Source organism: Emticicia soli (assembly GCF_037860775.1).
In the GTDB taxonomy this organism is placed as follows: Bacteria; Bacteroidota; Bacteroidia; order Cytophagales; family Spirosomataceae; genus Emticicia; species Emticicia soli.
The window spans coordinates 57,672-115,342 of the sequence record NZ_JBBEWC010000007.1 but is presented as its reverse complement, the minus strand read 5'-3'; the positions used below and the strand labels follow the sequence as shown (position 1 = coordinate 115,342).

The 57,671-nt window shown below is 39.1% G+C and carries 39 protein-coding genes (2 of these 39 cut by a window edge); 20 read left to right on the top strand and 19 right to left on the bottom strand.

Features of this window, described 5'->3' with window-relative positions; all coding sequences use genetic code 11:
* Window positions 1-1,803: the 3' portion of an efflux RND transporter permease subunit gene (locus tag WAE64_RS12510; protein ID WP_340236924.1), read on the top strand. It extends 1,335 nt beyond the left edge of the window; the window shows 1,803 of its 3,138 coding nt (coding positions 1,336-3,138); the start codon falls outside the window, past its left edge; it ends in the stop codon at window positions 1,801-1,803.
* A gap of 65 nt (window positions 1,804-1,868) precedes the next feature.
* Here WAE64_RS12510 and WAE64_RS12505 read toward each other — a convergent pair whose 3' ends face one another.
* From WAE64_RS12505 to WAE64_RS12450, 12 genes are all read right to left on the bottom strand, one after another.
* A complete protein-coding gene (locus tag WAE64_RS12505; RefSeq protein ID WP_340236922.1) occupies window positions 1,869-2,606 on the bottom strand; it encodes an SDR family oxidoreductase in 738 nt (245 codons plus the stop codon).
* A 76-nt stretch (window positions 2,607-2,682) separates the two neighbouring features.
* Window positions 2,683-3,249 carry a Crp/Fnr family transcriptional regulator gene (locus WAE64_RS12500; RefSeq protein WP_340236920.1) on the bottom strand — a complete coding sequence of 189 codons (567 nt, stop codon included), beginning with the start codon at window positions 3,247-3,249 and terminating at the stop codon, window positions 2,683-2,685.
* Between the two features lie 50 nt (window positions 3,250-3,299).
* Window positions 3,300-3,722, bottom strand: a complete 423-nt coding sequence (locus WAE64_RS12495; protein ID WP_340236919.1) for a hypothetical protein — start codon at window positions 3,720-3,722, stop codon at window positions 3,300-3,302.
* Window positions 3,723-3,739: 17 nt separating this feature from the next.
* Window positions 3,740-5,059, bottom strand: coding sequence for a c-type cytochrome domain-containing protein (locus WAE64_RS12490; protein WP_340236918.1), 1,320 nt, complete (start codon window positions 5,057-5,059; stop codon window positions 3,740-3,742).
* A gap of 1 nt (window position 5,060) precedes the next feature.
* Window positions 5,061-6,575, bottom strand: a complete 1,515-nt coding sequence (locus tag WAE64_RS12485; protein ID WP_340236917.1) for a DUF1501 domain-containing protein — start codon at window positions 6,573-6,575, stop codon at window positions 5,061-5,063.
* Between the two features lies 1 nt (window position 6,576).
* On the bottom strand, window positions 6,577-9,777 hold the full coding sequence (locus WAE64_RS12480) for a DUF1553 domain-containing protein (RefSeq protein ID WP_340236915.1): 3,201 nt from the start codon (window positions 9,775-9,777) through the stop codon (window positions 6,577-6,579).
* Between the two features lie 204 nt (window positions 9,778-9,981).
* Window positions 9,982-10,419 carry a DUF6526 family protein gene (locus WAE64_RS12475; RefSeq protein ID WP_340236913.1) on the bottom strand — a complete coding sequence of 146 codons (438 nt, stop codon included), beginning with the start codon at window positions 10,417-10,419 and terminating at the stop codon, window positions 9,982-9,984.
* Window positions 10,420-10,581: 162 nt separating this feature from the next.
* Window positions 10,582-11,631 (bottom strand): glycoside hydrolase family 43 protein, encoded by a 1,050-nt coding sequence (locus WAE64_RS12470; protein WP_379977041.1) that lies wholly within the window; start codon window positions 11,629-11,631, stop codon window positions 10,582-10,584.
* Window positions 11,632-11,702: 71 nt separating this feature from the next.
* Window positions 11,703-12,506, bottom strand: coding sequence for an SDR family NAD(P)-dependent oxidoreductase (locus WAE64_RS12465; RefSeq protein WP_340236911.1), 804 nt, complete (start codon window positions 12,504-12,506; stop codon window positions 11,703-11,705).
* Complete coding sequence (locus WAE64_RS12460; RefSeq protein ID WP_340236909.1) at window positions 12,503-14,602, bottom strand: alpha-glucuronidase family glycosyl hydrolase; 2,100 nt, start codon at window positions 14,600-14,602, stop codon at window positions 12,503-12,505. The genes WAE64_RS12465 and WAE64_RS12460 overlap by 4 nt, the downstream gene beginning before the upstream one ends.
* A gap of 51 nt (window positions 14,603-14,653) precedes the next feature.
* Complete coding sequence (uxuA, locus tag WAE64_RS12455; RefSeq protein WP_340236908.1) at window positions 14,654-15,853, bottom strand: mannonate dehydratase; 1,200 nt, start codon at window positions 15,851-15,853, stop codon at window positions 14,654-14,656.
* Window positions 15,854-15,878: 25 nt separating this feature from the next.
* The gene (locus tag WAE64_RS12450) at window positions 15,879-17,813 is read right to left on the bottom strand and encodes a sialate O-acetylesterase (RefSeq protein ID WP_340236906.1); all 1,935 of its coding nucleotides are present in this window, start codon (window positions 17,811-17,813) and stop codon (window positions 15,879-15,881) included.
* A gap of 445 nt (window positions 17,814-18,258) precedes the next feature.
* On the opposite strand from WAE64_RS12450, the gene WAE64_RS12445 reads away from it, so the two are divergent.
* Window positions 18,259-19,446, top strand: a complete 1,188-nt coding sequence (locus tag WAE64_RS12445; protein WP_340236904.1) for a LacI family DNA-binding transcriptional regulator — start codon at window positions 18,259-18,261, stop codon at window positions 19,444-19,446.
* On the opposite strand, the gene WAE64_RS12440 is transcribed toward WAE64_RS12445, so the two are convergent.
* From WAE64_RS12440 to WAE64_RS12430, 3 genes are all read right to left on the bottom strand, one after another.
* Entirely contained in the window at window positions 19,430-20,251 is an 822-nt protein-coding gene (locus WAE64_RS12440) for an AraC family transcriptional regulator (protein ID WP_340236902.1), read from the bottom strand. The genes WAE64_RS12445 and WAE64_RS12440 overlap by 17 nt on opposite strands.
* A gap of 164 nt (window positions 20,252-20,415) precedes the next feature.
* Window positions 20,416-21,126 (bottom strand): LytR/AlgR family response regulator transcription factor, encoded by a 711-nt coding sequence (locus WAE64_RS12435; RefSeq protein ID WP_340236900.1) that lies wholly within the window; start codon window positions 21,124-21,126, stop codon window positions 20,416-20,418.
* Window position 21,127: 1 nt separating this feature from the next.
* On the bottom strand, window positions 21,128-22,171 hold the full coding sequence (locus WAE64_RS12430; protein ID WP_340236898.1) for a sensor histidine kinase: 1,044 nt from the start codon (window positions 22,169-22,171) through the stop codon (window positions 21,128-21,130).
* Between the two features lie 230 nt (window positions 22,172-22,401).
* On the opposite strand from WAE64_RS12430, the gene WAE64_RS12425 reads away from it, so the two are divergent.
* The gene (locus WAE64_RS12425; RefSeq protein WP_340236896.1) at window positions 22,402-24,849 is read left to right on the top strand and encodes an outer membrane beta-barrel protein; all 2,448 of its coding nucleotides are present in this window, start codon (window positions 22,402-22,404) and stop codon (window positions 24,847-24,849) included.
* 34 nt (window positions 24,850-24,883) lie between these two features.
* On the opposite strand, the gene WAE64_RS12420 is transcribed toward WAE64_RS12425, so the two are convergent.
* Together WAE64_RS12420 and WAE64_RS12415 are read right to left on the bottom strand one after the other, a co-directional pair.
* Complete coding sequence (locus WAE64_RS12420) at window positions 24,884-25,705, bottom strand: aldo/keto reductase (RefSeq protein WP_340236894.1); 822 nt, start codon at window positions 25,703-25,705, stop codon at window positions 24,884-24,886.
* A gap of 2 nt (window positions 25,706-25,707) precedes the next feature.
* Entirely contained in the window at window positions 25,708-26,718 is a 1,011-nt protein-coding gene (locus tag WAE64_RS12415) for a phytanoyl-CoA dioxygenase family protein (RefSeq protein ID WP_379977046.1), read from the bottom strand.
* A 174-nt stretch (window positions 26,719-26,892) separates the two neighbouring features.
* Between WAE64_RS12415 and WAE64_RS12410 the strand changes: the two genes are divergently transcribed.
* From WAE64_RS12410 to WAE64_RS12385, 6 genes are all read left to right on the top strand, one after another.
* On the top strand, window positions 26,893-27,744 hold the full coding sequence (locus tag WAE64_RS12410; protein ID WP_340236893.1) for a helix-turn-helix transcriptional regulator: 852 nt from the start codon (window positions 26,893-26,895) through the stop codon (window positions 27,742-27,744).
* Between the two features lie 23 nt (window positions 27,745-27,767).
* Complete coding sequence (locus WAE64_RS12405; protein WP_340236891.1) at window positions 27,768-30,794, top strand: 3-coathanger stack domain-containing protein; 3,027 nt, start codon at window positions 27,768-27,770, stop codon at window positions 30,792-30,794.
* A gap of 76 nt (window positions 30,795-30,870) precedes the next feature.
* Window positions 30,871-32,856: a S9 family peptidase gene (locus WAE64_RS12400; RefSeq protein ID WP_340236889.1), complete on the top strand. Its 1,986-nt coding sequence runs from the start codon at window positions 30,871-30,873 to the stop codon at window positions 32,854-32,856.
* 153 nt (window positions 32,857-33,009) lie between these two features.
* Entirely contained in the window at window positions 33,010-34,539 is a 1,530-nt protein-coding gene (locus WAE64_RS12395) for a sensor histidine kinase (RefSeq protein ID WP_340236887.1), read from the top strand.
* A gap of 5 nt (window positions 34,540-34,544) precedes the next feature.
* Complete coding sequence (locus WAE64_RS12390) at window positions 34,545-35,252, top strand: LytR/AlgR family response regulator transcription factor (protein WP_340236885.1); 708 nt, start codon at window positions 34,545-34,547, stop codon at window positions 35,250-35,252.
* A gap of 47 nt (window positions 35,253-35,299) precedes the next feature.
* Complete coding sequence (locus WAE64_RS12385; protein ID WP_340236883.1) at window positions 35,300-36,655, top strand: serine hydrolase domain-containing protein; 1,356 nt, start codon at window positions 35,300-35,302, stop codon at window positions 36,653-36,655.
* A gap of 2 nt (window positions 36,656-36,657) precedes the next feature.
* On the opposite strand, the gene WAE64_RS12380 is transcribed toward WAE64_RS12385, so the two are convergent.
* Window positions 36,658-37,122, bottom strand: coding sequence for an SRPBCC family protein (locus WAE64_RS12380; protein ID WP_340236881.1), 465 nt, complete (start codon window positions 37,120-37,122; stop codon window positions 36,658-36,660).
* Window positions 37,123-37,365: 243 nt separating this feature from the next.
* Between WAE64_RS12380 and WAE64_RS12375 the strand changes: the two genes are divergently transcribed.
* The gene (locus tag WAE64_RS12375) at window positions 37,366-39,609 is read left to right on the top strand and encodes a S41 family peptidase (RefSeq protein WP_340236879.1); all 2,244 of its coding nucleotides are present in this window, start codon (window positions 37,366-37,368) and stop codon (window positions 39,607-39,609) included.
* Between the two features lie 219 nt (window positions 39,610-39,828).
* Here the strand turns inward: WAE64_RS12375 and WAE64_RS12370 are convergent, their stop codons facing one another.
* On the bottom strand, window positions 39,829-40,845 hold the full coding sequence (locus WAE64_RS12370) for a S1C family serine protease (RefSeq protein ID WP_340236876.1): 1,017 nt from the start codon (window positions 40,843-40,845) through the stop codon (window positions 39,829-39,831).
* Between the two features lie 555 nt (window positions 40,846-41,400).
* Between WAE64_RS12370 and WAE64_RS12365 the strand changes: the two genes are divergently transcribed.
* The 10 genes from WAE64_RS12365 to WAE64_RS12320 form a co-directional block, all read left to right on the top strand.
* On the top strand, window positions 41,401-44,535 hold the full coding sequence (locus WAE64_RS12365; RefSeq protein WP_340236874.1) for a SusC/RagA family TonB-linked outer membrane protein: 3,135 nt from the start codon (window positions 41,401-41,403) through the stop codon (window positions 44,533-44,535).
* Between the two features lie 55 nt (window positions 44,536-44,590).
* Window positions 44,591-46,162, top strand: coding sequence for a RagB/SusD family nutrient uptake outer membrane protein (locus WAE64_RS12360; RefSeq protein ID WP_340236873.1), 1,572 nt, complete (start codon window positions 44,591-44,593; stop codon window positions 46,160-46,162).
* Between the two features lie 18 nt (window positions 46,163-46,180).
* Window positions 46,181-47,260, top strand: a complete 1,080-nt coding sequence (locus WAE64_RS12355) for an IPT/TIG domain-containing protein (protein WP_340236869.1) — start codon at window positions 46,181-46,183, stop codon at window positions 47,258-47,260.
* Window positions 47,261-47,451: 191 nt separating this feature from the next.
* On the top strand, window positions 47,452-48,570 hold the full coding sequence (locus WAE64_RS12350) for a glycoside hydrolase family 26 protein (RefSeq protein WP_340236866.1): 1,119 nt from the start codon (window positions 47,452-47,454) through the stop codon (window positions 48,568-48,570).
* Window positions 48,571-48,621: 51 nt separating this feature from the next.
* On the top strand, window positions 48,622-50,451 hold the full coding sequence (locus WAE64_RS12345) for a sodium:solute symporter family protein (protein WP_340236863.1): 1,830 nt from the start codon (window positions 48,622-48,624) through the stop codon (window positions 50,449-50,451).
* Between the two features lie 45 nt (window positions 50,452-50,496).
* Window positions 50,497-51,693 carry a glycoside hydrolase family 130 protein gene (locus tag WAE64_RS12340; RefSeq protein ID WP_340236860.1) on the top strand — a complete coding sequence of 399 codons (1,197 nt, stop codon included), beginning with the start codon at window positions 50,497-50,499 and terminating at the stop codon, window positions 51,691-51,693.
* Between the two features lie 111 nt (window positions 51,694-51,804).
* Window positions 51,805-52,983 (top strand): AGE family epimerase/isomerase, encoded by a 1,179-nt coding sequence (locus tag WAE64_RS12335; protein WP_340236856.1) that lies wholly within the window; start codon window positions 51,805-51,807, stop codon window positions 52,981-52,983.
* Between the two features lie 226 nt (window positions 52,984-53,209).
* A complete protein-coding gene (locus WAE64_RS12330) occupies window positions 53,210-55,168 on the top strand; it encodes a sialate O-acetylesterase (protein WP_340236854.1) in 1,959 nt (652 codons plus the stop codon).
* Between the two features lie 17 nt (window positions 55,169-55,185).
* Window positions 55,186-56,178: an L-glyceraldehyde 3-phosphate reductase gene (mgrA, locus tag WAE64_RS12325; RefSeq protein WP_340236849.1), complete on the top strand. Its 993-nt coding sequence runs from the start codon at window positions 55,186-55,188 to the stop codon at window positions 56,176-56,178.
* Window positions 56,179-56,246: 68 nt separating this feature from the next.
* Window positions 56,247-57,671 carry the 5' portion of a glycoside hydrolase family 44 protein gene (locus WAE64_RS12320; RefSeq protein ID WP_340236848.1) on the top strand. 456 nt of this gene lie beyond the right edge of the window, so 1,425 of the gene's 1,881 nt are visible here — the first part of the coding sequence; its start codon is at window positions 56,247-56,249; its stop codon lies beyond the right edge, outside the window.

Here is a 57,671-nt window from a genome sequence, read left to right as displayed (position 1 = left end):
TTCTTGCCTCTTGCCTTGGCCGGTGGTTTGATCGGAAATATACTGAAAGAGTTCTCGCTTGTAATCGTATTCTCTACCCTTATGAGTTTGTTCGTATCATTTACACTTACGCCGCTATTAGCTTCAAGATGGGGTAAATTAGAAATTCTGAACGAAAAAACACTTTGGGGGAAACTTAATTTAGGTTTTGAGAGTATTATTGATAAGATACGTGACATGTACCTAAGTGTTTTGAACTGGGCTTTAGGTCATAAACGCTACGTATTTATTGGTATTATCTTATTGTTTGTAGGTACTTTCACATTGCTTTCAAAAGGTTTTGTTGGTGCGTCGTTCATTGGCAATGCCGACCGTGGTGAGTTATCAATTCAGCTTGACTTAGCGCCTGAAACACCATTGGTACAAACCAACCAGGCAGTAGCAAAAGTTGAAAAAATGTTGTTAGAACGCCCGGAAGTAACAAACGTTTTCTCGAATGTTGGTACACAGGCTTCGGTAATCGGAAACTCATCGAACAGTAACCTTGCTGAAATCACAGTTACACTGGTTGATAAACACGACCGCAAAATTTCGACAGATGAATTTGGACAGATAATGCGTGATACGATTTCGAGAATACCGGGTTTAAGTGTAAATATCCAGCCGATTTCGGCAACAGGTAATGCACAGGCGCCTATTACAATTGCGGTAAAAGGTACAGTGATGGACGATGTGGTAAAAGCGGCTGCTATTGTAAAACAGATTGTGGTGAAAGTTCCGGGTACTGATTATGTGAACTATAGTACAAAGAACCCTAAAACAGAGGTAGCGATTAATATCGACCGTGACAAGATGTCGAAATTAGGATTGGGTATTCCTGAAGTTGGTTCGGCTGTACAGTTGGCCTTTCAGGGGAACAACAACACTAAATACAAAGATAAAGGTGAAGAATACGGTATCAATATTATTTTCGATAAATCGGATAAACAAAATATTGACAACGTAAGAAACTTAACGATACGTAACAACCGTGGTGCGATTGTAAAACTAACCGACTTTGCAAGTATCAGTGAGATTGTAGGTCAGTCAATCTTGGAAAGAACCGACCGTTTGAGCTCAATCAAAATCAACTCAGCGGCGGTGGGTCGCCCATCGGGAACAATTGTAGAAGATATTAAGAAAGAATTGGCAAAAACAAAATTACCTGAGGGTGTTATTATTGACTACTTAGGTGATGCCAAGAATCAGGGAGATGCCTTCGGTAGTTTAGGTTTGGCAATGGGTATCGGTATCTTGTTAGTGTACCTTATCATGATTGCCCTTTACGAAAGTGTGGTTTATCCTTTTGTGGTGCTTTTCTCGATTCCGGTAGCGATGATTGGGGCAATTCTGGCACTGGCACTGACAATGAACTCGTTCACTATCTTTGCTATCCTGGGTTTAATTATGCTCCTCGGGCTTGTGTGTAAGAATGCGATTCTAATCGTTGACTTCACAAACCACCTGAAAAGCGAAGGATTATCGGTAAAAGAAGCTTTGATGGAAGCAGGGAAAGAACGTCTACGTCCGATCTTGATGACAACGCTTGCCATGATATTCGGTATGTTGCCTATTGCTTTGGCATCTGGCGCAGGTGCTGAAACCAAAAACGGTATGGCATGGGTAATTATCGGTGGTCTGACAAGTTCGATGATATTAACCTTGATTCTGGTTCCGGCTGTTTATATGGTGATTGAAGGATGGAGAGTAAAAGTGAACAAAGTGTTCGGTTTAGGCGGCAAGAAAAAAGCTAAAGCTACAACAGCTAAGGTTGAAACGGTTTAAATGATGTCAAATAATAGTTGAATGAATAAAGCGTGTGATTTTCACACGCTTTTATTTTTTATCCCCTACCACGGTATCTCCCCAGTTTCAGGATTAGTTTCTTCGCTGAAAAACTTGCCTGTTGGGCCATTTTCATCGAGTAAGGCATATTTTATTATTCGCTTGGCTGCAACATCAACTTCGCCGCCATTAAAATTAGTAAAATCGGTTTTAGTAAGTCCGGGGCAAACTGCATTTATTTTAAATGCCGTATTTCGCATTTCGTAAGCCAAATGAACAGTGTACATATTCATGGCAGCTTTTGAAGAACCATAAACTGCATATTTTGCATAATCATAAGCAGGCCAATCAGGATTACTTTGAAGCGCTAGAGAACCTACACTTGTACTTACATTTACAATCCTAGGCACTTCGGATTTTCGTAGCAGATTAATAAAAGCCTGTGTTACACTTATTACGCCATAAAAATTGGTTTCAAATACTTCTTTATAATTATCAATGCTTGTCTCAATTGCATTTTGTGGTACAATACCGCTAATGCCTGCATTGTTTATCAGAATATCAAGATGGCCTTGCTCCATTTCAATGATATTCTTTGCAGCTAAAATGGTTTCGGGCTTGGTAACATCTATTTCAATGGCTTGTATATTTTCAGAACCATTCTCAATGAGCTCTTTTATAATTGCGTTTCCTTTCGCTATATCACGGCTACCTAAATAGACGAATAATCCTTTTTTTGCAAGCTGTTTTGCTGTTTCTAAGCCAATACCTTTGTTGGCTCCTGTGATTAATACTGATTTCATTTTTATATTTTTTAATTAACAATACAAAATTGCTAACTATAAAAATGAGACCATTTACCATTTGGTAAAAAGCAAGTCAGCGGATATTCTTTCTTATTCTGCTCAATGATTGTTGCGTAACACCCAAGTAAGAAGCAATATAAGCTAGCGGAATACGGTTAGTAAGGGAAGGGTAATTTTCCATAAATTCCAGATAGCGGGTTGTGGCATCTTGAGAAATCACAGGGCCTTTTCTGGACTTTTGGAACATGCATAGCTGCACCATCTTATTTTTAATACTATCCCAGCCGACAATAGTATGCGAAAGTTCTTCCCATTTTTGTTTCGAAAACACAATGAGTACACAATCAGTGCAAGCTTGTAGATATTCTGATGAAGCATTGTTTGAATCAAAATTCACAATATCAACCACCAAATTGTTTTCGCTGATAAAACAACGGGTTATTTCATCACCTTTATTGTTATAATAACATCCTCGAATGACACCCTTTACAACAAAACCAACCTGTTTCGGGATTTTTCCTGCTTCTGAAAAATACTCGTCCTTACGCAAATGTTTTTCAGTTGCACTTTGTCTTATCAAGTCAATTTGTTGCGTATTCAAATTACCAAAGCGCAGAATATATTCTATCAATTCATCCATAGCGCAAATTAAACAAAACAAGCTTGCAGCGACTTACCATTTGGTAAAAACTATTCGTCCACTCTCTTCATTCTAGAAAACGGAAATCCATTACAGCCTTTTCTTGGATTCGCTCTATCGGCAATCTTTATGGCTTCGGCGGCGGCTTCAGTTTCAGCATTATAAGCACTCAGGCAGAAACCCCATAAGAATGGAGCCATATTTTCGAAAGTCATGTAATCGATGCGGGTATAAAGTCCGCCATCAGAAGGATTGTTTTTATCATTTCTGGCAATGATGTACTGCTCCTTTTCATTCCATTTAACGATATGATACTTTGCATTTGGCTTTTGCACCCAAAGCGTGTCGTTGATGGTATAAGTTATTTTGTAATCGTCCATAAAGCTGCCCTTTTGCATTGCAGGAGCTTTGCTTTGAGCATAAGTACCGATACTCAGCAATGAGATTATTAATAATAAATAAGCCTTTTTCATACATTCTTCCGATTATGTTACAAACTTTTTACACCTGTTTGCCAGCTATAAACCCGCTTAATTGCCGGATTTTTTGCTAACTCTTTAATGCCTTTCTCCGTTATATGCGTCTCGTTTAAATTTACTGCTTCCAAATGCTTTAAGCCTGTCAAGTGCTTACAAACTTCATCAGTTAAAGGATTCTTTTCTACACGCAACTTCTCAAGATTAGTCAGATTTTGCAAAAAAGCTAAATCATCATCATTCAAATTATTAGCTGATAAATTAAGCCAGATAATATTTTTCGCCAAAGTCTTAAATTCAGTCTGGCAAGTATTGAGTTTTGTTGATGATTGCGCAGGCAAAGTTACATCAAGCATCATTGGTTTTTGTAGCATTACCCTTATTACGAAGCCCTTCTTTTTTAAACTTTCCAATTGCGTTCCGTCAATAGTTAATGGTATGTCGGCATTGATAGTTTGTCCTGCATTATTTCCTACGGAAGTGCTAGCATCGCCCAAACCTAAAAAAGCACTAACCTGAGGGATGATTTCTTGCGTATTTTTCAGATCTACCAGCCTTTTGTTTTCTACGGCTTGTGCGTGTTCAATCCACCATTTAATGATTTCTGTTTCGTTTTTTGTTAAAGGTGTTTTGCCATCAGTTGGCATAAACTCTTTACTATCGGGGTTTAGGGTAATGCGTTTATACAACTCACTTTCAGCCAATTTCCCTGCTACAATAGCTGCCCCGTGCTTACCACCTTTTTTCAAATCAGCCAAAGTTTCAATCGATAGATTTCCTTTTAATTTACTGCCCTGATGGCATTGGCTACATTTATCTTCCAGAATTGGCATTACTACATCTTCAAAAATATAGGCTTCATTTACGCTCGTAGGTTTTAAACGCTCCTGTTGAAATAGTACTTTCATGGTCAGATACTCGTTTCCATGCGTGAGCGTTCCACCCTGATGCCCGCTAAAACTCACTAAAATAAACAGAAGCACTAAGGCAGCGGAATAAATTTTAGGCGTAATATAATGCATGAATCGATCGGTGCTAAGCAGATATAAAATACCTGAAACCATCGCCACACTTATACCAGAAACTTTGTGGCTTTTTAGTAATTTCAAGTTGTATTCACCACTAAATGATAAGATATAACCAAAAATACAAGCCAAAACAGCCGCTATAAAACCAACTAGCAAAGTAAGCGGAACAGCGGTTTTTAAATTGGCATATTTTGGAAGATAAGCCAGAAAATTGAATAAAATAGCTAAAAGGAGAAAGCCTATCGGTAAATGAACAATAAGTGGGTGCAACCTACCAAGAAAGGTAGTAATATCTAATATTATCATTTTATGCTAAAATATCCTTTACAACCTTGCCGTGAACATCTGTGAGGCGGAATCTTCTTCCTTGAAATTTATAGGTTAATCGCTCGTGGTCTACTCCCATCAGGTGCATTAAGGTCGCCTGAAAATCGTGCACATGCACAGGGTCTTTGATAATGTTATAACTAAAATCATCGGTTTCGCCGTAATTAAGGCCTGCTTTTACTCCTGCGCCAGCCATCCACATCGTAAAACAACGTGGGTGATGGTCACGACCATAATCATCGGCAGTAAGTTTCCCTTGTGAATACACTGTGCGCCCAAACTCTCCGCCCCAGATTACAAGCGTATCTTCCAGCAAACCTCGGCGTTTTAAATCAGTAATCAGACCCGCAGTAGCTTGGTCAACCTGCTTGCATTGGGCTGCAATGCCTTTGGGTAAACCTCCGTGTTGGTCCCAACCTTGGTGATACAATTGTACAAATTTCACATCTTTTTCTAATAACTTACGGGCAAGCAAGCAATTGGCAGCATACGTGCCAGAATCTCGGCTATCGGGGCCATATAAATCAAAAACTTCGTCAGGTTCTTTCGAAATATCCATTACATCGGGCACTGAGGTTTGCATCCGATACGCCATTTCGTATTGCGCAATGCGGTTATCTACCTCAGGGTCTCCAAAGGCTTCATTCTGCATTTGGTTTAGTTTCGACAGATAATTAAGCATTTCTTTGCGATCTTTCCCATCATAACCTTCAGGATTATTCAGAAATAAAACAGGGTCTTTGCCTGAGCGAAACTGCACACCTTGATGTTTTGATGGCAAAAAGCCATTTCCCCATAAGCGAGCATATAATGGCTGGTCACGTGGTGCATTCTTCGAAACCAATACAATAAAAGTCGGTAAATTCTGATTATCTGAACCCAAACCATAGCTAATCCATGAGCCAATTGATGGTCGGCCAGGTAATTGGTTACCCGTCTGAAAGAATGTAATAGCAGGGTCGTGATTAATAGCCTCTGAATATATCGACTTTACAACACACAGGTCGTCAACTACGCCGGCAGTGTGAGGTAACAATTCACTCACCCAGGTCTGGCTTTTGCCATATTGCTTGAATTTGTAGATAGATGGCACCATTGGCAGCACACTCTGGCTGGCACTCATACCCGTCAGGCGTTGCCCTTTCCGCACAGAATCTGGCAAGTTTAAGCCTGCTAACTCTACTAATTTTGGTTTATAATCAAATGTTTCGAACTGCGAAGGCCCACCACTCATGAACAGATACACTACCCTTTTGGCTTTAGGGGCTATATGCGGTAATGCCTTCAGTATTTCTGCTTCAAGATTACCTGCACTTTCAACAGGTGCTTTTGCGCTATGTGCAAATAATGCTCTGCCACCCAGTAAAGAACCCATAGCCAAAGCACCCAAACCTAAAGAAGTTTTGGTTAGAAAAGTGCGGCGATCTAATTGCTTATTGAGCTGATTAAATTCGGGTGTATTCAATCTGAACTCATCGTGGTGGTGTTCCGACATGCTATCTTTTGGTTAGGGTTGCATCAGAATTTAATATGGTGCTCGCTACTACGGCATTGGCCGCTATCTGCGACTGGTCAAGCGTTTGATTAATGTGGTATTGCCCGGCATTTAGCCAACCTTTCGCCTTATCAGGTGCGTTTCTGAACTTAGTTTCTTCGGTTTTCTGCATCTGCACAAGCAGGTTTATTTCTTTTGCCGAAGGGCGGCGGCCTGTTAGTTTTCTGTAAGCCTGCACAATTGCGTCTTGCTTATTAGCAGTTTTGCACATCTGCTCGCCTAACACTTTTGCGGCTTCCATAAAAGTTGGGTCGTTGAGTGTAACCAAGGCTTGCAAAGGCGTATTGGTTTTTTGTCGACGCACTACACAAAAGCTGCGAGAGGTAGCATCGAAGGTTGAGAGCGTAGGGTTTGGCACGGCTCGCTTAGCCAGAATATAGAGGCTTCGGCGATAAACTACCTTGCCCGTATCAGGCTCATAATTGGCACTATTAATTTGCCACAATCCATCGGGCTGATATGGCTTAATGCTTGGCCCGCCTATTTTATTATTGATTAAACCACTGGCAACCAAAGCATTATCACGTATCATTTCGGCTGTCATGCGAGACACAGGCCCATGTGCTAACAAACGGTTTTCGGGGTCTTTTTCTCTTTGTTCTTGGGTTGATTTTGAATCTTGCCTATAGGTGGCCGACATTACAATCAGTTTGCTGAGTTTCTTCATATCCCAGCCTGATTCTTTAAAGCTGACAGCGAGCCAATCTAATAATTGCGGATGACTTGGCATTTCGCCTTGGTTACCAAAATCTTCGGTTGTTTTTACTAAACCTACTCCAAAGAAATTTTGCCAGAAACGATTCACCGCCACACGAGCCGTAAGTGGGTTATCTTCATGCGTAAGCCATTGCGCCAAACCATAACGGTTTTTAGGCAGATTGGCAGGGAATTTCAAAATAAAATCAGGCGTATTCGGAAAAACTTCTTCACCTGGCGAATCATAATTGCCTCGTTGCAAGATGTATGCCTTTTTACGCTTAGGCATTTCTTGCATTACCATGATTTCTTTTATTTTCGACATCGAATCAGTCAACAATGTACGTGTTTGTTTCAAGGCTTCTCTGGCTTTTGCTACATCGGGCGAAATTGCAGAAAGGTAATACTCTTTCACCTCTGCTCCTGTTGGAGAAACATTCTCCCATTTACTTTTCTGTGCCAATATCTTTAATTCGAAAGGCGTCAATACTCTATTATAAACTGTAATATCATCGACCTTGCCATTGGTGAAACCAAATCCCCGCCACCAAGCACCTATTTGTAAACCGGGTTGAGCCGAGCCATTAAACAAAATATCTTTCGTGAGTTGGTCCATAGTAGTTTCCATCAGCACTTCTCTCCCATTCTGATACAAACGGAAACCATTGGCTCTTGACGAGCCATCGTAAGTCATAGTAAACTGAATCCAGGTATCTCTTGGTACAGGCTGTTTTGAAACACGGGTAATGGCATTCGATGGCGCAGTGTGAGCCATGTTAAGTTCAAGTCTATCATTTTTGAGGTACAAATGAAAACCTCTGAAATTGTAAAGTCTTTCGGCTTGGCTTTTGTGCAAAATAACCCCTTCTTTTAAATCTTTGGGCACATTCACCCAAATGCCAATCGTGAAGGGTTCTGATTTACGGAAAACACCTACACCATTCAAATCGATGTAATTGTCGCCATCAAGCACTATGGCTTTTCCTTTGTCTCTTTTCTCAAATATGGCCTTATCGCCATTGGCTCCGGCTTCCCGCTTCATGCTTCCGGTTTGCTTACGGTTAATAGTGTTTTTCAGCGTGCCATCATCAAAAGTGTATTGCGCCAATAAGCCTGCTTGGGGTATTTTTTCGGTAAGTAATTTTTTATAGGCTGGTGTTTTCAGCCAGTTTTCGAAATCAGTGCTTACTGAACTCAACGTTTTTTCAAGGCTACTCTCCTGCTGTTTTATCTGATTATTGATATAAGCAATTACCTTTTCCTGTTCTTTGGTTGGTAGCATCAGTGTTGGGGTTGGTAGGGCATCGTCCCAAGAAATCTGTCCGGCTTCTCTTACATTATTGAAAAAGCTGAACAATTCGTAATAGTTTTTCTGTGAGATTGGGTCATATTTATGGTCGTGGCATTTAGCACAACTTACTGAAAGCCCTAGAAAAGCATCGCCAAAAGTATTGGTTCTATCAACTACATATTCAGTCTGAAATTCTTCTTCAATAATGCCGCCTTCCATATTTTGCTGATGATTACGGTTAAATGCCGTGGCTATAATCATATCTCTGGTAGGTTTAGGCATCAGGTCTCCGGCTAATTGTTGATGCACAAACTGCTTGTACGACATATTTGAGTTAAATGCATTTATGACCCAATCACGGTAGGGCGACATATCTCTTAGCCTGTCAACTGTATAGCCATGAGAATCAGCAAATCGGGCAAGGTCAAGCCAATCAACCGCCATTTTTTCTCCATAATGTGGCGATGCCAATAGCCTGTCAACTTGTTTTTCGTAAGCATTGGGGCTACTATCTTTCAGAAAAGCATCTATTTCTTGAATTGTTGGCGGAAGGCCTGTGAGGTCGAGCGATAATCTTCTTAACAAAAGCTCTTTATCTGCTTCTTTTGATGCCTTCAATTTCTCTTCCTCAAGCTTTGACAGAATAAAATTATCAATAGGATTTTTTACCCACTCTTCGTTTTCTACCTTAGGCAATTTAACTTTTTGAGGTTTTATAAATGCCCAATGTGGTTGATAAACAGCACCATCGTTCATCCACTTAACCAGAATTGCTTTTTCTCTGGCACTCAGTTTTAAATGAGAATCAGGCGTTGGCATTATGTATTTCGGGTCGTTTGATAGAATCCGATGAAATACTTCGCTATTTTCAAGACTACTAGGGTCTATGGCTACCTTATCAGGATTTTCGGGCAGATTTGCATAAGCAAATTCAGCAAAATCAAGCCTTAAACCAGCTTTTTGTTTGGCTTTATCAGGCCCATGACAAGCAAAACATTTATCAGAAAGAATTGGCTTTACATGTAGGTTATAATCAAGTTCGTCAGGGAGCTCTTTGTATGCCATAGCAACCTCGTCAGGCATATCAGGCTTGCAGGAAAACAACAAGAGATTGGCCACCAATACAACTATTACAGATAAGCAGTGTATCTTCATAGGTAAAAGTAAGAGGTTGAATTACAAAGATAAAACTTAAGCCACAAAAACACTACCTAAAATATGTAAAGGATTAATAGCTTATTAAAAATTTATTAATCGGTTGTGTATTTCCTAAATGATAAAAATGAAATGTGTTCAAATGTGGAGACAAAGAAAAAGGGAATATCCTGAAAATATCCCCTTAAATTTTAGAACTGATTATTAAACCCTCATATAATCAGGCTGCCAGTTTTTTATGGCTTGCTTTATTTGGTCTGGTGAAAGTTTCTTATCAATGGCTTGTTGCACTAAATCAGGTAATTCGGCATCAGAAGCAAACCTTAGTGCCAGAATCTGTCCGAGTGAAAGTTTATGCTCAACTTCTTCCAAGCGTTTTTTAGTTAATACATAATACCTAAGTCGCATTTCTAGCCTTACTGTTCTATCCTGATTCATTAGGGCATAATGCTGCCGAAGCATGAACGATACCCATGCAACAAGTAAAATTATGCCACCCATCATAAGCCAGATAAGTTGTTGCTCAGGGTGCTGCATGCTAAAATAGACACATAGGCCAGTAAGAATTAGCACAACAGGATAAAACACGAAGTGATGTGGCGGATAATACCGCACATGATTTTTATAATTCTGATCTTCCATAAGTGAAGTGTATTAATGATTTAGTATCTCTGTTAAAAATCTGTACCAAAGGTAAACAAAAAGAGTACCTACTCAGGCAAAGCCCAAATAAATACTCTTGAAACATTATAAAAATAAAACTAGGTTAATATTAACATTTATTGGAGTGGTTCCAATTTACAATCATTTATAAGGATCTATAGGTATAATAGTACCGTCGGCATTGTACTTTAACTCTGTAACTTTAATATTTCTTAAATGAGTTTGCCCAGATAACTGTACATCATGATAAAATAAGTACCATTTGCCTTTAAACTCAACAATTGAGTGGTGGTTTGTCCAACCTTCAACAGGTTTTAATACTACTCCTTTGTATGTAAATGGTCCATACGGGTTATCTCCAATAGCATAGGCAATGAAATGAGTATCTCCGGTTGAGTATGAAAAATAATACTTGCCTTTATATTTATGCACCCAAGCTGCCTCAAAAAAGCGTTTATCATTATTCCCTTCTAAAAATAGATTTCCGTTTTCATCAACAATCTTCACATCTTTCGGAGTCTCAGCAAAACTTAGCATGTCTTTGCTCATTTTGGCTACTTTGGGTAGAAGGGCTTCTTCTTGTTGTGTTTTCAGCTTACCATTTTCGTCATAAGTGCCAGTTGCCCATCTTTGTAACTGACCTCCCCAGATACCCCCAAAGTACATATAATAGTTACCATCAGTGTCTTGAAACACACTAGGATCGATACTATAAGCACCCTCAATCGGTGATTTTTCTGCTTTAAATGGACCTTCAGGTTTTTTGCTTGTGGCTACGCCAATTCTGAAAATATCTTGTTTATCTTTCACCGGAAAGTACAAATAATAAGTGCCATTTTTATAAGCGGCATCAGGTGCCCATAGTTGGCGCCCAGCCCACGGAATATCTTTTATATCAAGCGCTACCCCATGGTCGGTAACTTTGCCTGTTGGGGTATCCATCGAGAAAATATGATAATCTTTCATACCAAAGTGGCTTCCGTTATCATCCTGTGGTATACCCGACTCAATGTCATGTGAGGGATATATATAAATTTTACCATTAAACACATGAGCCGATGGATCGGCCGTATAAATTTTAGTCACCAATGGCTGTGAAATAGGTTGTTTCTTAGTTTGCGCATGGCTTGCCATTGTGCCCAATAGTGCAAAAGTGATAAGGGCTAGCTTTTTGTGAGTAAAGGCGTACATTGATTTAATAAATTATAATGATAAAATAATTACTGTTTAAAACTGATAAAAAACCGGTGGCTTTACAATGTTTAGAATCCTACTGAGTTTCCACCATCAACAGGCAATGAAGCCCCTGTAATATATCGGGCGGCTTCTGATGCCAGAAAAACCGCTGCCCACCCGATGTCGTCGGGCTTGCCGAATTTGCCCATTGGTGTGCGGCTCAAAGCCTTATTCATGCGGTCGGGGTCGCTATTCATAGCGGTTTGCATCATAGCGGTTTCTATAAAACCCGGTGCAATGGCATTAACTCGTACATTAAATTTGGAAAACTCAGATGCCAGTACTTTTACCATACCTTCAACACCTGATTTAGACGCTGCATACGCAACCACACGGTCGATGCCGTAATAAGCAGCCATTGATGAAATCATCAGAATAGAACCGCTTTGTCGGGCAATCATTCGTTTGGCGCAGGCACGGGTTAGCGAAAATACAGCATTGAGATTGGTATGTACTATCCGCTGAAAATCATCGTCAGAAACCTCTAAAGCAGGTCTTTTCATGTTGATTCCGGCATTATTTACCAGAATGTCTATCGGGCCGATATTGGTTTCAATCTGCTCAACCAAACCCTCGAGCGTGTTAAGCTCTGTTACATCGTTTACCACATATTGCGCCGATTTCCCCAATACAGCTATTGATTCTGCCAATGCATGTTCTCGTCGACCTGTAATGATTACGTTCGCACCAGCGGCAATCATACATTGGGCAATATCAAAACCTATTCCGCTTCCGCCACCGGTTATAAGAGCCAGCTTTCCAGCTAAAGAAAATACATTTTTTTCCTGATGGGCTACCTCTGCTCCGTTCAGTTGTTGTTCTGCAATCATCTTAAATGGTATATTTCTACTAATTTTTTAACTTCGTTTAAACTACGTGTTGGCGGCACCAAAGGCGCAGGAATAGGCATTTTTGTATAGGTTATGAAATACAAAACACAGGCATCACGCCACCATAAAGCTTCTTTTTCCTGAATTCTCAGCCTACCTTTAACGTTTTCGAATGTTTCTTTATCAAGTTCTGGTTTCAGGCTTTCCCAATCTGTTTGTAGTTTTCTTACCTGTTCTACCCCATCGTAGTATCTGAAACACAGCTCGTTCCACAACGTGCGGCCGGTGCTTAGTTTCTTTGTCCAAGGTATATGATGAAACCAAAGCAGATAGTCTAATGAACATCGTTCTGGGTCACCCCATTGCTTTTGCACTTCGGCGCTATACAAACTCAAGGCATTACTTACTTTACCTGTTCTGTCGAAGCCTAATCCTACCGAATCGGCTCTGTGATAATAAATTGATGTCCAGTCAGGGCGACCACTTTTTTCAAGCCAAGGTTCTGGGCCATAGTGGTGTCCTTCACCCATCATGTGCGCCGTTCCTAGTGGATAGGTATAACTTATATAAATTGGCAGAGACTGCATCATCATACGCTTGATTGTCTCTTGCCCAGCTTTGCTTTTTGCTAAAGTCATGGCTATCCACTCTGAAGCAATATGCTCTGATGTGAGGTCATAATCCCAAGCTAAACGACCAAAGGCATACCAGTTTGCTTGATTGAAGGGGTGGGCTGTCCAGTTTACATCTGAGCCCGTATTGGCTACGCCAGCCATGAGTGAGTTCTGGTGCGATTCTAGGCTACCATCAATAACCTTTGCTACTGTAGAGCCTTTACCTTTGGCATAAGTATCACTATCGAGACACTCTTTAAACATAGGTGCCAGATAAGTAAGATGTGTCGATTGACCGAGGTATTCTTGTGTTATCTGAAATTCCATACCTAAAGTAGTATTCGGAAAAGCACCGAACATTGGGTGAAAAGGCTCTCGAGGCATAAAATCAATAGGGCCATTTTTTACCTGCACAATTACCTTAGGGTCGAAAGTACCATCAAGCGGCTTAAACTGGTCGTAAGCTTCTTTGAAACGGTCGCCGTTAGGGTCGGCTTTGTAAACAAACGCACGCCAGATAACTATACCCCCATAAGGACGCATAGCTTCGGCAAGCATATTGGCACCATCGGCATGCGTACGCCCATAATCTTGTGGACCTGGCTCGCCTTCTGAATTAGCTTTTACAAGAAAACCTCCAAAATCAGGAATATATTGGTGTATTTCCTTGGTTTTATCGTTCCACCATTGCTTTACTTCTGGATCAAGCGGGTCAGATGTTTTTAAACCACCCAATGTGCGTGGCGACCTGAAATTAACCGAAATAAATACTCTGATGCCGTAGGGACGCAATACATCAGCCACAGCTTTTATTTTCTCCAGATATTCGGCAGTGAGAAATCTTGAGCTAGCATTTACATTATTGATTGAAGCAGCATTGATGCCAATAGATGCATTGGCTCTTGCATATTGTATGTAACGAGGGTCGATTCTAAAAGGTAGTTCCGTCCATTTCCACATCGACGAACCTGCATAGCCTCGCTCTACTGTACCGTTGGCGTTATCCCAATGGTTAAGCATTCTTATTTTTACTTTTGGGTTACTTACAATAGCCAAATTACTCAAGCTTTTGCCGGTCTGTATATTTCTTAGCAATTCAAAAGCACCATATAAAACACCCGATGGCGTTTTAGCACTAATTACGATATTGCCTTTCTGAGAATTAATAGCAAAACCATCTTCTAACAAGTTTTGTGCATTGGCATTTACTTGCAAAATAACTCCACCAGTTCTAGAACCTGCGCTTGCTGATGCACTTACTTTTTTGCCTAGCAGCCCCTGAAAGCCCATTTGCAACTCACTTACTGCACTTGCTACAATAGGAGAATTATGGTTTGCAGCAATGAATTTGGTTAATGCGGCATATTTGTCTCTTTGTTGCGCATCTTTCAGTAAATCATATTTAAGCCATAGCCTTGAACCATCATCGGCTAATGTTTTAAATGAGATTAACAGGCAACATATAATTATTCTATTTAACATGAGGATTCGTTTTTAGGTTAAATATCGAGAATAAAGCGAATAAGTATTTGCTCAAATGCTGTTGGCTTTTTCGATAGCCATTTCAAGACCTCTTAATTCCGCCAATCCTTTTAAGCGACCAATAGCCGAATAGCCCGGATATGTTTTCTTGTGCAAATCGTCTAATATCTGATGCCCATGGTCTGGTCTCATTGGTATGTTCCAATCTGCCCTACCTGCTGCCTGTCTTTTACGAGTTTCAGCAACAATGGCTTTTACCACTTCATACATATCCACGTCTCCGTCCAGATGCGCTGCTTCATGAAAATTCAATGGATTATTTTCTCGTTTGGTAGTTCTTAAATGTAAGAAATGAATACGGTCGCCAAACCTTTCAATCATTCCAGCCAAGTCGTTATCCTCCCTTATACCCAAAGAACCTGTACAAAATGTAATGCCATTGTTTGTAATATCATAAGCAGCCATTAATTGCTTTAAATCGCTTTCTGTACTTACAACCCTCGGTAAACCCAATAATGGTTTCGGTGGATCATCGGGGTGAATACATAGATTAATGCCTACCTCTTCTGCAACCGGTGCTATTTGTTGTATAAAATAATAAAGGTTTGCTCTTAACTCCGTATCTCCAATGTGCTTATAATTGTTCAACAAGCCTTGAAAAGTATTCAGGTTAAAAGCTTCTTCCGAACCCGGCAAACCTAGTAGAACAGTATTTGTAAGGGTAGCAATTTCATCGTCCGACATATGATTTAACTTGGTTAATGCACTTGCTTGTACTTCTTCGGTATAATCCTGAGGTGCTTCAGGGCGCTTCAGAATATATAAATCAAAGAGGGCAAAATCTTCCCACACAAACCTCAGAGCTTTGCCACCATCGGGCATTTCATAAGTAAGATTTGTTCTCGACCAGTCTAAAACAGGCATAAAATTGTAACAAACCGTATAAATGCCACACTGAGCTAAATTTCTTAATGATGTTTTATAGTTCTCAATCAATTGGTTTCTGCTAGGCAAACCTTTCTTTATATCCTCATGCACGGGAAGGCTTTCTACAACCAACCATTGCAAAGGGACAAATTTGTCGTTACCTGCTTCAATTAGTTTCTTACGTTCTTCTATCGCCTCAACCGACCATACCTCACCCACGGGAATCTGATGCAGAGCAGTAACAACACCTGTACAACCAGCCTGACGAATATCCATTAAAGAAACGGGGTCTTTAGGCCCAAACCAACGCATTGTATGAATCATATAATACTAATAATTATCTTTTATTTTAATTCTTATCTGTTCGGAAAGGAGAAGCCGGAAGTCCTTCTTTATTAAATAAATTTGCCGTATCAGGGTTATCTGCCCAGGCATAACGCACTGCAATAGGCACGGCGATTGCATCATTCCACACCTCAACTTTATTTCTCTTAATTCTGGCCTTAGCCCACACAAACTTTTTATCTGCTCCCGCAATGGCAAAATGTTTTAGCTCGCCTTCATTTTTTACTATAAGTCCACTTCCAATATTTGCGAAACTAATTATAACTTTATTCTTTTTAATTTTCATTGATTGGAACACAGGACCAGAAAACACGACATTTTTATCCTGATAAGCTATTTTCTCTGCCGCTAAGGCTAATCTTTTACCTACATACTCTTTATTAAGCGGGTGAATATCGTTCCACTCACCTAAATCTATAGCTACTGCCATACCAGTTTGTGGTAGGCTTAGGGTTTGCAGTTGTGCTTCCCGCAATTCTGCCCATTGGCTTTCTGATGGTTGGTTGGTAGGTTCCATAAAGTTGGCTAGTTGTACAAATAAAAAAGGAAAATTACCTTGGTTCCATCTATGTCGCCAATCTTTAATCATTGTCGAAAAAAGCTGATGATATTCGCCCGGATTATTAGTACTAGATTCACCTTGATACCATATTACCCCCTTAATGCTGTAATTAATCAGCGGAGCAATCATACCATTGTAAAGCCCTACGGGCTTGTATTGAAAGAAAGTAGTAGCTTGCAATGGCTCTGCTGCTGTACCTAATTTATATTGCCATTCACCTTTCAAATCTATTGTATCGTTGCCTGTGCTGATGAAATAGGGTTTGTCTTTAATAAATCCACCTTTGCCTGAATTGCTTATCACCCGAACCACAATTGTATTTTTACCTGCTTTCAGAACACCTGCTGGAATTTCGTATCGGCGTGGTGGATATTGATAGCCGATTGTTCCAACAAATTGGCCGTTGACATAAGTGGAATCGCTGTCTACAATACGGCCCATAAAGAACTTTGCTTTCTTACCTGCCATCAACTCAGGCACATCTATTTCTTTTCTGAACCAGACTACACCATTGGTATTTTTAAGTCCTTCATCTTCCCAGAAATTAGGTAATTGCATACGCTGCCATGACGAAGCATCATAAGCAGGCTCAAACCACTTTTGTACACCTTGCATACCTTCATCATTTTTCCACAATTTTTTGTACCATTGGCTTGTGATAACGCTCTCTTTCCGGCGAATCTGGTTTACATAAGCACTATCTTTCACTTGCTTGGTTAATGCTAAGTGATGGGGAAATGCCTTCAAGGCCTCTTCACTTATCCATGCTTCAACGGGTGTGCCTCCAACGCTGGCATTGATTAAACCAATGGGTACTTTATATTTTTCGAATAAATCTTTAGCAAAGAAATAAGCCGTTGCCGAAAACCGCATGATATTTTCGGGAGTAGCGGCTTCCCATCGACCAGATGCAAAATCTTCATGTGATTGATTAAAATCATAACGCATAGGCACCAGAAATTGCCTTATAAGTGGGTTGTTAGTATTGGCAATAAGTGCAGCATATTTTTCTTTCACACGCTCCATAGGCAAAACCATATTCGACTGCCCCGAGCAAACCCACACCTCGCCTATAAGAATATCCTTTATTTTAAGTTGATTTTCGCCCGTTATAATCATTTCATAGGGGCCTCCGGCTGTTGGTGTTGGCAACTTAACCATCCATTTTCCATAGGCATCTGCGCTTGTGGTGTAGGTTTTATTATTAAACTGAAGCGCTATATTTTCTCCTTTTTTTGCCCAGCCCCATACTTTTAGGATTGTCTTTTGCTGTAACACCATACCATCACTAATTAAGCGAGGTAGCCTGATTTCAGCAAACGATTGCTCGGTAATACAGATTAAACAGAAAAAGATATACTTCGTTAGAAACTTCATAGTAAAATAAAATGCGCCTATAAACCTAAAATGTGGGTGACCAATAACGCCACCCTTCATTATCAAAAACAAACGTATGAAAATTAAATATGTAAAACTTAACTCAAAACTTGGGGACACACACTATTCTATGCATTGAAATAATTCTGCGAAAAATGCAATTCATGCATTGGTAGTTTCAGTAATGCTAGGTTTAATTATTAAGTATTAATGGAATCATGAAAGAATATTATGTTATTTTTTTGTACTAAAAAAAGATTTTACTGTCTAAGTTTAATAAATAGGAAACAAAAACTATCGGTTTCGTTTCCGAAAACGTTTTCGATAGTTTACATAAAACTTGTAAAATTTATAAGTTCTATGCAAATTGTCTTTTGCTTAATGTAATACCACAAAGCACTATAAGTACTTTGTGAGCCTTAAATATTAAAATAATATAATTTCGATGACACCTTGTACAAAATGTGGAAATGTAGAGAATATTGTGCGCTCGGGTTTTATAAGAGGCAAGCAACGCTTATATTGTAAAGGCTGTAATCTTTACTTTACTGTTACTCCACCAAACCCTGCGGCTGTAAAGAAATCACACCAGACAACGATTGTCGACATAGCCAGAGTATTGGGCGTTTCGCCTTCTACGGTTTCCAGAGCCTTGAACAGCAGTACAGAAATTAATGAGAATACTCGACTTGAGATTTTACGGGTTGCTAACGAATTAGATTATCGGCCGAACTTTCTGGCGCAAAGCCTTAACCGAGGCGAAACCCACACAATAGGCGTGATAATTCCAGATATTCAGCGACCATTTTTTGCGGGAGTAGTAGCAGGCATACAAAAAGTAGCAACAGAGGCGGGCTATCGAGTAATGATTTGCCAGTCGAACGAGTCGCATCATACCGAAACATTGAATGTGCAAGCACTGGTTACAAGCCGTGTTGATGGGCTACTGATAAGCCACTCAAAAGAAACTAATTCTTTTGAACACGTAAAATTGCAATTAAAAAAGGGCGTTCCGATTGTGCATTTCGACAGAGTATGCGTTGAGGTTGATACTGCTAAAGTAATTCAGGAAGATTTTCTGGGTGCTTTTACGCTTACCGAACACATGATTTTGCAGGGTTATAAACGCATAGCTGTTTTAGCAGGGCCATCTGACCTGCTAATAAGTAATACACGTATTGATGGATACAGAGCCGCCCTCGAGAAACATGGTATGAAGATTGACGAAAACCTGATTTATTACAGCAATTTCAGCAAGGATGATTCGATACGAGCACTTGACTTCTGGCTGAATCTACCAGAAAAACCTGATGGTATTTTTACAATTCATTATGCTAATGGCATTGAATTGATAATGGAACTGAAGAAACGAAATATCAGGATTCCCGAGGAGATTGGGATAGTGGCTTTTGGAGACGAATTGATTGCGTCGTTAATAGAGCCATCACTAACGGTTTTCCATCAGTTTCCGTTTACGATTGGAGAAACAGCCGCTAGCATGCTCATAGAAAACATCATCAATAAAGATGGTTTTGCACCTTATACAAAAGTAATTAAAGGCGAATTAATTATCAGAAAATCGTCTTTAAGAAATAAATCATCAGATATAACACCAATTAAACATAGGTTTTAGTACCTGCATAATTTTCCCTGAATTCCTTGGGAGTACAGGAGTGTTTCTTCTTGAATATGCGGTTAAAGTAAGATAAATTATTAAAACCACACTTAAACGACACTTCGGCAATAGTGTAGGTTGTATCAATCAGAAAACGAGTGGCATGCCCTAAACGAATATCATTCAGGCTATCAATAAAAGTTTTACCTGTACGCTTTTTTATGAAACGGCTGAAACTCACTTCGGCCATGTTTACGATTTTGGCAATATCAGCCAGCGAAATATCTTTATCATAATTTGCCCGCATATATTCAAAAGCACGCTCTATGCGTCGGCTATTGAAATTTACATTCTCGTTTACAAAACTGCTACTTGTGAGCAAGCGAGTATTTTCAGAGATTGATAAATAGTGTAGAATAGAGATTAATTCAAGCACAGAATCAAAACCACTTTTCTGGCCTAGAGCCATTAATCGAGGGCGTATTTTCAGAATGGTCTCTGCTGAAAACAAAATTCCCCTCCCTGACCTTTCGAACAAAGAACGAATAAAACTCAGTTGATTGCGTTGCAGAAACTTTTCATCAAACAAATCTTTATGAAACTGAATTGTGATTTCGTGAATATCTTTTTTTTGCGACTCATAACCCATCCAGCTATGAGGCACATTAGAACCCACCAATACCAGTTCTAAATCGTCGATGACTTCGATATGGTCGCCTATTATCCGTTTAGCACCTTTAGCATTTTCTATAAAATTCAGCTCAAATTCTTCGTGAAAATGAATCGGAAAATCGAAATTACTTTTGCGTCTATCAAAAACCATGAAACAATCATTCGGTGTCAAAGGGGTTATTTCATGATAAATACTGCTCATTTTACGAAAAAGACAATGTTAAATTTTTGGGGAAAGCAAAATTATCTTTTTGTAAGGAATAACAATACTGATTATGTGATTTTTTAATATTTTTTATAATTATTTATTGAAACTCAAAAACCTAATTCCCTCAGAAAAGTATCACGGTAATTGTTGCCAATCGGAATTTCGGTAGTATCCATAAAAACTCTGTTGCCCTCAATATGCGTTATTTTAACTTTATTAATAATAAATGAGCGATGTACACGAATAAACTGAGATTTAGGTAAAAGTTCTTCAAAACCCGAAAAAGTTATGGTTGGTAATATGATATACTGGTTTGTAACCACCTTTGTATAATTACCTTGTGCCTCGGCATAAATTAAATCGTTGAAAGGTACTTTGTAAATCTTGCCCTCGGCTTTTATAAATGTGTAATCATCGGTCTTGGTTTCGGCAACTTCATACATTAAATGGGTAGGCTTCTGGATTTTCTCTAATGCCTTATCAACAGCAATAATGAAACGCTCCAAAGAAAAAGGCTTCAGCAGGTAATCGCAGGCCGCTAAATCAAAGGCATCAATGGCGTATTCTTTGTAGGCTGTTGTAAATATTACTTCCGGCTGGTTGCGCAATGTTTTCAAAAAAGCAATACCATCGAGCAAGGGCATATTAATATCGAGAAACAGTATGTCAATTTTGTACTGCTGCAAGATAGTTTTTGCTTCAAGTGCATTGCCGCAAGAGGCCACCACCTGCAATACTGGCAAATGCCCGCAATAGGTTTTTACAATTTCACGGGCAATGGGTTCATCATCAACTATCAGACAATTTATTTTCTGCATACTATTTCATTTTCAATTGTAGGCTCACCTGGTAAAAATCTTCATTATTTTCTATTTCCAGAATATGCTCATTGGGGTATAATAATTCTAACCGTTTACGCACATTGGCCAATCCAAAACCACTGTTTTTATCTAAAGTACTTTTTTCTTTCGATTGGGCTTGTGAATTTTTCACCGAAAACAGCAGATAACTTCCCCAAGCTTTAAAATGTATTTCAATCTGAATACTGTGCTCTGCCGTATTTTTTGAATGCTTAAAGGCGTTTTCTACAAAAACAATAAGCAGCATCGGCGCTATCTTAATATCTCTTTGCACTAGTTCTTCAAAGCCTGTTTTCAGCATAAGCCTGTCTCCTATTCTGATTTTCTCGAATTCGATATAGTTTTTTATATAGCTCAATTCTTCATTTAAAGGTACAAATAATTCTTTGGCTTCATAAACCGAATACCTCAACAATTCAGATAATTTAAGCAATAAAGGTGGAATTTTCTCATGCTCAGTAATAGATAAGCCATAGAGATTATTGAGCGTATTAAACAAAAAATGTGGACTTAACTGCGACTGTAACAAATGCAGTTCGCTTTGGCTGTGCTGCGCTTCTGCTTTTGCTTCGTACAACTGCCTGTGTACGTTTATTCTTACCAGTTTAATAAGAATACCCGAAGCAAAGCTCAGGATAAAAAATGGTACACCAAAAAACAGCATACTCAAAAAATACCTATCCCATTTAGAAACAAATTGTGCTACAATAAACACTACAAAAGTGCAGATAAATATAATAATGGGAAGAACAAAAAAGGGCACTTTTGAGATTGGGCCCTTTTTGGGCACCCAAAGTATAGCTACGTAACGCCCGATAATAATTCCTGCCAGAAAATACAGTGTTAAAAGTATAGCAACTATCTCCTGGTCTCTATCCAAAACTGCATCGGTATATGAATTAACAAAAACAAACACGGGTATAGCCATTAGTAGTAAACCCAAAAGATAAATTTTGTTAAATGAGAATGCCTTTTTATTTGAATTGCCTGTGCTTTGTACCATATATAAATATTTTCTACAAATCTGTTGAAACTCTTTAAGACAGAAAACCTTAACTGACAAAATCTTAAGAATTGCTGACAAAAAACCGTTTAGAGCTTACTAAATCGCTTATCAGCCCAAAGTGCAGTTTTATCAGCCAAGTGATAAAGTACAACATAATTATTTTAAGAGACTAAGTATGCTTTCAATCTTTGAAAAAATTATTGAACAAGCTTTTAAATACTTACAAAATGAAGCCACTTTTCACTTTTTTAATTTTTCTCTTTATCTCCATTACTTCATTCGCCCAGCCATCAGGCAGAAGCATCAGCGGCGTAGTAAAAGACACACAGAATGAACCCATACCGGGTGCTACCATTAAGCTTGTAAAATTACCAGATTCTACACTTATACAAGGCAAAATAGCTAATGGCAATGGTAAATTTGAGTTTACCAACTTACAAAATGCCTCTTATGTGCTTACTATCACGGCTATTGGTAATAAACCATACAAGAGCGTAAGCATCACTTTAGACGATGCCCACCCAACGGTAGTACTACCCATTATTATTTTATTGCCTGCCAAAAACATTGATTTGAAAGAGGTAACTGTTTCGGCAAAAAAACCTTTGGTTGAACAAGAAATTGACCGAACGGTGATTAATGTGGAGGCTATGGTAAGTGCTGCAACCAGCAATACATTAGAGGTTCTTGAAAAAACACCCGGAGTAACTGTTGATAACAACGGAGAAATAAGCCTGAATGGTAAAAGTGGTGTTTTGGTGCTGATTGAAGGCCGCCCAACCTATATGTCGGGGCAGGATTTGGCCGCTTATTTAAAATCTTTGCCCGGCGGTGCATTAGATAAACTTGAATTAATGACCAACCCGCCGGCCAAGTATGATGCCAATGGCAGTTCGATTATTAACATCAGATTAAAACGTAACAAAATACATGGCTTTAACGGGAATCTTAATTTAAGCTATAACCAGGGGGTTACAACCAGAAGTTATAACGGATTGAATTTAAATTACATGAACAAAAAGGTTAATATCTTTGGTAATTTATCTTTTAACAGAGATGCCAATTACTCGAACGATTATTCGGACCGAACGCTACTTGATAGTGAAGGCAATAGAAATGCTTTTGTGAATGTAGAAAACAAATACCGTTATACAAGCAATGCTATTTCGGGCAGATTGGGTATGGATTTTACAGCTTCAAAGAAAACCGTTTACGGCTTTAACCTGAGCATTAACACCCGTCCACGCAATTCTAGGCTTGATTATGTTACTGAAACCTATGGTGCTTCTTCAACACCTGACTCGATAAGTAAAGGCTATACCGATGGGAATTATAAATGGGTACAATCGGGAGTAAATTTCAATTTTCAGCATAAGTTTAATGAGAAAGGGCGAGAACTAAGCGCCGACCTCAACCATATCAATTATAACACCGATGGTACGCAAGAAATGCCAAACTTTGTTTACTCGTCCGACGGTACTTTAATAAGAGATTTTGAATTTCTGTATCAATTGCCTTCAACCAAGCATATTTATACGGCCAAAGCCGACTATAGTCATCCATTCAAAAACAAGTTTAAGTTTGAAGCGGGTGTTAAATCAAGTTTTGTAAAAGATGATAATCTATCGGAGTATTTCAATGTGTTTGAGAATGTAAATGTAATTGACAACCGCCAGTCGAATCATTTTATTTATAAAGAAAACATCAATGCCGCTTATGTAAATACCCAGAAAGACTGGCGACGTTTAGGTGCGCAATTAGGGTTGCGACTGGAAAATACACAATTATCGGGCAACCAATTGGGGAATGCAGAAGTGGCGCAGATGTATTTCAGCCGAAGTTACACAGGTTTGTTTCCGACTGCTTTTGTTAATTATAAACTTGATAGCGCAGGTAAACATACACTAAACTTTAGTCTCTCAAGCAGAATCAACAGGCCCAATTATCAGCAGTTAAATCCTTTTGTTTTTTATCGTGACAGGTATTCGTACAGCTCAGGGAATCCGTATCTGAACCCTACTTATAATTACCATGCCGAACTTTCGTATAGATATAAGCGATTCTTGAATATTTATATGCAACTCGACCAGCTACGTGACAATATTTTTGATGCCACCGAGGCTGTAAACGATGTTTTTATTACAAGACCTAGTAATATGGCAAGTGGTTATTTACTTGGATTGGTGGCTAATCTAACGCTGAACCCTAAACCCTGGTGGACATTTAATTTCAATTCGGCATTGGCCAGATTCTATAACGAAGGTGTAGTTGCATCGCAGGCAATAAAAACAATTGCCTTTGGAGGAAGAGCCAGTTTTTATTCTCAGTTTAAATTAAAAAACGACTGGAGCGCCGAGTTAAGTGGTAATTATCTATCAAGGTTGACTATGTGGCAACGAACAATTGAGCCACGTTATAGATTCAATGCCGCCGCACAAAAGAAAATCATGAAAGGTAAAGCAAATATCAAGTTAAGCATTGAAGATATTTTTCATACCGGAATCCAGAAGACAAGAATTCTAGGTTTGAAACAAGCAAGTGCATTTACCAACAATATTCAGGATACTCGTCGGGTTGGCATTAGTTTCAATTATAATTTTGGAAAAGAAACATTTGCTCGTAAACGTCGCCACAGCGACAACGCCGCTGATTCGGAAAAAGGTCGTGTGGAATAGTACTTCATTTTTCTCTTAAAACGACCCTATGGATTTACAATAATTCCATAGGGTCGTCTACTATTCTAAGATTTTCGTTAAAGCCATTTATATAGGCAATATCTTGCTCACTGATTTCGAAATCGAACACATCAAAATTCTCTTTGATTCTCTCCAGATTCGATGATTTAGGAATCGTTGAAACACCTAGTTGAATAGCCCAACGTAAGATTATTTGCGCAGGGGTTTTCTGGTATTTTTCGGCAATGTTTAGCAGTTTTGGGTCGGCCATACGCTGCCCTCGTACCAATGGCGAATAAGCCTGTAACTGAATTTTATGCTCCTGACAATATTTCAATAAATCTTCCTGATACAGATAAGGGCTAAACTCTACCTGATTTACCATAGGCACCTCGGTAGCCTCTTTACTCAATTCTTCTAAAAACGGTATCAGATAATTGGCTACGCCTATGGCCTTTACCCTACCTTCATGGAATAGTCGTTCAAGAGCCTTCCATGTGAACTTACGGGTAAACTTAATAGGCCAATGTACCATATACAGGTCTACGTAGTCGAGGTTTAGCTTTTGTAGGCTAACATCAAAAGCCTTTAGGGCTTTGTCGTACCCTTGGTCGTCATTATTTACTTTTGTAGTAATGAATAAGTCTTTACGGGCAATATCACTCTGTTTTACGGCATTACCTATTTCAGTTTCGTTCCGATACATACTTGCCGTATCAATCAGCCTGTAGCCTGTTTCTAATGCCCACAATACGGCCTGTTCGGCCTCTTTTTTGTACATATCATATACACCAAGCCCCAACAATGGCATTTGTGCACCATTGCTGAGGCTCGTAAATAGCTGTTGATTTTGCATACTTACCAGTTTTTCAATCCTAAAAGTTTTTCGCCTAATTCATTTAACTCTGCAACTCCATATTTTGTTTGCTCCCAATTGCGAGGGTCACCCGGAAAAGCATAGCCCTCCGGTGCAATACGTTTTTCCCACGAATCAACACGCCATTGGCGTAGCCCCTCGTTGTCTTCTTCGGCAGGCATCATAGATATATATTGTGCCACACGCACTTTGTCTTCTGAGCGATTGGGTCTTATGCCATGTGGCTGGCTGCTGTTGAAAATCAAGAGGTCGCCGGCTTCTAATTTTACTTTTACAAACTTATCTTCAAAACCTGTGGTGTCTGGTTTAAAACGATTTCTATCAGCAGGTTGCGAGAGCTTCCAGGTATCATAAGTACGGAAAAGTTCGGGAATACACTGAAAACCACCCATGTTTTCGTCCGTTTGGTCAGCCAAAGCCAATACACCTTGTACATTCTGCGGTTTGGTTTCAGGGTCATAGTCCCAGTGGATAAAGCCTTTGAACTGGTCTTGCGGACGCAACGGAAAATTAAGATTAGCTCTATCAATAGTTACCCATAGTTTTTCGGTGCCCCAAATGTCAACAAATGCATCATAAACTCGCTGCATCTGGCGGTTATTCCATAAATGTTGATTGTTATATACCTCTACCATACCACTTCCAATCAGCTCTTTCATTTGCATATCAGCACGTGGGGCGGTGTACCATGTCTCACGGTTTGTAGGGTCTTTTTCTTCAAATTCCCATATAAAATTAGCTGTTGCTAGGGCTTGCTCTCTCGGTACAGCATTTTTGATTATAATATAACCATTCTCAATCCAGAATTTCCAATCTTCTTCGATTAACACTCGCAAAGGCTTACCATTTGAGCGGTCGCTTAGTTTAATGGCACTGCTGGTTGCAGTAGATGGATTACCCGGAATATCTTTATGTGCATTGTTTTGTGTCGGTGCAGTGGGTGCCATGGTTGGAGCCATAGTAGGTATCGTGGTTTGTTGGTCGAGTTCCATATTTTATTATATTTTGAATTAAAATAATGATACAAAACTAGAACTTTCAGCATGGGTTTTTCTACTCCAATAATTACTATTTTTTGAACAATATTGACATATTGTTTTTATATTTGATTACAAATTGAAAATAACAGACAAAATCAAGGTAGATTTCTGTTTTACGCTATATTTATGAAACTAAGACTTGAAGAATTTACGCCCGATTCCGATAGTTCGTTCAGACTAATAATTAATCCGAGGCTGAATGATGTTTTTTATTGGCACTTTCACCCCGAATTTGAGTTGGTTTATATTGAGAATGCAAACGGCACTCGTCATGTAGGTGAACATATTTCGAGATTTGAGGGTAGCGATTTGGTTTTTATTGGTTCATATATCCCTCATCTTAATTTTGACTATGGCGTAAAAACCGAATGCGAAAAAGTAGTGGTTCAGATAAGACAAGATTTTTTAGGCAATGCCTTTGCCAACATACCCGAGCTAGCTGCTGTATTTCGACTCTTTGAACAATCAAAGCATGGGATTGCTTTTGGAAAAGAAACTAAAATAAAGCTCGGCGAAAGATTGAAAAAGTTGAAAGACCTAGGGCATTTTGAGCAGTTTTTAGAGATTCTGAGCATATTTCAGGTATTGGCACAAAGCAATGAAATTACATTGCTACACCCAAAGCCCGTAGAAAACCAACATAACAAAAAAGAGCAAGAACGCCTTAAACGTATATACAACTTTATAGACCAAAATTACCAACAAAAAATTGAGGTAGAAGAAGTAGCGAATCTGAGTAATTTAAGCAAATCGGCGTTTTGTCGATATTTCAAGAAAATCACCCGACTTACTTTTATAGAGTTTCTGAATCACTACCGCATTAACCAGGCACAGAAGCTTTTGCTGCTAGATAAAAACGTAACCGAAGCCTGTTTTGAATCTGGTTTTGAGAGTTTATCATACTTTAATCGCACTTTTAAGAGAGTTACAGGAGAAAATCCATTGAGTTTTAAGAAGAAGTTTTTGAGTGAAAAATAATAGTTCGGCAAAATTATAAACAAATGAGGCGTTTATATATTTTTGCAAAAATGACTAAAAAACCTTTCATGAAAAGACCTTTCCTTTCAATTATTTTAATTTTTGCTGTTGTATTCCCAACTTTTTCTCAGCGCATTCTTAAAGACATAGCACAGGGGACTGATAATGCCAGAATATTTGCCACTAGCACTTTTGTAAGTGGTGATACTTTGTTTTTTGCTGCTGATACAATAGATGCAACAAGAATGAGTTACAGATACTATCAAACGAATGGAACTACGGTATCTACAAAAAACTTAGTGCCTGATAATCAAATGAGAAACACTCATTTTTACTCTTCTAACTATTTTTATAAATTCAAAGATGCAGTTTATGGATTTAATAACAATACAATTTTTAAGATAAAAAATGATTCTATTCAATCTGTAGAGTTTTCAGTATATGGTAGTTCTTTTGTAAGTTTTTTCGAATTAAATAATGAGATGCATTTGCTAACTCAAAGGTATCTAGATAATACCTATGATTTCTGGAAAGTACATAGCTCAGGAAAAACCGCAACACTTTATAAATCTATTTCTACTACTGAAAGCCTTTACTATAATAAAGGATTTACATTAAATAATAAATATTTTCAGCCAATCTTTACCAACGACAAAAGCTTGCTTCTGCAAACTGATGGAACTGCCATAGGCACAACTATAATTGAAAATAATAAAATGGGTTATAGCGAGTTTCAGCAAGTAGGAAGCAAAGTGTATTATCCTTTTTTTGTATTACAACAGAGCTCGTTTAAGTATCAACTCTGGAGTACGCAAGGTGATATAGCAAGTACAACAAAAGTTTTAACTGAAATTGATAGCGACACTAATTATACAGTTGGGAGCTTAACAAAATTAGACAATAACTTGTATTTTATTTCTTACGCAAATAATCGTCAGAAGGTCAGCAGATTAGATACTATTTCATTAACGGTATCTCATATATCAAATGCCAGTTTTGCTATACAGAATCTACAAGTTAAAAACCATAAAATATATTACTCAATATATGATAATGGAATGCTGAATTTTTATGAAAACAATGGTAGTATAGCGTCACAAAAATTACTTTTTTCAATCCCTGGCTATTATGGTTATAAAATTCACATAGGTACGAGCAAAATTTATGTAAGCCGGCAAATAGATCCAACAGAAGATGTGATTAATTGGGTTTATGATGGTAATACATTGAAAAAAATAAATGATTTGATTCCCAATGTCTATATGGGTTCTTTAGCAAATTCAATTGAGGTAATCGGCGATACATTCTGCTTTAGTGCCTCAGACGGGCAGCATGGTTATGAATTATGGCGAACAGATGGCACTATTGAAGGAACCTATTTGCTTAAAGATATTAATACGAAACCGGCATCATCTTACCCTAAACCAATGTTTGGCTTAGGAAATTATATGTATTTTATGGCTGATGATATATCTCGGGGGAATGAAGTATGGAGAACAGATGGAACTAGCACTGCTTTATTTGCTAATATGAATGGATCATCAGAATTTCGCCATGTATCAGGCTCAGATTATCACTCAAGTATCAAATACCGAGACTCCCAGATTGCCTATATCAATGGAGGCTTGCATCAATTTACCCTAAATGGAGAACTAAAATCGCTAGATTTTCTTCTATTTTATCCATATTCACTACCACAGGTATTTAAAGATAGTATTTATTTTGCAGGAAATGATGGTAATATATGGAAGACAGATGGGACTAATGCTGGCACAAAAAAAGCAATCCAATTATATTTTCCCGAAACTGGAACCGCTCATGGTGTAATTAGTAATTTAACTACAGTTGGCAATTCTTTATTCTTTACATCTTATAATGGAGCTGTCATTTGGAAGACAGATGGTAGTAAAAATGGTACAATACAATTAAAGCAATTTACTGGAAACTCATCTAACACTCTTATAAATCATCTGATTACCTGGCCAGCACAAGATAAACTCTTTTTTACCAGGTTTAATTATTCAATTTCTAAAACAGAACTCTGGGTAAGTGATGGGACAAGTGCCGGAACAATTAATCTTAAAACAAATAGCCTTATTAATATATTCGGTATACTTAATAATAAACTTTATTTCAATTATGATTCTGAATTATGGCAAAGTGACGGTACTGTAAATGGAACATTTAAAATAAGCTCAACTTATTTCATTTCTGGAATGAACTTAAATAATAAAATATATTTATTACATATTACCGAAACAGGACTAACAGCTTATTATGAATTAGATAAAAACAACAATATAAAACTTTTAGCTACCATTAATGAGTTTACAAACGAAGGCTTTGGTTACCCGAGCGGTTTTGTAAATATTGATAATAGATATTTATTAAATTATATTTCCACCCCAAGCCATCAACATTTTATTCTTACTGATGGAAATGGTGAAAATACTAAAAAGGTATTTTCTTTAAAAAACTCCATCCCTATTGATAACGAATACCAATTTACCTACCACAACAAAAAAATCTACTTCACAGCCCTTGATAGCCTGAAAGGCCAGGAACTCTGGATTTGGGATTTTGAATGTCCTGATGGCTATACCGTCAGAGATGGTATCAATAAAGATTCTACCGTAGTTTATGGCAAAAATATATGGGGGCAAAATATTGTAGGCAACAACAAAACTGTAACCTATGACGCCAAAAATAGCATTACCCTCCAACCCGGTTTTGAAGCCAAGAAAGGAACAGTTTTTAAAACTAAACTGATTGGCTGTGCTAATAATGCTACTCCAAATACAATACAAGACACTAGCCCGACTATAAACGACCCATTAGTGAAAGTAAACGTTGATAAGCCACAGTATCCGCAACTAATGGATTTCCTGTATTACTTGCCAAATAAGCATTTGAAAGATATTTATGAGCGAGCGCAACTCAACAAACTAGCACTAGTAAGTTGGAATATTGTGACAGAAGAGAATATTTACAGGCTTGATTTGAAAATAGGAACGAATGTAATCAAGGGCTTTTTGCCTAAAAAAAATTAGGTTTTACAAGTTTAGTAATCTGAAAAGATTGTATTTTTAGCACTTTACTTCACAAATACTAAACATACCGTATAACATGAGAAAAACAGTGCCATTTCTGGCCGTCTTTATGTGTTTGTCTATTATTAGCCATGCTCAATCGCCTACCCCAAAAAGAAATTTAAAACCTTCGGATGTTTATCGCTTAAAAAACCTGAGCGACCCTCAGATTTCGCCGGATGGTAAGTGGGTTTCTTATACACTTTCGTCGGTTGATTCTGTAAAAAACAAACGTAATGCTGATATCTGGATGGTATCGTGGGATGGAAAAGAAACGATTCAGTTAACGCACAGCTCTGACGGCGAATCACAGGCTCGATGGACTCCCGATGGTAAGTATTTGTCTTTTATATCATCAAGAAATGGATTAACAAGCAGCCAGATATGGTTAATGGACCGTCGTGGTGGCGAAGCCAAACAATTAACCGATTTGAAAAAAGGGAGTTTGACAGATTATGCTTGGTCGCCTGATAGTAAAAAGATAGTTCTGGCAATTAAGACTCCTTCTGATACCTCAAAAGTTAAAACACCAAAGCCAATCGTATTAGACCGTTTTCAGTTTAAGCAAGATGTTGAGGGCTATTTAACCAAAGCACCTGTGCACTTGTATCTGTACGATGTGGCTACCAATAAGTTAGATACCCTTACGAAAGGTGAGTACGACGAAACCAATCCTAAGTGGTCGCCTGATGGAAGCCAGATAGCATTTACGAGTAATCGTACCGAAGACCCTGATAGAAACTCTAACACAGATATTTGGTTGATTGATGCCAAACCAAATGCTACTTTGAAGCAATTAACCAAATGGAGCGGCAGAGATTTTTCGATAGATTGGAGCCCTGATGGTAAGCAAATTGCGTATCTGAGAAGCACGTCGGCTGAGAATTATATTATGTACGACCAGTCGATTTTGTGTGTCATATCAAAAGATGGTGGCGAACCACGTTTATTAAGTAAAACACTTGACCGCCCAGTTACAGCGCCCCGCTGGGCTAAAGATGGTAATAGTATTTATGCCCTTGTGGCTGACGATCGCACAAGATACGTTGCTCAATTTAATGCCACAGATGGCAAAATGACAAAAGTTGTAACAGGCAACAAAAGCTTCAACACCTTAGAACGACACCCATCTGGTAGTTTCCTTACTACTATGACAGACCCGCAAACGCCACTAGAAATTTATGCCTTAGAAAATGCCGTTACCAGACGCTTAACCAAGCATCATGAAGATTTTATAGCAAAAATATCATTAGCAACGGTTGAGGGTTTTACCTCTAAAAGTAAAGATGGCACAAGTGTTTCAAATATATTGTATCGCCCGGCTAATGCGAGCAAAACCGAAAAACTACCAACCATCTTTTTTATTCATGGTGGCCCGGTAGCGCAAGACGAATTCAGCTTTGATTTAAGTCGCCAGATGCTGGCTGCGGCAGGTTACGCAGTTGTGGCTGTTAATTACAGAGGCTCTACCGGCCGTGGTTTAGATTATTGCAAAGCCATCTGGGCCGATTGGGGTAACAAAGAAGTTGTAGATATTTTAGGTGCAGCCGATTATGTAGTGCAAAATGGTATAGCCGATGCCGACAAATTAGGTATTGGTGGCTGGAGCTACGGTGGTATCCTGACCGATTATACTATTGCAACCGATACACGTTTTAAAGCAGCAGCCAGTGGTGCGGGTGTAGCCATGATCTCGTCGATGTATGGTGTTGACCAGTATATTCTGCAATATGAAAACGAACTGGGCTCGCCCTGGAAAAACTTTGATAAATATGTGGCACTATCCTACCCTTTCTTAAAGGCTGACCGCATAAAAACCCCAACACAATTTATGGTTGGCGAAAGCGATTTCAATGTTCCGTCTGTGGGTAGTGAGCAAATGTATCAGGCTTTCAGGTCTTTGGGCATTCCTACCGAACTCATTATTTATCCTGGTCAGTTTCATGGTATCACAAATCCAAGTTTTCAGAAAGACCGTTTCGAGCGTTATATCAAGTGGTTTGATAAATATCTGAAAAAGTAAATTACAATTTTGATATACATTTAAAGGCTTCGTATAAAACACGAAGCCTTTATTTTTCATATTTTGCAATTTCTATCCCTGTTTTTTGAGGTTTGTCACATTTTCAGGAAATCGAATTTTAGAATCCGTAATGTTGTCAGAAAAAACGAAATTATGGAAATCAGACTTAAAAATTATGAATTAACTCTTTTTACCCTACTAACGGGTATTACGGCGGCGGGCTATCTGTGGGAAGCCAATTATGTAGATACCACAAGTATTGAGAACGTTTTTATTGAAAATGGGCATTCGTTCAATTACTTCACTAATGTGTTATCGCCTAAACTTGGGGCACTACTGTTTATTTTTCTACTCTATGTTACAACTTATATTCTGAACATTCCCTATTTATTGATTAACAAAGCTCGTTCAACAAATCAATATATCTGGATAGGCATTTATATTTTTATCGCTATTTTCCTGATGGCTTTAGGTGCTAATTTAGCCACGTATTTTGCTCGCCCTGTCTATTTCAGTTATGGAGGTTATAAAATAATGGCTTTGTTTGGCTATAATGATAAGCCATTGGAAGACATATTTTTTGGTTTTGGCCGAGCATCAAGCATAGTTATCATTTACTTGCTATACGCCTGCCTGAGAGAATATATTACAGCCCGAATCAGGAAATCGAAAAGACGCAATTACCTAACCATGATTGCCAATGAAGTGGCACTCACATTTGTTATTTATTTACTGATACCATTTTCTGCAGCTACTTTTGAACTCATAAAAGATGATTTTTTCTTTACCATTTATGTACTTTTTATTACACCGACTCTCTTTATTTATCTCATTAATACCTATTGGATTTTTCCTTCAACTGATACCAAGCCTTGGCAGAATATCCGTACAATTAGTTTAATTGTTGTCTCTACCTTGTTTTTTACTTTTCTCTTTAACAGACTGTCTTTTCACTCGTTTACAATGCCTTTATGGCTTACAAGCTGGGCGCTTCAGCTATTTCTGGTAACGCCCATTACTTGGTTATTGTATCAGCAAAGAAAAGATAAAATATTACAACTACGAGGTACCGAACGTGCATTGGTAAAATCGAAGGCAGATTTACAGCTTTTGCGTTCACAGATTAATCCGCACTTTCTGTTCAATGCCTTGAACACTTTATATGGCACAGCCATGTTGGATGGTTCACAAAGAACCGCCGATGGGATTCAGAAACTAGGTGATATGATGCGTTTTATGCTCCATGACAATCACCTCGATTATATTCCGATGAGCCATGAAATACAATATTTAAAAAACTATTTATCCTTACAAAAACTCAGAATTAAACATTCACCATCAATAATTATTGAAGAAGCTATCAACGAGCAAAACTGTAACCATGTAATTGCACCCATGTTACTGATTCCGTTTGTGGAGAATGCCTTTAAACACGGTTTACACGCCAACGAAAAATCGTGGATAAGAATCAAACTCAATTGTGATAAAAATAATATCAGGTTTGAGGTTCGGAATAGTGTACACGCCGCCGTAAGCAACGACCCTGAAAAGGAAAACTCGGGAATAGGTCTTGAAAACGTAAGAGAACGCTTACATTTGTTTTATGAAAACAGACACCAACTAAGCTATGGGTCTGACGGGAAAGAATTTGTTGCTACGCTAGTGTTAAACCCTAATCAATAAGCAGAATGTTACAAGCCATTGCCATAGACGACGAGCCGATAGCCTTGGAAATTATAAAAAACATGGCATCACAAATAAATTTCATTGACCTGACGGCCTGTTTTACCAATGCAATAGAAGCAATGGGTTTTATACAAACGCAAAAAGTAGATGTAATTTTTCTGGATATTAAAATGCCGGGAATATCAGGGCTTGACCTCGTAAAAACTTTGGCAAAGGCACCTATCATTATTTTTACAACTGCTTATAGCGAGCACGCCGTGCAAAGCTTTGAGCTCAATGCCATTGATTATCTTCTAAAACCGTTCTCGTTTGCACGCTTTTTACAGGCATGCAACAAAGCCCACGAACAGGTAATTTTGAAAAATAATTTTCAGCAAACAATACCGTCTTTGCCTGCAATCTTTATTAAAAGTGGTTACGAACAGATTAAGGTAGACTTAGAACATTTATTATATGCCGAAAGCACAGGCAATTATGTAAAGTTTATAACTGAAAATCAGACAATTGTTTCGAGGCTTACTATGGCAGAAACCGAAGAACTGCTCCCCACAAGTGCTTTTATCCGTATCCATCGGTCTTTTATAGTTGCTAAGAAGAAAATTAGCAAAATCGACAAACGAAGCGTATGGATTGAACAGAGAGAACTACCAATAGGCGCTTTTTATAGCAACGACGTAGAAAAATTCGTTGCACAGAATTCCAAAACCTAATCCGATTTAAAATCTTATCATTTCTTATCAAATCAAATTTCAATCTTATGAAAAAGACAATGGCAACGCTTTGCCTTTTGGTAACACTATTATCAAAAACATCAGCACAAAGTATTCCGCAAAAGCTAAATGAACTCATGACTGCTTATGCAAAAAACCGTGAATTTAACGGAACGGTTTTAGTAGCCCAAAATGGAAAAATCTTATTAGAAAAGGGTTATGGGTTTCAGAATTTGCCTATGAAATTAAACAATACTGTTGCTACCCTCTATCCTATTGCTTCTGTTACCAAAACTTTTACAGCTACCTTAATTTTAAAACTGGTTGAGTTGAAGAAGTTATCGCTGAATGATAAGCTAAGCAAGTTCTATCCTGATTATCCTAAAGGTGATAGTATTACAATAGAAAACTTACTGACACATACGTCTGGCGTGTATAACTACACACAAGATAGCCACTTTATGTTTAACGAAGCCGGCAAACCTGCGAGCCAACAAAAAATGTTATCGTTGTTTAAAGACAAGCCGCTTGATTTTTCACCGGGTAAAGGTTGGAATTATAGCAATTCAGGCTACAGCCTTTTAGGGTATATTATCGAAAAAGTAACGAAAATGTCATACTATACAGCCATCAGAAAATACATATTTGAACCAGCAGACATGACCAGTAGTGGTTTTAATTTTGTAGCACTGCCAACAGATAAAAAGGCAATAGGTTATTATTCTGATTCAGGAAAAGATTATAACAAACAGGCTCCGTGGTATGATTCAACAGTTGTTTATGCAGCCGGAGGGATTTATTCTACCGTAAGAGATTTATACAAATGGCATCAAGTGCTTCAAAATAATCAGATTATCAGCAAAAACCTGGCAAACAAAGCCTATACACCTTTTAAACAAAACTACGGCTATGGCTGGATAATCGACTCTGTCTATAATAGACGAGTAGTATCGCATAGCGGCGGATTATCAGGCTACAGAAGTAATTTTGCCAGGGTAATTGAAGATAATATTTGTATCGTACTACTCAATAATACTGAAAGACAGGGTTTAAATACAATTACCGAAAAACTGCTGGCTGTTTTATATAATCAGCCCTATAAATTGCCAGTAGTAAAGCAAACCGTAGCACTAAGTACGGAAATACTCAGGCAATACACAGGAACTTATGAGGTTGAGCAACAAAAACTGCTAATTGAGATTAAACTAGAAAACAATAATACCCTAGTGGCCTATCCTGTTAATGGGCCAAGGTCTGTGCTTGCGGCGCAAGATGAAACCCACTTCTTTGATATTGAGCAAGAAGAGGTGAATGTCTCGTTTGAAAAAGACTCAAGCGGCAAAGTCAATAAACTCATTCTGGATATTGGCGGCAAAGTCAGAATCGGGCATAGAATCGATTGATTCTATGCTTTATATTCTCCAAAAAGTTCGATTAGTTTCTTATGTCTGAACTCAAAAATCTCTGCCAGTTGACGCTCAACCATCAGGCTATTGGCAATGTTACCAAGAAATCCTAACGGAAGTTTATAATGAACAATGTCTTCCATCAACACGCCATTACTTATTTCTTTCAATCTGTGCTGGTGATGCCAGAATGTATAAGGCCCGAAACGTTGTTCGTCAACAAAATAATCGGGTTCTTGTACATGGGTAATTTCGGTACACCATTTCAAAGGAATCCCCAATACTGGCTTTACAATATAAGTAATAATCTGCCCTGCATACATCTTGTCGCCATGATGCTTGGAGGTCATTTCGAAACCCATGTAGGGCGGAGTTATAACTTTAAGATTAGCAGGAGTCGATATGAAATCCCAGGCTTGTTGTAGGTTTATGGGTAGTTTTTGCGTACGATGCAAAGTGTGCATACTATTGTTTTTATTTAGTCAACTTCTTTAGCGCCTGAATTGTTTTGGCAATAAACCTTTATCATACAATTTTAGCCACAATGTTCACTAATGCACAATATTTGACTACTTTAATAAAAGTTTTAAATAGGATATATCCGCTTTAAGAAACTTTAACAAAACCAGAGATACGCAAATTCTTTTGTTTTAAGGTTTTTCTCTAAGTTTGTTCTTCAGGCAACCAAAGTCAATTTTTGCAAACCTGTGATAAAACCATCTACAACTCCTACTGATATGAAAAGAGCATTTCTGGTATTTTTCTGTTTCCGTATCTCAATTTTAGCCATTTGCCAAACCACTGAGCTCAAAACCAATTTTGATTTTGAAATAAATAGCAAAGGTCAGGCAACCGGGTGGAGCGATTCGGGTAATCAGAAGTATAGTTTTTCCTTAGATTCTTCTACCGCCAAAAGTGGTAGATATTCAGCCATGATTGAGGCGAAAGACGAAAATCCCGACTTTGGCTATATGGTTTATACTATTCCGCATAATTATCGAGGGCGGCAAATAAAGCTCTCGGGCTATATTAAAACAGAAAATGTAACAGAAGGAACGGCTGGCTTTTGGATGAGAATCGACCCAGCTATTGCTTACATTGACATGAGTGCCAATGGCGCAAAAGGCACTAGCGACTGGAAGAAATATGAAGTAACGCTTGACTTGAATCCTGAAAAAACAACGAAGATTCTGATTGGCGGTATGCTGATTGGTAAAGGAAAAATGTGGATGGACGACTTAACGGTTACAATCGACAATAAGGAAATCGCTGATTTAAAACCTTATTTGAGAAAAATATATCCTGCTGAACTGGATAAGGAATTTGATAAAGAGTCGGGCATTGCAAGCATTACGGCTAATGAAAAGCAAATTGAAAATCTAAAAACGCTTGGCTTAATATGGGGATTCTTAAAATACTATCACCCAAGCATAGCCAAAGGCAAGCATAATTGGGATTATGAACTTTTCAGAGTTTTACCACAGATACTTAAATCTGAAAACAAAATCAATCGGGATAAAATATTGGTTGAGTGGATTAACAAATTAGGCAACATTACAGAAACTAAAAAAGCATCTACTAAAACAAGCGATGTAAAAATTAAGCCTGACTTAAACTGGATTTCAGAATCAGGACTTTCTGCTGAACTTTCTGCTTTATTAATAAAAGTTAAAAATGCTGAAAGGCCCAAAGAGCATTATTATATTGGTTTACATCCGAATGTAGGAAATCCAAATTTTAAGAATGAAAACCCGTATTGGTCAATGAAGCACGAAGATGCGGGGTATCGTATCCTGGCATTGTATAGATATTGGAATATTATTCAGTATTACTTCCCTTACAAAAACCTGATTGAAGAAGACTGGAAAAATGTATTGACAGAATTTATTCCAAAATTCATTGATGCTACCGATAAAACAGCCTATGATTTGGTTACATTAGAACTCATTGGCCGAATAAAAGACACCCATGCCAATATCTGGGGTAGCACGCCTGCCTTAAACCAATATCATGGTAATAACTTCGCAGCCGTTAAACTGACCTTTGTTGAAAATGTACCAATCGTAACTGGCTTTTACAAAGAAAAATCAGACGAAGAAACAGGCTTGGCAATTGGTGATATAATCACGAGTATTAACAATCAGCCCGTTGAAGAGATTGTCAAAAGTAAGTTAAAATATTATCCGGCGTCTAATTATCCAACGCAATTAAGAGATATTGCCCCCAACCTTTTGCGTAGCAATGAATCTACTATTCAGGTTGAATTTAGTAGAAATGATAAAAAAGAAAGTAAGGTATTAAAAACTTACTTACCTAAAGACATCACTATTCCAAGTATGTTTGTTTCGGCCGATACTTCTTTCAAAATGCTAAGCAAAGATATTGCTTACATAGATAATGGTTCTGTAAAACAAGCACACCTGCCAACAATCTGGAAAGAGATTGAACCTACTAAAGGATTGATTATTGATTTGCGCAATTATCCATCCTCTTTTGTTCTTTACGATTTGTGCAATTACTTAATGCCTGATAAAACCGATTTTGTTAAGTTTTCTAATGGTAATATTGCTGAACCGGGCTTATTTACTTTTACAAAAAACCAAACGGTAGGAAAGAAAAACAAAGATTATTACAAAGGAAAGGTGGTTATTCTGATAAACGAGATTTCTCAAAGCTCATCAGAGTTTCATACGATGGCTTATAGAGTGAACCCCAATGCTATAGTTATTGGCTCTACTACTGCCGCTGCCGATGGTAATATTTCACAATTCTTTTTACCGGGTGGTATCAATACAGCCATAAGTGGCATTGGCGTATATTACCCCGATGGCAAAGAAACACAAGGAATTGGTATTGTACCAGATATTGAAATTAAACCAACAATTCAGAGCATCAAGAGTGGTAGAGATGAATTGCTGGAAAAGGCGATTGAGGTGATAAATGGGAAATAGAATTATTTGAGTATTAGCGAATAAATGCTTGTTGAACAACTAAAAATTGTGGCGCGAACTTTCAGTTCGCTGTAGGTCTGTAAATTTAGTGAATATTGCAAATGAGCATTTCTAAACCTCATCTTTTAACAAATACTAAATGCGAACTGGAAGTTCGCGCCACAAATATTAAATAGAATTCATTCGGTGAATACAATACTATCTAAAACCCAAAACACCCTACTTCAACTCCCCAGCCAATACGCTTACATTTTTTCTGATTCCACCTCGCAAAAGATTTACAATAACTAACTTATTAATCAGTTCATCGTTCAGTATTTTATGTAGGTCATCGACTGATGCGATTGGTTTTTCGTTTAAACCTACAATAATATCACCTCTGTGCAGCTCATTATTGCGGGCATTGGCATCGGCAATTACTTCGCTTATGTAAACGCCTGTGCGAGTACTTAATTTATTGTAGCCTATCATTCGCTCGGTAAGGTTCACTACCTGACCTGCAATACCTAGTTGCGCTCTTTTTACTTTACCTTCTAAAATCAGCTTTCCGGCAACATATTTTGTCAGATTGGCCGAAACCGCAAAACAGATTCCTTGAGCTGCGGCAATAACTGCTGTATTTACCCCTATAATTTCGCCACCAGAATTAACCAAAGGTCCACCCGAATTCCCCGGATTCAGCGAAGCATCGGTTTGTATCACATCATCAATCATCCTTCCGGTTTCGCTACGTAGTGTCCTGCCTAAAGCACTCACTACACCAGCCGTAACAGTGTACTGAAACCCTAATGGATTCCCAATTGCAATGGCAATTTGCCCGACCTTCAGTTTATCTGAATCACTAAAACTTAAAGGTTTCAGCGAATCGGCATAGATTTTCAGCACGGCAATATCTGTATAAGGGTCAGTCCCTATAATGGTAGCCTCAAAAAGTCTTCCGTCCATTAGCCCTACTTCTACCCTATCTGCATTACTTACTACATGGTTGTTGGTAATCACGAAGCCATCGCTCGAAATAATAAAGCCCGATCCACCTGCTTCCTGCGGTTGGCGCATTCTAGGATTAGTATTTTGGTTATTCGGCTTTTTTAAAACTTTAATCTGAACAACCGAGTTGCTGGCTTTTTCTACCACCTTGGTTATCGTGCGAGAGTAAGCATCTAAAAGTTCATCATCTTCTGATGATTGTTGCAAAGTGTTGTCTTCAGTAACAGAAGACGACAGAAAAGATAACATTTTTTCTCCTTTTTTATATGTAATGAAGCATAGTCAAGAAGTTTGCCAATACCTTTTTACTGTCAAAATGACTGAAAAGCCTTATGTCTACTCATTTTGCCCAATCGTATAGTTTAATTAAGCTTCTTGTTTTTTTTACATAATTTTACGTTTTCGTCATACACACTAGTTATCGTGTGCGCATTTTATCATCAAAAAAAAACTAAATCATCTGCTCATAAATCTTTGAAATTCAGAGGATTATACTCTTTATATTCGCTTTTTCTTCTGCCATAAAAGCAACGGCAACTTATCTCTTCATGTCTATACAAGTCAGAATAGTATCATATTAATATTTGACACATATTTTAAATTTTTTTAATAATTATTTAGCAAATCCCTGCAATTTTTTAACTCTATAAATATTTCTTATAACTAAATTCACAAAACAAAATATCTGTCAATCATACAATTATTCATTTTATGTTATAAATAGTTAAAATAGTACTATGTATTATATACAAATTTTTATCAACTTTGTGCAAATTTTTCTCTTTAACTATCCTTAAATATTTTATGAAGCAAAACTTTATTAAATCACTTCTGTTTGGCTTTATGTCGTTGATGAGCATCTCGCTGATGGCACAACAACGAACTATTACCGGTAAAGTGACAGACGACAGGGGCGAAGGCTTGCCCGGGGTGTCAATAGTAGCAAAAGGTGCCAATCAGGGTACAGCTACTAACGCAGATGGTAACTACTCAATTACAGTTCCTAATACGGCAACATCATTGATTTTTTCGTTTGTAGGAATGACGCCTAAGGAAATAACGATTGGCAACCAGACGAAAATTGATGTAAAAATGACATCAGAAGACCAAACACTTGAAGAGGTTGTTGTGGTTGGTTATGGTACTTCTAAACGTGCCGACATCAGTTCTTCTATTACTTCAGTAAAAGCAAAAGACCTGAAAGATATGCCCGTAGCAGGTGTTGACCAGATGCTGCAAGGTAAAGCCGCAGGGGTTACGGTAACTAGCAACAGTGGCCAGCCTGGTGGTGGGGTGTCAATCAAAGTACGTGGGGTTACGTCAATCAACAGTAATGACCCTCTATTTGTGATTGATGGTGTGCCATTTGTAAACGGTAATACATCAGACAACAGAGGTTTTGATGGACTGGGAGGCTCAAATGGCCAGACCGGAAACAGTGTAATGGCGATGTTGAACCCGAATGATATTGAGTCTATCGACGTATTGAAAGATGCTTCGGCTCAAGCAATCTACGGTTCGCAAGCGGCCAATGGGGTTATCTTGATTACTACCAAAAAAGGGAAACAAGGTGAAGGGAAAATTAATTACGAAATGTATTATGGTGTATCTGAAGTAGCTAACAAACTTGATTTGATGGATTTGCGTCAGTTTGCGCAGTATCAAAACGAGGTACTTCCTATCATCGGCAATCCGGTTTCTGATGAGTTCAAAGACCTTTCGGTATTAGGCAAAGGTACCGACTGGCAAGAAGCTATGTTCAGACATGGGAATGTACAAAATCATCAGTTGAGTTTCTCAGGTGGCAAAGACAAAACTTCTTATTACTTATCGTTAAACTATTATGATAACACAGGTATTTTGTTAGGCTCTGACTTCAAACGTTTCTCTACACGTTTCAGCTTAGACAACCAACTAAAAAGCTGGGCAAAAGTGGGTGTAAGTGCCAATGCAACCAGAAGCATCCAGAATGTAAGTTTGGCCGATGCGGCAGAAAGTACTATCTGGTGGGGAGCAGTTACCAGCCCTTTGACGCCGGTAAAAAATCTTGATGGAACCTGGGGTGGTGGCCAAATGATTGGTGGTGTACGCTACAGCAATGCCAACCTTGTGGGCAACAGCCAGTTCAGAGGCAATACCAAAACCACCAACAACGTTTTTGGTAGCCTTTATGCCGAATTCCAGATTTTAAAAGATTTATCGTTAAGAAACGAACTTTCTTACTCATTGGGGCAAGACAACAACATTGCGTTTCAGAAAACAGGTAACGTAGGTGGTGATACTTTCAGAAGCAAATTGATTGATTCTCGTTCGGACAGCTACTATTACTCGCTTACTAACTACCTGAACTATAACAAGTATATCAACAAACATGGTTTTCAGGCAACAGTAGGCCATCAGGCACAATCATCTTACTATCAGTCTATCTCAGGCACAAAAGTTGATTTGCAAGCAAATATTTTCGACTTAAATACAGGTAGTGCCGACCAGACCACCTGGGGCCTTAGCGGTGGTAAAGGTCACTGGGCTATGGAATCTTATTTTGCCAGAGCTAACTATACTTATGACGACAGATACTCGGTTTCAGCAAGTTTCAGAGCGGATGGTTCTTCAAACTTTGGACCTAACAACAGATGGGGGTATTTCCCGGGGGTTTCAGTAGGCTGGACAGTTTCGAATGAGAAATTCATGAAAGAAAAACTAAGCAGCACTTATCTGAAAGTTAGATTCGGCTACGGTGCAGTTGGTAACCAGAACTTCCCTGGCGGAGCACCAAACCCAGCTTATGTAGGTGCGGTACAGTTCTTCTCTGGCCCTGTTGGTTTTGGTACATCTAACATGATTAACGGTATTCCGAACCCTAATTTGAAATGGGAATCAGTTAAAACAACTAACGCAGGTATTGACCTGGGCTTGTTCAATGGTCGTATCGATGCAACAATTGATGTTTATAAGAAAGTTACTTCTGATATGATTATCTTCCTTACTGGCCCCAACCTTATTGGTGTAGGCGACCAATGGGACGATTTGAAAGCGCCACTAGGCAACGCAGGTCAAATGACAAACACGGGTATTGATATTGGTATTACCTCAACCAACATCAAAACCAATGACTTAACCTGGAAAACAAACCTTGTATTTACCAAATTTAAAAATACGTACGACAAAGCTGCCAGTGCGGCTTCAGCACTTGATGGTAAAGTGTATTATAACAACTACCTGATTACTCACACAACTCCAGGCCGCCCTGTTGGTTCATTCTGGGGATTAGTAACTGATGGTTTGTACCGTACACAAGCAGACCTTGACAATAGCTTACCACAATTTGGCTATATTGTTGACCCTACCCAAACATACCTTGGAGACGTAAGATTCAAAGATATAAATGGTGATGGTAAAATTGATGCAAACGATATGACTTTTATAGGTAGCCCACTACCTGATTTCACTTATGGTTTAACTAACAATGTAAACTATAAAAACTTCGACTTCACGTTGTTTATACAAGGTAGCCAGGGAGCTAAAGCTTTCAACTTCTTGCGTTGGCAATTAGAGGGCTTGAACAGTGCTTGGTCTAACCAAATGACAACTGTTTTAGACCGTTATACCGACGATAACCCTAATGGTAGCCTGCCAAGATTTACTAATACAAACAAAAACAACACTGCGATGTCAGACAGATACGTTGAAGATGCTTCGTACTTGAGAATCCAGAATATCACGCTTGGTTACCGTGTACCAAGAAAAGTACTTAACAAAATAAAAGGTGCTAATTTCAGAATTTACGGTTCAATCCAGAACTTGAAAACGTTTACTAAATATTCTGGTTACGATCCTGAAATCGGTGCATTTAATAATAGTATTAAGTTGATGAATGTTGATGCGGGTCACTATCCGAACCCACGTACTTTTACAGTAGGTGCAAATGTTGAATTCTAAGCAAAAACATTTATTAACAATGACGCCTCTTGGCCTCATAAATCAAATTTTTAAAATGAGACTATTAAAAATATCGGCCCTTGTTATCCCTATGATGATTTCGGCCTCGTGTAGCAAAGATTTTATTGAAAGACCCTCGTTGTCGGGTACAACAACCGGAAACTATTACAACAATGCCTCTGAAGTAAGAGCAGCAACAAGTACACTTTATAGTGGGCTGCCTTGGCGTAACTACGAAAGTAGAGCACAAGATGCCATTGGCGACGTGATGTCGGGCAATATGTTTACTTATACCGATGTAGAATACCTTAATTTTTCACTTTCTTCTGCTTCTGAGCGTGTTGGTGCAGCTTGGGGTGCATTCTACAAAATTATCGGTTACGCAAACGTTATGATTAAAACGTTTGAAGAGAAAAAAGCCGCTGGTGGCGGAGCCGATTATCTTGACCCTGCCATTGCAGAGTGCCATTTTATAAGAGGTACACTCTATTTCTACATTGCCCGTACTTGGGGTGATGCTCCGATTATTACTGATCCGGGTGCAACGGCACTATCGGGCAATTTCAATATTCCGAGATATTACCAGAAAGATGTACTTCGTTTCGCCTTAGAAGAACTACAAATGGCAGAAGCCAACCTGCCGGAGTCTGACGAGCCTGGCCGTTTAACAAAATACTCGGCAAAAGGTATGATGGCTAAATTGTACTTATACAATAAAGACTACGCCAACGCTAAAACTAAAGCGCAAGAGGTAATCAACTCAGGTAAATACAGCCTTGTAAGCGACTACAACGGCATGTTTACCAAAGCTAGCATGAATAACAATGTCGAGAGCCTTTTCTCGATTCAACACCAGTTTGCGGTTGACCCTTGGGGAACAGGAAATATCAAAAACCCAGACCGTGGCGCTAGTAACCTCAGAACAGCAGAAGCTGACGCATGGGAAATGTATATGCCATCTCTTGACTTATTGAATGAGTACGAATTTGGTGATTTACGCCGTAAATGGTCGGTAATGGAACATGGTTGGACTAACCCTAACTGGAAACCACAACGTGCTAACCAACCAAAATACAATGAGTTTATGGCCAATGGTTATAAATATGACACAATACAGCCTGTTGATGATGGTGGTGCTAAAAATGCTGTTAGAGCCAATATTGCCAAATACTTTGCAGGCCCTGGCAAAACCTATGGTAGCGAATCTGTATTAGGTCAAAACTCTGGTAACAACGTTGTACTGCTGCGTTATGCCGATATTCTGTTGATTTATGCCGAGGCTACACTTGCTGGTGCTGCTTCAACTACTGATGCATCTGCCCTGCAAGCGCTGAATGCTGTTAGAGCCCGTGCTGGCTTACCTGCCAGAACCTCGGTTACTGCAGATAATATTTTCCATGAGCGTAGGGTAGAATTTGCGTTTGAAGGAGATTTCTGGTATGATATTCAACGCCAGGGATATGCCAAAGCAAAAGCAATTATCGAAAAACAAAACAGGGGTTCGATAGAAGGCGGAGCTAATTACATCACTACTTTCACCGAAGACAGAATGTACTTACCGATTCCGGCTGGTGAAATTATCCAGGACCCAGAACTAGCAAAACCTGCAGTACCTTATTACAAATAATTATTAATGATACTATCAATGAAAAAATATCAATTTAAAAATATTATCACTTTAGTATGCTTTGCACTGGTACTTGGCTTTGGCGTGAGTTCATGTACGGAGGATACAGACGGACGACCACAGATTGGCCCAGGTAACCCGAAGTCATCTGGTATCAAACCTGACTCTGCGGCAGGTGGTACTGTGCTTACCTTAAAAGGCACCGGTTTGGGCGATATGCGCTCAATTGTTTTTGAGAAAAACAATGTTCCGGCTGGTTTTCAGCCAACTTTAAATACCGACGAGGCAATCATTTTCCGTGTACCGGAAGATGCATCAGGCGGAGACCAGAACATCATCTTTACCAATAGTGCAGGTGCTAAATTAAGCGTTCCGTTCAAAGTATTGGCCTTCCCTTCAGTTGCGTCTGTGTCAAACTATAACTTCACAAAAGATTCGGAGATTACAATTGACGGTAACAACCTTGACGACGTAATTTCTGTTACTCTAACCGGAACTACCGAGCAAGCAACTATTGTGTCTAAAACCAAAAAACAATTGGTTGTTAAGATGCCTGCTTCTGCAGTAAACAGCGCAACACTTGATATTGTAAACAGCACAGGATTATTTAAAACAACACAAGAGTTCGTAAATCTTGATAAAGCCCTTAAAATCTTTACAGAAGGCTATGGCGAAGGTTTCGCTGATGGCTCGTGGGGCGATGCAGGTGCTATATCAAGCGCACAGTTCAAAAGTGGTACTAAATCGGTGGGAAAAAACTATCAGAAAGGTAACTGGCACTTGATTAACTTTACAAACTGGTATCCTTCTGTTCCTTATTCTGCCGATTACAAATATCTATCTGTCTGGATCAAAGGTGCATCAGAAGATTATTCCTTATACATTACAACCGATGCCAGCAAAGCCGGATTCGGAAACTATGTAGATTCTAATAAGCTAAATGTGAAAGCTGGTGTCTGGAACTACTTTAAAGTAAGATTAGCCGATATCGACTTCTGGTCAGCTGGTAAAACTCTTGCGCAAGTTGGGTTCAGAATCCAGGGGCCAGACAAGCAAGATGAAGTATTCTATTTTGATGATGTGATTCTTGTGAAGTAATTCATCTTGAACTTTGATTTACCTGATTTTTTTGATTTCGCTGAAAGATTAATTCAAGATTATTTAAAAATCACATTTTAATGCAAAATCATTTCAATCAGTAAAATCAGGTAAATCAAAGTTCAGACAAATTATTCTGACCACTATAACCCGGGGGTAGCTAAACACTACCCCTATTTTTCAACAAACCTATGAAAACCACCCGCTCTTTTCTCTTATTGATTTTTGTATCTACACTTAGTTTTGCACAGATCGATAAAAACGCAACTAAAGAAACTAAAAACCTTTACCTCAACCTGTTAGCTACTCAAAAGCAAGGCGTAATGGTAGGGCATCAAGATGGGCTTGCCTATGGCCTTAATCCTGATGGGACAAGATGGATCGGACAAGATGGGCGCTCAGATATTAAAACTGTGGCAGGTGAGCATCCGGCTGTTTTAGGCTGGGATTTAGGAAAAATCGAATTTGATAGTACCCGAAATCTCGACAAAATACCATTTGTAAAAATGAAGCAGTATATTGAAGAAACCTACAACCGAGGCGGAGTAAATACAATAAGCTGGCATTTGCATAATCCGGTAGAGCCTAAAAAGAATACCTGGGATAAAGCAGATTCAACAATAAAAAATATTTTTAACAATACCGAGAATCTGAAAAGATATGAAGGCTGGCTCGACAATGTGGCCGACTTCATCAAAAACTTAAAAGGCAAAAAAGGAGAACTTATACCTGTTATCTTCCGTCCATTTCATGAACATACAGGCTCTTGGTTCTGGTGGGGAGCAGGACATTGCAAAGCTGATGAATATAAAAAAATGTGGCGTTTTACGGTTGACTACCTAATCAAAAAGAAAAACGTGCACAATATGCTGATTGCCTACTCAACTGACAGATTTAACTCAAAAGAACACTATTTAGAAAGATACCCGGGCAATGATTATGTTGATATGGTAGGCTTTGATATTTACCATACAAACTCGCCCTCAAGCAACGAAAAATTCAAAAAGGATTTTCAGCGAATGGTAACAACGCTTGAAGAAATTGCCAGCGAAGTAAACAAACCCTGTGCTGTTACAGAAATGGGACTAGAGAAAATTCCGGAAGCTGACTGGTTTACAAGTATTGTATTACCTGTGGTACAAGACACAAAAATTTCGTATTTTCTGCTTTGGAGAAATGGCTACGACCGCCACTATTATGCGCCATACGAAGGTCAGCTTAGTGCTCCCGATTTCATTAAAATGTTTCAATCGGGCAAAGTTTTGTTAGAAAAAGGTGCAAAAAAGAAAAACTTCTATAAAAGTAAATAGGCTGTTAGTGTGGCAGGTGCGTATATTTGAAAATATCAAACACCGAACTTTATGAAAATTCAACTCTTAGATGGCATCGTTATAATTGCTTATTTGCTTATTATTTCTTTCATAGGTTTTATTATGAAAGAAAAGGCTAAGCGAAGTAAAAACGACTATATGCTAGGAGGCAATTCATTGCCTTGGTGGATGTTGGGTATTTCGAACGCATCAGGTATGTTTGATATTTCAGGTACGCTCTGGATGGTTTCCATCATGTTTATTTACGGCGTAAAAAGTATTTGGCTACCTTGGTTATGGCCTGTATTCAATCAGGTTTTTATGTTTGCCTATTTGTCGATATGGTTGCGCCGCTCCAATGCATCTACCGGAGCCGAATGGATGCTTACCCGTTTCGGAACAGGGCCTGATGCCATGCGTTCGCATAAAATTATTGTTGCATTTGCATTATTAAGTTGCCTCGGTTTTATGGCTTACGGATTTATCGGTCTAGGCAAATTTATCGAAATTTTCATTCCGTTTCAAGCTATTCAGCCATACCTTCCTTTCACAGTTCCAGCATCGTTTACAGCCCATTTCTATGGAATAATATTTACGCTTTTCGCCGTATTATATTCTATTATGGGCGGCATGACGAGTATTGTATGGGCCGATGTAGTGCAGTACGCTTTAATGTTTTTAGGGTCGGTAAGTATTGCCTACATTGCTATAAATGAACTGGGCGGGCAAACCCTACCTGTACCTGATGGTTGGTTTGATTTATCGTTTGGTTGGAATCTGGGCATCGACTGGAGCAATATTATCCCCGAAGTAAACACAAAAATCAAGGAAGATAATTTTGACCCATTCGGCGTATTTTTCTCACTAATGGCTACCAAGGGAATATTAGCAAGTTTGGCCGGGCCTGCTCCTAATTATGATATGCAGAAGATTCTGTCGGCTAAATCGCCCCGGGAAGCAGCCTTGATGAATATGTTTGTAAATATAGTATTGCTCCCTACCCGTTATCTGATGATTATTGGCTTTACGGTTCTGGGCTTATTATATTACAAAGACCTGAATATTCAGACCGCAGCAGGCGCATTAGATTTCGAACGTATTCTTCCATCAGCTATTCTCAAATTTGCTCCGGCTGGGCTCATGGGTTTATTTCTGGTTGAGTTGATGGCCGCATTTATAGGCACTTTTGCAGGTACGCTTAATGCCGCTCAGGCTTATATAGTTAATGATATTTATCTGAAATCTATCAAACCTGCGGCCAGCAATCAGGATATTTCACGCATGAATTATGTCTCGGGCATTGCTATGGTGGCTATAAGCATTGTGCTTGGCATTTTTGCTAAGGATGTAAACAGTATTCTACAATGGATAGTGGGGGCCTTGTATGGAGGATACATAGCAGCCAATGTGTTGAAATGGCATTGGTGGAGATTCAACGGCTCAGGCTTTTTCTGGGGTATGTTTGCCGGAATTGCTTCGGCTATGATATTGCCCACGGTTTTTAGCAATACAGTGCCCCTCTATTATTTTCCACTTATTTTATTATTGTCGCTTATTGGTTGCGTAGCTGGTTCACTACTCACGCCCCCTACTGATATAAATGTTCTCAAGAGTTTTTATAAGACTGTCCGTCCATGGGGTTTTTGGCAGCCTGTTTATGCAGAAGTGCTGAAAGAAAACCCTTCATTTGAGCGCAATAAAGATTTTGGCAAAGATATGTTTAATGTAGTGATTGGTACCATAGCACAAACAGCCATTACGGCATTGCCCGTATTTGTTGTGCTATTAAAACCACAGCACAGTATTATCTCTGCGCTGGTGTTGGCCATGTGCGTGCTTATACTCCGTAAAACCTGGTATCAGAAATTGCCTACTGATTAAATAGTGTCATCCTATACTTACCTAAAACAAAACTAATTTTATAAAATGACCATTTTTGAAAATAGACTTTCGTTACTCCAGCAAGCGCATCAGGCACTTGTTACTTTAACGAATGAAAAAACCGAACCGGGCAACGGTATCTATGACCGCTACCGGAATCCCGTACTGACGGCGGCACATACGCCCCTGTTCTGGCGGTATGATTTGAATCAACATACCAATCCCTACCTCATGGAAAGATTCGGCATTAATGCTACTTTCAATGCAGGTGCTATTAAGTGGGAAGGGAAATATATTCTGGCAGTAAGGGTTGAGGGGCTCGACCGTAAATCTTTTTTTGCCATTGCCGAAAGCCCGAATGGTATCGATAATTTCAAGTTCTGGGATTATCCCATAACCATGCCCGAAACGGAGATTCCTGACGGAAATATATATGATATAAGATTGGTAGCGCACGAAGACGGCTGGGTATATGGATTATTCTGCACCGAGCGCAAAGACCCTAATGCCCGTAAAGGCGATGAATCGTCGGCAGTAGCACAATGTGGTATTGCCCGCACAAAAGACCTGATAAACTGGGAGCGTCTGCCCGACTTAAAAACGCCGTCGCCTCAACAAAGAAATGTAGTATTGCACCCAGAGTTTGTTAATGGGAAATACGCACTTTATACACGTCCGCAAGATGGTTTCATTGAAGCAGGCACGGGCGGCGGTATCGGCCTGGGCTTTACCGACTCAATGGAAAACGCAGTAGTAGAAAAAGAATATATTGTTGACGAAAAACGCTATCATACTGTATATGAGGTAAAAAACGGCCAAGGCCCTGCCCCGCTAAAAACTCCTTATGGTTGGTTGCATCTGGCACATGGTGTTCGGAATACCGCCGCTGGTTTACGATACGTTTTGTATATGTTTATGACTGACCTCAACGAACTAACGAAAGTTATCTATAAACCTGCAGGCTATTTTATAGCACCAGAAGGCGCCGAGCGTGTGGGCGATGTATCGAACGTAGCATTTTCGAATGGTTGGATTCTTGATGAGGATGGCACTGTGTTTATCTACTATGCATCATCAGACACCCGTATGCATGTAGCCACAAGCACTATCGATAAACTGTTAGACTATTGCATGAATACGCCAGATGATGGTTTCCGTTCGGCAACATCGGTTGAAAACCTGAATAGTATCATCGAAAAAAACCTGAGCTACACTCAAAACAAAACCTTGATTAATGCCTGAACTTTACGCTTGTCGTCTGTTGGATATTTATAATTTTTCTTTCTCCACCAATGTAGAGTAACCTATAATTACAAAGATATAATGGCTTATTGCCTTTAAACGTCAACCCCTATGATAAATCTAAAAGAATTTAAAAGTGAAGTTGAGAAAGAACTCGATAATATCCTGAACTACTGGATAGAACACGCCGTAGATAAAGAGCATGGAGGTTTTTTCGGAAAAATCACGGCCGATGATACTATTATTAAAGATGCCGAGAAAGGGCTCGTACTAAACAGCCGTATCCTCTGGACATTCTCTGCAGCCTATATTCATAACCCAAAGCCTGTTTATAAAGAAGTGGCTACCCGTGCTTACGAGTACCTGTTGGCGCATTTCTGGGATCAAAAAAATAGCGGAGGCTATTGGTCAGTCGATTATCTGGGTAATCCTAAGCAAACCCATAAGCAAATATATGGACAGGGTTTTATGCTCTATGGTTTTTCGGAATATTACCGTGCTTTCAACGACAAGCAAGCACTCGATAAAGCCATTGAATTATTTCAGATACTAGAGCAAGTAGCTTTTGATAAAAAACACGGTGGCTACTACGAAGTAACTACTGCTGACTGGAAAATTATTCAGGATACGGTAATTACGCAAGGCAAAGAAGACCAGAAGAAATCAATGAATACGCATTTGCATATCATTGAGCCTTATACAAACCTTTATAGAGTCTGGAAAAACCAACATCTTGCTAAACAAATCAGAGGTTTGTTGAGAGATTTTTCTGAGCATATTGTTGACAAACAAACGCATACACAACACCTGTTTTTTGCTGACGACTGGACAGTAAAATCTGACATCGTATCGTTTGGGCACGACATCGAAGCCTCATGGTTACTGGTAGAAGCGGCCGAAGTGCTTGGTGATAAAAGACGAATAGAACCGGTAAAAAAACTAGCCGTACAAATTGCACAGGCATCAACCAAAGGGCTTGATACCGATGGAGGAATGTTTAACGAACAAGACCCGCATCACCTCAACAAAGAGAAACACTGGTGGGTGCAAGCCGAAGCGATGGTGGGCTTTCTGAATGCCTATGAGATAACCAAACAAAAGGCTTTTCTTGACCATTCGCTAGCCAGTTGGGACTTCATCAAAAAATCCTTGGTTACTTCAACCGGAGAGTGGTATTGGGGGCTCGATGGTAATAACGTGCCAATGAAAAAACAGGATAAAGCAGGTTTCTGGAAATGCCCTTATCACAATGCCCGTGCCTGCATGGAAGTTATCAGACGATTGTCCTGAATAACAGAAACTGGTTGAGTTAATCTTATTTAATTGAAAAAGTCGTTTTTTATTTCAGAACAAGATTTCAAAATCCTCATTTAGCTCTGCTAAACTCCGGTTTTAAAATCTTGCTCTGAAACAAAAACCACTCTTTTTCATTTTAAAAATTTAACTCAACCAGTTTCTCACATAAATCTAATAATTTTAGGGTTTAGATTATTCACCCTTTCTTAACCGACCTTATATGAAACGATGCTTATCGGTTCTGCTGCTATTGGCTTTGCATTCGGCAGCATTTGCACAAGTAAAACTGGCTCGTCTGTTCTCCGACCACGTGGTGCTTCAAAGACAAAAAACTATCCCTGTGTGGGGCTGGGCTAGCCCTAACGAAACCGTAAAAGTTTCATTAGCAAACCAAACACAATCAGCCCAAGCTGATGCCTCAGGTAAGTGGCTGGTAAAATTTTCACCGATGGAGGCCGGAGGGCCGCACCAACTTACTGCTTCTGCTCAATCGGGTAATGTATCGGTAAAAGATATTCTTATTGGCGAAGTATGGCTTTGCTCAGGCCAATCGAATATGGAATGGCGTGTGGCAAATGCTGACAATTACCTTGAAGAAAAGAAAGATGCTGATTATCCGCAGATCCGTCACTTTTTTGTAGAACATGAAGTAAGCATGGTGCCTGAAAAAGAACTAAAATCAGGTGAGTGGAAATTAGCTTCTTCTGAAAATGTAGGCAATTTTACGGCCGTAGGTTTCTTTTTTGCCCGTGAATTATACAAAAAACTCAATATTCCGATTGGTTTGTTGCACTCTTCGTGGGGTGGCTCACAAATAGAAGGCTGGATAAGCAAAGAAGCCATGCTGACAGATGAAGACCTGAAAGCCTATGCCCAAAACTTACCGGATAACTGGACAGACGCCGATGCTATTCTTGATAAAAAAACAAGAGCAAGTTTATTTGGTGATGATAAAATCAACCCATCGGTAGATGATGAGAAGAAATACACAGCAGCTAACTATGATTTTTCAAAATGGAAGCACGCAGGCAGTCCGCTAGGCCAATGGGACTGGAAAGGAATCTGGATGTTTCGTGGAAGCGGATACATGGCACGTATGGTAGAAGTACCAGCCGAAATGATTGGTAAAGAAACTACGCTAGGTTTAGGCATACAAGATAACCTTAATGAAATTTATATCAATGGCGAATTGATATTTAAAGGGGTAGTAAAGGGCGTGCGTAAAATCAGTATCCCGGCTAATACATGGAAAGCCGGAGATAACAAATTAGTAATAAAATTTGGCAAAATGGTAGAGCCATCGTGGTATGGATTAGGGCTAATGGGTACTGCCGACGATTTGTATCTGAGCGATGGCGCCTTAAAAATAAGCCTGGCCGACCATTGGAAAATTATGCCTTCTTTTGCCGAAAAGCACGAGTATTTGCACTCAAGTAACAATGTTGGTACAACTATCTATAATTCAATGATTGCTCCACTTGTACCTTTTGCTATCAGAGGTGCTTTGTGGTATCAAGGCGAAAGCAATGCAGGAAGAGCCTATCAATACAGAAAAAGTTTCCCACTTATGATTAATGACTGGCGCAAGCAATGGAATGACGATTTCTCATTCTATTTCGTGCAGTTATCAAGCTTTGGAGGTTACCAGAACAGTAACCAAGGCAGTAACTGGGGCGAACTTCGTGAAGCCCAAACCATGACCCTGAGCCTACCTAAAACCGGAATGGCTGTAACGACCGATGTAGGAAATCCGAAAGATATTCACCCAACCAATAAGCAAGATGTTGGGCATAGATTAGCAGTAAATGCTTTAAAGTTTGACTACGGCCAAGATGTTATGCATTCAGGGCCGATGTTTGAATCGGTAAAATTTGATAAGGGTAAAGCCACCCTATCTTTTAAATATGTTGGCAAAGGGCTAACTGCAAAAGATAAATTTGGTTACCTGAAAGGTTTCGAAATTGCCGGAGACGATAAAACATTCTTCTACGCAAAAGCTGAAATCGTAGGTAATAAAGTAGTAGTGTATCACCCGAAAGGTGTAAAACCAGTAGCAGTACGCTACGGCTGGGCCGATGCCCCGGAAGAAGCAAATTTGTTTAATGCTGATGGCCTGCCTGCAAGCCCATTCAGAACTGACGACTGGAAAGGCTTGACAATTGGTAATAAATTTGAATAGTTTAAACGGACGATATAATGAGTTATATAGCAAATCCTGAGCGTTATGAAAAAATGACTTACCGCCGATGCGGTAAAAGTGGGCTTAAACTGCCTGCCATTTCTTTAGGTCTCTGGCATAATTTCGGTGGTGTCGATGTTTTCGAGAATTATCGGGCCATTTTACGTACCGCTTTCGACAACGGCATTACACATTTTGATTTGGCAAATAATTATGGCCCACCTCCAGGCTCGGCCGAAGAAAACTTTGGGATTCTTCTCAAAAAAGATTTCGCCCAATACCGTGACGAACTGATTATTTCCTCAAAAGCTGGCTACCTTATGTGGCCTGGGCCTTATGGAGAATGGGGTTCAAAAAAATATTTGGTGGCTAGTCTCGACCAAAGTCTGAAACGCATGGGCTTAGACTACGTTGATATATTTTATCATCATCGCCCCGACCCTGATACTCCGTTGGAAGAAACAATGGCTGCGCTTGATTTAATCGTGCGCCAAGGCAAAGCCTTATATGTAGGTATTTCAAATTACCAAGCCGAAGATGCTGCCAAGGCCATTGAAATTCTTAAGCAATTAGGTACGCCATGCTTAATTCATCAACCAAAATACTCAATGTTTGAGCGTTGGGTTGAGGGTGGTTTGTTAGATGTGTTGGGCGAAAATGGTGTAGGCTGTATTCCGTTTTCACCATTAGCACAGGGTTTATTGACTGATAAGTATCTGAAAGGGATTCCGACAGATTCAAGAGCGGCAAAAACGCATGGGCATTTGCAAGAAAATCAGGTAAGTGATGGTGCCATTGCTAAAATAAGACAATTGAACGATTTAGCCATTGGACGCGGGCAAACACTGGCTCAAATGGCATTAGCTTGGTTGTTAAAAGACTATAGAGTTACATCAGTGCTCATTGGCGCAAGCCGTGTTTCTCAATTAGAAGACTCATTGAAATGCCTTGATAATCTTGATTTCAGCCATGATGAATTACAACAAATAGAGAATATTTTATTAGGTTAATAAATATATGTATACAGTCATGCTATGCTGCTTTTGCATAGCATGATTTAATTTAAATGTGTTATACCATGAAAAAACTATCCATACTACTGTTTTTTGCAAGTTTGAGTGTTTCGGCGCAGCTTAGCATTAAGATAGACCCAACAAAAGAGGTAAAGCCTATTTCGCCCAATCTGTACGGCAAAAACAATTCTTTCTCTTCTACCAATCCGAATGAACAATTATCAGCCGAAGACCTTACACGCCTGCGAGATGCGGGTGTAAAGTTTTTCAGAGAAAGCGGCGGTAACAATAGTACTAAATACAATTGGCGACGCAAACTATCGAGCCACCCTGATTGGTACAATAATGTTTACACCAACGATTGGGACAATGTAGCAAAAAACTTACAGCGCAACTTCCCGAATGCGCAAGGTATGTGGGCGTTTCAGTTGATAGGCTGGGCAGCTAAAACCAATGTGTATAATTTCAATGATTGGGGCTATAACAGGTCGCAGTGGTGGGAAGGGGTAAACCAGAATCTGGCCGGAAACGGTGAGCCAAACGCCACAGGCACAAAAGCAAAAGTCGAGGGCGACCCAAGCTTATATCTTGAAAAATGGCCTGCTGACTCAACCACAGGCATACTCGACCATTGGTTTGGCACAAATGGCTTGGGCTTAGATAAAAGTAAGATTATCTATTGGAATATGGATAATGAAACAGAAATATGGAGTGGTACGCACGATGATGTAGTACCAAAACCTATATCTGCCGAAGAATTTATGCAAAAATACTTTGCCGTAGCAAAAAAAGCCCGTGAGAAATTTCCTGATATTAAACTGGTTGGCCCAGTCACAGCTAACGAATGGCAATGGTACAACTGGCCAACACCTATTAATCATGAAGGCCGCAATTATCCGTGGTTGGAATATTTCATCAAAAGGGTGGCCGAAGAGCAAAAGGCAACAGGAATAAAATTGCTCGATGTGATGGATATACATTTTTATCCGTCTACAAAAGTTGATGATGAAATTGTACAATTACATAGGGTTTTCTTTGATAGGAATTATGTATATCCGGGAGCAAATGGCGTTAAAAACGTAAATGGCTCATGGGATAATAGTCAGAATAAAGAATACATCTTTGCCCGTATAAACGACTGGATGGATAAATATTTAGGTGCAAATCATGGCATTACGCTCGGCATGACCGAAATAGGCATCGAGGGAGATAATGCCAACGCAACAGCTGTTTGGTATGCCTCAACCATGGGAGAATTTATGAAACATGGCGTTGAGATTTTTGCCCCTTGGCATTGGAAACCCGGCATGTGGGAAACCCTGCATTTGTTGAGCAAATACAATAAAACAAGTTCAGTTTTCGGCGAATCATCTAATGAAACCTTGGTTTCGGCTTACCCAAGTATAAACGCAAGTCAGGATTCTATGACAGTTGTTTTGGTGAATCGGTCTGGAAGTGTTATCCAGAATGTCACACTCAATTTTGATAAT

Coding starts and splice junctions, on each gene's coding strand:
- WAE64_RS12475 (WP_340236913.1), bottom strand. CDS start 10,419: ATGGAAGATCAGAATTATAAAAATCATGTGCGGTATTATCCGCCACAT.
- uxuA (WP_340236908.1), bottom strand. CDS start 15,853: ATGATTCATACAATGCGTTGGTTTGGGCCTAAAGACCCCGTTTCTTTA.
- WAE64_RS12480 (WP_340236915.1), bottom strand. CDS start 9,777: ATGAAGATACACTGCTTATCTGTAATAGTTGTATTGGTGGCCAATCTC.
- WAE64_RS12440 (WP_340236902.1), bottom strand. CDS start 20,251: ATGGTTTTTGATAGACGCAAAAGTAATTTCGATTTTCCGATTCATTTT.
- WAE64_RS12490 (WP_340236918.1), bottom strand. CDS start 5,059: ATGATAATATTAGATATTACTACCTTTCTTGGTAGGTTGCACCCACTT.
- WAE64_RS12365 (WP_340236874.1), top strand. CDS start 41,401: ATGAAGCAAAACTTTATTAAATCACTTCTGTTTGGCTTTATGTCGTTG.
- WAE64_RS12385 (WP_340236883.1), top strand. CDS start 35,300: ATGAAAAAGACAATGGCAACGCTTTGCCTTTTGGTAACACTATTATCA.
- WAE64_RS12330 (WP_340236854.1), top strand. CDS start 53,210: ATGAAACGATGCTTATCGGTTCTGCTGCTATTGGCTTTGCATTCGGCA.
- WAE64_RS12370 (WP_340236876.1), bottom strand. CDS start 40,845: ATGTTATCTTTTCTGTCGTCTTCTGTTACTGAAGACAACACTTTGCAA.
- WAE64_RS12395 (WP_340236887.1), top strand. CDS start 33,010: ATGGAAATCAGACTTAAAAATTATGAATTAACTCTTTTTACCCTACTA.
- WAE64_RS12425 (WP_340236896.1), top strand. CDS start 22,402: ATGAAGCCACTTTTCACTTTTTTAATTTTTCTCTTTATCTCCATTACT.
- WAE64_RS12380 (WP_340236881.1), bottom strand. CDS start 37,122: ATGCACACTTTGCATCGTACGCAAAAACTACCCATAAACCTACAACAA.
- WAE64_RS12430 (WP_340236898.1), bottom strand. CDS start 22,171: ATGGTACAAAGCACAGGCAATTCAAATAAAAAGGCATTCTCATTTAAC.
- mgrA (WP_340236849.1), top strand. CDS start 55,186: ATGAGTTATATAGCAAATCCTGAGCGTTATGAAAAAATGACTTACCGC.
- WAE64_RS12470 (WP_379977041.1), bottom strand. CDS start 11,631: ATGTACGCCTTTACTCACAAAAAGCTAGCCCTTATCACTTTTGCACTA.
- WAE64_RS12400 (WP_340236889.1), top strand. CDS start 30,871: ATGAGAAAAACAGTGCCATTTCTGGCCGTCTTTATGTGTTTGTCTATT.
- WAE64_RS12355 (WP_340236869.1), top strand. CDS start 46,181: ATGAAAAAATATCAATTTAAAAATATTATCACTTTAGTATGCTTTGCA.
- WAE64_RS12450 (WP_340236906.1), bottom strand. CDS start 17,813: ATGAAGTTTCTAACGAAGTATATCTTTTTCTGTTTAATCTGTATTACC.
- WAE64_RS12390 (WP_340236885.1), top strand. CDS start 34,545: ATGTTACAAGCCATTGCCATAGACGACGAGCCGATAGCCTTGGAAATT.
- WAE64_RS12405 (WP_340236891.1), top strand. CDS start 27,768: ATGAGGCGTTTATATATTTTTGCAAAAATGACTAAAAAACCTTTCATG.
- WAE64_RS12495 (WP_340236919.1), bottom strand. CDS start 3,722: ATGAAAAAGGCTTATTTATTATTAATAATCTCATTGCTGAGTATCGGT.
- WAE64_RS12460 (WP_340236909.1), bottom strand. CDS start 14,602: ATGTTAAATAGAATAATTATATGTTGCCTGTTAATCTCATTTAAAACA.
- WAE64_RS12465 (WP_340236911.1), bottom strand. CDS start 12,506: ATGATTGCAGAACAACAACTGAACGGAGCAGAGGTAGCCCATCAGGAA.
- WAE64_RS12345 (WP_340236863.1), top strand. CDS start 48,622: ATGAAAATTCAACTCTTAGATGGCATCGTTATAATTGCTTATTTGCTT.
- WAE64_RS12340 (WP_340236860.1), top strand. CDS start 50,497: ATGACCATTTTTGAAAATAGACTTTCGTTACTCCAGCAAGCGCATCAG.
- WAE64_RS12415 (WP_379977046.1), bottom strand. CDS start 26,718: ATGGAACTCGACCAACAAACCACGATACCTACTATGGCTCCAACCATG.
- WAE64_RS12350 (WP_340236866.1), top strand. CDS start 47,452: ATGAAAACCACCCGCTCTTTTCTCTTATTGATTTTTGTATCTACACTT.
- WAE64_RS12420 (WP_340236894.1), bottom strand. CDS start 25,705: ATGCAAAATCAACAGCTATTTACGAGCCTCAGCAATGGTGCACAAATG.
- WAE64_RS12410 (WP_340236893.1), top strand. CDS start 26,893: ATGAAACTAAGACTTGAAGAATTTACGCCCGATTCCGATAGTTCGTTC.
- WAE64_RS12335 (WP_340236856.1), top strand. CDS start 51,805: ATGATAAATCTAAAAGAATTTAAAAGTGAAGTTGAGAAAGAACTCGAT.
- WAE64_RS12445 (WP_340236904.1), top strand. CDS start 18,259: ATGACACCTTGTACAAAATGTGGAAATGTAGAGAATATTGTGCGCTCG.
- WAE64_RS12485 (WP_340236917.1), bottom strand. CDS start 6,575: ATGTCGGAACACCACCACGATGAGTTCAGATTGAATACACCCGAATTT.
- WAE64_RS12360 (WP_340236873.1), top strand. CDS start 44,591: ATGAGACTATTAAAAATATCGGCCCTTGTTATCCCTATGATGATTTCG.
- WAE64_RS12500 (WP_340236920.1), bottom strand. CDS start 3,249: ATGGATGAATTGATAGAATATATTCTGCGCTTTGGTAATTTGAATACG.
- WAE64_RS12505 (WP_340236922.1), bottom strand. CDS start 2,606: ATGAAATCAGTATTAATCACAGGAGCCAACAAAGGTATTGGCTTAGAA.
- WAE64_RS12435 (WP_340236900.1), bottom strand. CDS start 21,126: ATGCAGAAAATAAATTGTCTGATAGTTGATGATGAACCCATTGCCCGT.